We start from the raw sequence: 57,671 nt of genomic DNA on the forward strand, positions 1-57,671 counted from the left end.
GCAGCTTCCGGGCACCGCGGCATGCCTGCACGCTGAACGCGACAAACGACTACGAGGCGGTGCAGGCGTGGCTCGCACTACACGAGACCGCAGCCACGCAACGCGCCTACAGGAAGGAAGCCGAGCGCCTGATCCTGTGGGCCATCGTCGAACGCGGACGGGCACTGTCCTCGCTGACGACCGATGATGCGATCGCGTACCGTGCCTTCCTGCGCCGGCCGACACCTCGCGAGCGCTGGGTTGGTCCGCCTCGATCGCGCGATTCGGTTGAATGGCGACCCTTTACGAGAAGGCGAATGGGCGCTGCTACGCGCAATCGCGGACAGCCTCGAGTGGTCGTACGGGTGGTCTGAGCCGGCGGGACAGCGACTACGTTTCCTGCTGGACTTCGGCTATGCGACGGGCCTGCGCGCAAGCGAACTGATTGGCGCCGTGCTGGCCGATGTCCGTGTTGACGAGCGCGGCGATCACTGGCTGCATCTGGTAGGCAAGGGTGGCAAGCCCGGCAAGGTGGCGTTGCCGCCGCTTGCGCGTACTGCGCTCGACCAGTATCTCGTCCGGCGAAAACTCCCAGTTACGCCGGAACGCTGGAATCCGAAGACGCCGCTGGTCGCCAGCCTTGGCGAGGACGGTAACGCCGGCATTGCTGGCTCCCGCCTGTGGCGCGTGATGCGACGATTCTTCATGCAGGCAGCCGACGTAATCCAGCCCGAACAGCCTGCGACCGCCGACAAGCTGTGCCGCGCGAGCTCTCACTGGATGCGCCACAGTCATGCGAGCCATGCTCTCATACGTGGTGCTGAATTGACGACTGTACGCGACAACCTTCGACATGCTTCAATCGCGACGACTTCGATCTACCTGCATGGCGACGAAATCCAACGCGCGCGGCAAATGAATCAGGCCTTTGCCGCCCGCAAACAGAGGCTAACTCGCTGAATCAAAACAATTTCGAAAATTTCTGCAGTTCTGGCTTACAAGCCCTGTCAGGTCCGGTCCAGGCTAATACAATTAAGGTACTCGATATCTGGATCCCTATCGTTCGTGGATTGAAAACGCAAGGCAAATCATTTCCAATGCAAAACCGTGGCGCTAAGTCCCTTCCAACTCATCCAATACAGACGCCAGGGACGGTTCGTGCTCATTTGATAGCCACGTCATCGGCAATCTAATTCCCGAATCGATCAGGCCCATTCGATGCAGAACCCACTTGACCGGTATAGGATTCGGTTCAACAAAAAGTTGATTGTGCAACCCGGCGAGCAGGCGGTCCGTATCTCGAGCTGCTCCCGGATCTCCAGCAAGCGCATATCTGCACATCTCAGCCATTAACCGGGGAACTACGTTTGCCGTCACTGATATAACGCCCCTGGCACCTGCCAGAATAGCGTCACAAGCAAACTTGTCTTCACCGCTGAACACATTGAACGTTTTGCCGCAGCGTTCCAACAGCTCGACGGTCCGACTCGCCGTCGCCGCTCCGCTGGCCTCTTTAATGCCTACGATATTCTTGCATCGGTTGGCCGCTTCCTGAACGCTTACCGGCAACATATCGGTACCGGTTCTGCTCGGGACGTTATAAAGGATCACCGGCAGATCGGTTGAATTCGCCACCCGCACATAGTGTTCCACCAAGCCTCTTTGCGTCGGTTTGTTGTAGTAAGGCGTCACTGAAAGGATACCTTGACAACCGAGCGCCGTGACCGCCTCCGTAAGTACAACTGCTTCCCGAGTCGAGTTTGCTCCAGCCCCAGCGATGACCGGAACTCTTCCGTTCGCAGCCTTAATTGTCCTTTCTATCACGCGCAGATGCTCATCGACATCCAGAGTCGGCGATTCCCCTGTCGTTCCGACACTTACGATTCCGGCAGTGCCGTTCGAGGCATGAAAATCAACCAGTCCTGATAGTGAATCCCAGTCTATCGAACCATCAGCAAACATGGGAGTAACCAGCGCAACCACGGATCCGTCAAACATTCGATGACCTCATTAATTGTAAAATGCCGCATAACGACCGCTATGCCGGGTCCCGGGCCGAAAATCGGGCAATCTTCACTTGCGACCAGACACAAAACGTTAGAAGCGTTGCACCAACCGCACACATGGCCAAATCTGTTCTGACATAAGGCATAGCTACGCCAACGCTGAGTGTACCCAGCGCGCCACCCAAAGATCCAACCGAGAACCAGAGACTCATGACTTTCCCCTGGTTTTCCCGGCTTACCTGACGCTGAATCACAGTCAGTACTGGGACATCGGTGCAAGCGGCGGACCAGCTGACCAGTGCTACTATCCCGAACAATGTTGCTATTGGAGCGCTGACTACGTAGGTAACCGCAAGGAGAACAAAAACAATTCCCAGAATGCCCTCGCTGAGATGGGCGAGCCTTAGCGGGTTGGACGACAACCTGCGCCCGATCCATAAAGTGATGAGCATCTCCAAGATACCGTTCGTCAGCATGAGTACGCCATACACATCGGCATGCGAAGGAGACTTGTCACGTAGTGCAACGGGTATGCAAACCTGCAACACGCCTCGCCAGAAAAATGTATAAATGGCGTAAGTGATGACACGATCGTGGAGCAGTTTATCGGCGGCCAGAGAACGGTAGCCATTCAGCAGGTCAGACGCAAAACTCCATGTTTTCCCCTGCGGCACACGTCCTGCCGCTGGCAATAGGGTAAGCAACGTCCCACTCACCGTCAACGCACACCCTACAACGTAAAAGGCCGCTTGAATGCTAAGGTACGCCAGTAACGCCGATTGAATTCCCGCACCGATAAAGTAGGCGGGCCAAAAGCTACTTTGTAACAATCCGTTTGCGGGCTGGGCGTCCTGCGCCTCGACCACATCACCGACGTACGCCCTGCCAGCAGGAGAGCTAACCGAGAAGAGAGACGAAATAAGCAAGCTCGCCGCCGCAAGCGTCGCTGTGCCGTCCCGCCCTAGGTGCAAGAAAAATGCAAGCGCGACGACCACAATAACCTTTCCTGTCTCAGCGAGAAGCAGGATCTTCTTTTTATCCCAACGATCAGCGAAAACGCCTGCGACAGGCCGAATCACTACACGCGGAAACACGTTACAAAACGTCAGAAAGCCGATCTCCGTCGCCCCAGCTTGGTGCGAGATGGCGCTGAACACTACCAGTGCCCCGAACAATCCGTCGCAGGCAGTCCCAACTAACTGTGCCAAAAAGTAAACAGAGAATTCCTGCTTCCTCAAGAGAAGGCCGTAGGGCGACTGAAGAACGCCTTTCATGAAATTTCGACTTTTCATATAACTTGTTGCTGAACGCCCTGCTGATCCAAGCGACTGTCTAAGCTCGCTAGTTCCGTCAAGAACGTCTTCACGTATCGCTCAACGCGCGCGATTTCATCGAATAATCCGGACGCGAATGAGACGGTAGCGTCGTCGCCCTCGAAATCCCCACCCTTGCCAGCAATTCGCTTTTGCGTGGCGTGAGCTTGCCGGCTTATGTCTTCCATCACGTTCACCAACGGGCCAAGCTCTGGGAAAATCTTGCAGAACTGAGCGAAGCTATTACGCGACCCCGAATAAATAGAAAAAAAATCTCGTAACCTTTCCGACTTTTCGATTCGCGAAGAGAAAGGATATTGCAGATATGCTTCGAATTGATTCATGAACCAAAGCGAGTCGGTGTAATCGCTGACCACACTGAGGAACGTGTTCGCGAAGTCACCGCGCGCATTTGCTGGAGATTTTCCGACCGAAAACTCTCTCATCCGCTTCATCGTGCAGTTTTCAAAGAAATCGAAAACGACTCGATCCGGATATGAGTAGCCGCACAAGATGCCGCCCCCGCCGTCGTCTACGATACTCCAATGGCCGTCACGACGACCGACTAAGGTTATCATGTGTTCGGTATGCTTCTGCCGGAATTCGGGGCAGTGAGGCAAGTAGAAGACGTCCCCAGCTAGAAGAACTACGTTGTCAACGCTCCACGCGCTTTCAGCGATCGTGACGATATCGGTCGGCCTCTCGGGTTCCAGCATGACTTGGCTGACTCCCAATTGGTTAAGGTCCGAATTGTCCAGGAACCTAGACGTGAACTCATACCGACGTCTTCCCTCCTTGACAATCTGCTCGAAGATTTGATCAGTCGAAACGAGCGATCTGAAAAATAACAATTCAACTGGAACGTCTCTGTCTTTCAGTCCCACCATCGCCTGCCGACGCCAACAATTCATAAAGCGTCGGTCAAATACGTCACGATCGTACTTTACTAAATCTACAGGTGGCATCGCCCAACTCCTCGTATGAGATTGCTGGCACTTAAAGCCGCTGAAAAAACTCGCCTTGCATTTTTGTCTGCATATCCGCGTACGCTTGGGGTGGGGCGCTACGCATCTGTTTAATCGCAGGCCAGACTTTTTCCATGCGAGATCCGAGCCACGCGCATTTGCTATCGCGCTCCCAGTCGGCAACATCCAACCTATACGTTTCTGCACCCTGCCGCAAAAGCACCTCTTCGGCATAAGGATCGAAAAAGATCGCGCGCTCGTGATGTTCCTCGGCAAAGAGCGGCGCGATGAATCCGTACGGGGACACCCCATTCAACTCTTCAACAAGCCGCCTCAGGCGTTCACGTCTGAATCCGCGCGGTAGATTTCTATCCACCCGCACGCGCCAGACGACCTCCCCACGGACGTACCGGTCAAAGGTGTACTCGTTGTCGGCCGAGGTGACGAATTGAACCTCGCCGTTTCCCGTCCACGCTCTACCGGAAGAGTTGCAGTCATAGTAGGTCTTCCTAACAGGGTCCAACAGCATCCATCGATCATCGTTCACCGGCACGTGAACCAAACTAATGAAGGCAAATTTCAGCGCTTGCTGTCTGACGTCGGTAACGTCGGCGTGGACAATCTGGCAGTCTATGCCTCCATTACGCAGGAGCGACTCCAACATCTCGGCCTGCTCTATGCAAGTCGCACCAACCCCTTGACTAAACTTTTCCCACAAATCTGCTGCTTCGAAAAATAGCTTATTTTCGACAATATTTTTTGCGGTATCGAATTCCACGCGCTTGATAAAGCGCGAAAAAGCTTCTATTACCCGATCGACTAGGTTCTCATGAACCAACATGTCGTCGATGATCGCTGCCAACGAATCGTGGTTAGTCGCATATTTTCCCGCCATGTACGATCTCGAGAGTGCCGAGTTCTTGCGCCTTTCTCACCGTCTCATCTTGGCGTTCGTGAGCGCCGATTGAGTTCTCGGTAATCCGATCCGGCTCGCTTAGTTGCCTTCGCGCGCCAGTCTCATCTTTAGGCGACTGCTCAATGCTCAAGTCGACCCATTTCTCGGTCAATGCCTTGAGGTGCTTGTAGTTGTCGATTTGGCGGCGCACGTCGCTCAGCGCGTTACGCGCAATATATCGGCTCTTTCTGTCCCGCGTATAGCTCAACTGGTATTACGCACGACCCTGGTTGGCGGGGTCCTTCTATTGACAGCTGAGTGTGCCACGGCGCATTTCATCGATCGCGGCGAGCTTCGCCTTGATCGTCTCAATGCGTGTTTCGATTTGAAGGAGGCGATTTCATATAGTTAGTATTGCGTAGTAATACTATACTTGGCTGTCGACAGCAATTCGAAGACAAACGATGGCACTTTGGATGGCTTGGTGGGACGCGATCTGGTTGCTGCGCCCAGCGTTCGCTCGCCTGCGCAGCTTTATGTGGTTCGCAACTGCCGTGGCAGGCTTGACGGTGCGCACCGAGTTGCTGGGCGTGACCAGCATCGTGCGGGCGCTCAAGCTGCGACCGGCGCTCTACAACAAGCTGTGTGACAGCTTGCACAGCGACGCCGTGCAGCTCGATCAGCTCTCGGCGCTGTGGACCCAGGCGGTGTTGCGCCTGTTCCCGGAGCCGCTACGCGTCAATGGCCGGCGCGTCCTCGTCGGCGACGGCATCAAGGTGGCCAAGTCCGGCAAGAAGATGCCTGGCGTCAAGCTGCTGCATCAACAGTCCGACTCCAACGCCAAGCCCGAGTACATCATGGGGCATTCCATGCAGGCAGTCAGCATACTCGTGCGGGCCGCCCAGAGCGTCTTCGCCGTACCGCTGGCCGTGCGCATTCACGAAGGTCTGGTGTGGTCCAACCGCGATCGGCGTACCTTGCTCGACAAGATGATCTCGTTGCTGGGGATCGTCTCGGTCAACGATCCGTTCTACTTCGTCGCCGATGCCTACTACGCTGCTGGCAAGATCGTCAAAGGCCTGCGCGATCAGGACAACCACCTGGTCACACGCGTGAAGTCCAATGCAGTCGCCTATGCCCCGTACGTGCAGCAAGGACCGCGCAAACGGGGCCGCCCCAGGCGCTACGGCGCCAAGATCAAACTCAGATCGCTGCTGGCTGATTCACAGTCCTCACAATCAGCCCCCAGTCCAGTCTATGGCGAGCACAACGTAATCATCCAGTATCGGGTCTGCGATCTACTTTGGCCGGCGTGCGGACGGCTCGTTCGCTTCGTGGCAGTGATTCACCCCTGCAGGGGTTCGTGCCTGTTGATGTGCACCGACCTCGGCCTGGATGCCATCGAGATCATCCGCTTGTATGGGTTGCGCTTCAAGATCGAACACAGCTTCAAACAGGCGGTACATCGGATCGGCACATTCGCATACCACTTCTGGATGCAAGACATGAAGCCGCTTCGCCGCAGAAACGGTAACCAATACCTTCATCGCGAGTCCCTCGAGTACCGCAACGCCGTCAAGCGCAAGATCCACGCCTATCACGTCTTCATTCAGGCCGGCATCATCTGTCAGGGACTGCTTCAGTACTTGGCAGTGGTGTTTCCTTCACTCGTCTGGAGTTCCTTTGGATCCTGGCTGCGCACCATCCGCCCCGGCATCCCTCCATCGGAGTTGGTCGTCGCCAATGCATTACGCCAATGCCTGCCCGAATTTCTCGTGAATAGCGCCAAAACCAATTTCCTCGCGAAATTCATCGCCGAAAGACAGGACCCTGACACCTTCGAGATGTTCAGACTGGCCACATAGCCCCAAGACTGTGCCGAACTCGGCACTCTTGAGTACGATTATCCCTCTGTGAAAAACGAACCTGGGATTGCGCCGCGGACCAGTACCGTCACCTGATCGACAGCCGCATTACCGACCACGACACACGAATGCAACGTTCCCCGAGGGATTTTCACATGGTCACCCGGACGGACGATAAAATCGTCCGTACCTACGCGATGCCGAGTAGTGCCCGCCACCCGAAAAATTATTTCGTCCACGTCGTGGCGTTCCTCCTTCAGATGCTCACCCACGTCCATGGTGTTCCGGAAGGCGATGCAATCCACGGTCTCATACAAAATCTTGATTGCCTTCGGCTCACCGTGCACATTTCGGACAATCAAATGCATGTCATTAAGCGCCTCCACTGGCCGCCTCCTTGGCACTGATCAGATTTTGGACATTTCTGCCCATGATGCCTTCACGTTCCAGATTCGAAATATCGAGCTCTCTGATCTTGGCAAGCTCGACGTTCTGACTGTGAGACGGTCCTTCGCTGCCGAAAAGCAATCGTTCTGGACCGAGCTTACGTAGCGCAGTCCGTATAGCCGGCAAGGCGCCCGTGGACGTCTCCAGATAGATTTGATCGTACTCGGATGCAAATTCGACCGCGGCGTGATCAGACGAAGCGAATCCCATGTGCCCAATGATCAACGGGGGACGGTAACTGTCATAAATTTCAGCTAAAGCATCCAGCGACGCTTGCGGCACCATAAGAAGGTGGGTGTATATCGGCAATTCGTTGTCCGCGCAGAACGCGAACAGTTTCCGCACCTCAGGGTTCCTGTATGACAGTCGAGCAATAAGGGGATTTAACTTGAATCCGACAATGTTGGGATGAGACAGATACTCCTCAACCAAGCTATCAACGTCGTTGAATTCAGGGTTCAGTTCGACGAAACCATAGAACTTGTCGGGTCGAACGGTGACAGCCTCAAGGATAAGCTCATTAGCGGGCTCAAGGCTGATCAGTGGTTCGTCTCCACGCATGAAATCTGCGAGACGGTCGGCATGCACCTTGTTGCCAGGTACGACGATCGTCATGTCTGTACCAGAACGCTCCATGCTTCTCAGGTAAAACTCTATGTTGCTCACGGGCGATGAACCGAGATGAGCATGCGCATCGATAATCACGTGGTGAGACTCCTATCGACAAAATTGACTTTAGGTAAACTCGCGAACTCTTCTTGGGTGTCCACGAATCTGAAGCGACCACATTTTTCTTTCGCGATACCCAGTTTGTCTGCGAGATGACCACGTTCGCAAACGGTGACCTTCGCGTGCACCCCGGCGTGCTCGAAAATCTGACTTTCCACTTCTGCCCGAGCGACACGCTCACTGGAACGCTGCTCAACAAAGACGTGCAAGTTGTCTTGCCACACGTTGGCTATGAACTCGGCGCTGACCCGGCGGTCGCCGAGCACCGCTTCCTCTATCTGAATAGGGAGGACGCATTTCCCCCCAACGTCAGCCCGATCAAGGACACGGCCGAGGATCTCTAGACTAGGCGTACCGAGGTGACAACTACATTCCTCGTGGAGCACCGCAAGGTCGCCCGTTTTATAGCGGATCAGCGGCATCGGTTGCGGGTTCAAGTTAGTCAGAACAATTTCGCCTTGGGAGGACGGCCCCACGACAGTTCGTGATTCGTCATCGATGAGCTCAACGTACATGCCGAGCGAATTCTTCGGGATGTGGAACTTTCCTTCAGGGCAGGAAACGAGCCCACCATCCAGTTCGGTCAGCCCGTACGTCGAGTACACCTCCGCGTCACCGTAGAGTTCTGAAATTCTTTGCCACTTTCGCCGCGAAAGAATTTCTCCAGTGACGAAGATCTTGCGGACAGACAACCCCGCGGGATTTCCGCCCTCATCCTCAATCGCTTCGGCGTATCTGACAATTTCCAGAGGCCTGCCAACTATCAGTTGCACTTCTCGACGCATTAATAGGTCTACAACCTTGCTCGGCGGCGCAAGGAAATTTCGTACGCCCGCAGGAATCACCGATATCCCCAAGTGCCGGAGGCCTAGCACATACTTGAGCCCCATCGGGTTCATCTCCATGGGCAGCGCAACCATTGCGACTCTTATCTGGTCGTTCCTTAGCTTCATCCACGAATCAATGAAGTCCCCAAAAGCTTCCACCCGATCGCGCCCGAGATCAGGGAGCACCGGAAAGGCATCGCCCGTTGAGCCACTTGTCTCGAAGTAGAAGGGTGGTCGCTCTAGCCATACCTCGTGGAGCAAGGAACCATCTGTCACTACTCCTTGTCTGTTGATTGACGGCAATTCGATAGACGACCTGATTCCCTGAAGGTTGATTCCTTCATAAAGGCGCCGGTAGAAGGTAAAAGAGCGCGCCGCGCTTTCAGCAAGCTGACGCAGTCTATCAAGCGAATCCGACTCTCGCGCCGGATTTAATACGTTACCAGCCATGCTTCCTCTCCGCCGTTCGGGCGTGCAAAGTCTTGCAGCGACTTGAGCGAGATATCTTCCGATCGTCGGAACAGAGCCTCAAATGTGGTACCGACTTCCTTTAGTTCTATCGCCAATTCATCAAAGAAGATTGCAAATTTCTGTTGGAGCCTGGAGCGTAGATCGTCGTTGTTCATGCCTTTCTTGACATCGAGGCTTAGCGCTCCTTTACGAGCTTTCTCGTCAACCAGTTCAAGTTTGAACATCCCGGTTGTCTCTTCAAACCCGCAAATGATCTGTTCGACATCCGTCGGTAGCAATCGGCTCTCTCCAAGCAACGCTAACTGGCTCAAGCGCCCACTCACCTTCAAGCGAGGTGAAGTGCAACCGCAACAGCAGATTGACGTATCGAGACGGCCAATGTCCCCAGTCCTGTATCGAATACGAGGTGAACCCTCCCGGCGGATCGTCGTAATAACGATCTCACCCGGCTCACCAACAAGCGCATTACCAGTTTTCGGGTTGATGATCTCTACATAGAAGCAGTCGTCGTAAACATGTGATTCGCCGCAGGTTCCCGTGAAGGTAATCGCGCCAAATTCGGACATTCCATAAGTTTGAGCAACCGAGTCTGCTCCATATAAACCGGCGGTTTTGCGCATTGCCGACTGAGAGACTGCGCTACCGCAAAGTTGGATGTGACGTATCTTTTCGAACGCAGTATCGTCGGCCCGCATTTTCATCGCGAGCGTCGAAAAAAGAAACGGGTTCGACGTAACCAATACCGTCGGCTGGAGTCTCATCGCCAGGTCGAGTTGTCGCCTCAAACTGCTATAGTGACTACCCAAATCGACTGCTATCGCCATAGCGCCTGCCTTTTGCGCGGCTTGATGGAACGCGTGAGCTGACGAAGTGAATGCATAAGGAAGCGAGACCAGCACGGAATCCTGCTTTCCCAGTTTTATCCAATCTGGAAATCTCTTCGATAGATCACTATTCCAGTCCTTGCTTGTAAAGAAGGACGGGCACCGCGACGATCGATCGGGATTGCCGGCGCTCGTTCCGGATGACTCATGGTACGAGACAACATCTGCAAGGGACACGCCTAACGCGCCGTAGGGAAAGGATCTCTGCAAGTCGTCTTTTGTCGTAAAAGGTAAATCCTCAAAAGTGAATGACTTTCCTTCACCAATAATCTTCTTGAACTTGGCAGCATAAAGCTCGGTCTTGCCATAAGCATTTAGCACTGCGTCTGAGAGCTGCTGAGATTGCATTCCATGCCTCGATAGGGATAACGAGCGTACAGAGCACACTTGCGGGTACTCAACGAAATCTAGTCAATTTGATGGGTTTTGATGAATTTTCGAATCCATGATTAAATCTCAAGAGTGCCGAGTTCGGCACAGTCTTGGGGCTATGTGGCCAGTCTGAACATCTCGAAGGTGTCAGGGTCCTGTCTTTCGGCGATGAATTTCGCGAGGAAATTGGTTTTGGCGCTATTCACGAGAAATTCGGGCAGGCATTGGCGTAATGCATTGGCGACGACCAACTCCGATGGAGGGATGCCGGGGCGGATGGTGCGCAGCCAGGATCCAAAGGAACTCCAGACGAGTGAAGGAAACACCACTGCCAAGTACTGAAGCAGTCCCTGACAGATGATGCCGGCCTGAATGAAGACGTGATAGGCGTGGATCTTGCGCTTGACGGCGTTGCGGTACTCGAGGGACTCGCGATGAAGGTATTGGTTACCGTTTCTGCGGCGAAGCGGCTTCATGTCTTGCATCCAGAAGTGGTATGCGAATGTGCCGATCCGATGTACCGCCTGTTTGAAGCTGTGTTCGATCTTGAAGCGCAACCCATACAAGCGGATGATCTCGATGGCATCCAGGCCGAGGTCGGTGCACATCAACAGGCACGAACCCCTGCAGGGGTGAATCACTGCCACGAAGCGAACGAGCCGTCCGCACGCCGGCCAAAGTAGATCGCAGACCCGATACTGGATGATTACGTTGTGCTCGCCATAGACTGGACTGGGGGCTGATTGTGAGGACTGTGAATCAGCCAGCAGCGATCTGAGTTTGATCTTGGCGCCGTAGCGCCTGGGGCGGCCCCGTTTGCGCGGTCCTTGCTGCACGTACGGGGCATAGGCGACTGCATTGGACTTCACGCGTGTGACCAGGTGGTTGTCCTGATCGCGCAGGCCTTTGACGATCTTGCCAGCAGCGTAGTAGGCATCGGCGACGAAGTAGAACGGATCGTTGACCGAGACGATCCCCAGCAACGAGATCATCTTGTCGAGCAAGGTACGCCGATCGCGGTTGGACCACACCAGACCTTCGTGAATGCGCACGGCCAGCGGTACGGCGAAGACGCTCTGGGCGGCCCGCACGAGTATGCTGACTGCCTGCATGGAATGCCCCATGATGTACTCGGGCTTGGCGTTGGAGTCGGACTGTTGATGCAGCAGCTTGACGCCAGGCATCTTCTTGCCGGACTTGGCCACCTTGATGCCGTCGCCGACGAGGACGCGCCGGCCATTGACGCGTAGCGGCTCCGGGAACAGGCGCAACACCGCCTGGGTCCACAGCGCCGAGAGCTGATCGAGCTGCACGGCGTCGCTGTGCAAGCTGTCACACAGCTTGTTGTAGAGCGCCGGTCGCAGCTTGAGCGCCCGCACGATGCTGGTCACGCCCAGCAACTCGGTGCGCACCGTCAAGCCTGCCACGGCAGTTGCGAACCACATAAAGCTGCGCAGGCGAGCGAACGCTGGGCGCAGCAACCAGATCGCGTCCCACCAAGCCATCCAAAGTGCCATCGTTTGTCTTCGAATTGCTGTCGACAGCCAAGTATAGTATTACTACGCAATACTAACTATATGAAATCGCCTCCTTCAAATCGAAACACGCATTGAGACGATCAAGGCGAAGCTCGCCGCGATCGATGAAATGCGCCGTGGCACACTCAGCTGTCAATAGAAGGACCCCGCCAACCAGGGTCGTGCGTAATACCAGTTGAGCTATACGCGGGACAGAAAGAGCCGATATATTGCGCGTAACGCGCTGAGCGACGTGCGCCGCCAAATCGACAACTACAAGCACCTCAAGGCATTGACCGAGAAATGGGTCGACTTGAGCATTGAGCAGTCGCCTAAAGATGAGACTGGCGCGCGAAGGCAACTAAGCGAGCCGGATCGGATTACCGAGAACTCAATCGGCGCTCACGAACGCCAAGATGAGACGGTGAGAAAGGCGCAAGAACTCGGCACTCTCGAGATTAAATGGCACTATTTTTTAAACAATCCAGTTCTGCCAGACAAGCAAACGCGCCATCCGCGCCGCGTGATGGCAGGCTGCATTTATCCGGTGCCGTAGAAATGCAAAATGCTGCTGCCTTGGATCGAATCTTTAAAGGAATGCCTGCGTTCGCTTCGCATCGCGAGGGCACGTATCTGGTGCTCACGTGCGGGTACCAACGCACCGCGCAATTGGTGAGCGCCGTCGGAAAGCGAGAGCCGTGACGAGCGATCGGTTCTTCTTCATCCGGGCATATTACCTGGTTGCGTGCCGAAGTTGGTAATGCACAATCCTTGCTATTTGTCATCTAAAAAATCAGAGAGGCCTATTGATTTTATTAAGGATGGCTTATTCCGAATGCTTGAGTCAAAGATCCGGCAATATTAGCTTGGGTTAATTTAAGCATAAAATTTCATCTCAAAAACCTATCTTTCAAGATGGGTTTATCTTGAAATTAAAATGTGGTATCGCCCGTCTGGCAGGTTGCGGAAATACCTCGCGCGGAAGTCATCGCGACGGATAGTAAAGGCGTTGATGTGAGAAGCTCACCCGACCCCCAAGGAGATCATGCGCGGCGCCGACACGTTCTCCGGAAGTCTGTTTTCCGTGCGCAAGCTGGACGATTTCGTTCCGTGCTTGCATCCGCTGCGCTCGATTCGCATCATGGCGAATGAGGCGCTGGCGAAGATGGACCGCTTGTTTGCCGGAATGTATGAGACTGACATCAAGGGCGGCCGCCCGAGCATCGCGCCGGAGAAACTGCTGCGGGCCATGCTGCTGCAGGTGCTTTACAGCATCCGGTCCGAACGCCAGCTCATGGAGCAAACGCAATACAACCTGCTCTTTCGATGGTTTATCGGTCTATCGATGGACGATTCGGTGTGGGTGCCGACGGTGTTCACGAAGAACCGCGAGCGTCTGATCCGTCACGATGCGGTGGCCGAATTCTTCAACGAAGTGCTGTCTATCGCGCAGAAGAAGAACTGGTTGTCGGGCGAGAACTTCAGCGTGGACGGCACGCTGATCCAGGCGTGGGCGAGACACAAGAGCTTTGTGCGCAAGGACGGTGACGACAGGGATAACGACGGTGGTAGCGGCGAGGGCGACTTTAAGGGTGCCAAGCGGAGCAACGAGACGCACGAGTCGACGATCGATCCCGACGCACGGCTTCATCGCAAGGGCAAGACGGCCAGCGAACTGCGGTTCATGGGCCACACGCTGACCGACAACCGCCATGGGCTGGTGGTCAACGCTCGCGTTAGTCGTGCTGACGGACATGCTGAACGTGACGCGGCCAAGGTCATGATCAACGATGCGCGGCAAGCAGCGAAGGACGCGGCTGCGCAAATCACGCTGGGCGCGGAAAAGGGTTACGACGCACAGGAATTCATCGAAGCCTGCCAGCAGATGAAGGTCACGCCGCACGTGAGCGTGAGCACGTAAATCGATCGGGATTCGGGGCGTTTTGAGCAGCTTGCGTGATGTAGGCTTAGGCGCAAACCTCGTTCACGTTGCTCAAGTTTGTGGATCGTCGGCGGAATCTGTGGGTAGTTTGAGGCGATTTACGAGGGGTAAAGGAAGCGATAAAGCTTCTTGCAGGTGGCGTCGAAAGCGCTCTGGGCCTCCTCGTCGAGATGCCGAGAAATTAGCGGGCCACCGTATTCATCGATCTGGTCGAGAACGAGCGTGCGTGCATCCATCGCGAGGCCTGGCCGGGATACGCACTTATGCGCTGCAGCGCATAAAGCAGAGGGTTTTTTGTTTACCGATCGCGGCATGACTCCATCTCGTCTTGCTCACATGTTCGAGACCCGCGACCGCTAAACAAAAAACCCTCTGCTATACCCGACGCTTCAGATATTAGCGAATCCCGGCCAGACCTCGAGGTCGACGCAACCGCCGATCACTGGCTGCACGAATTGACGACTGTACGCGACAACCTTCGACATGCATCAATCGCGACGACTTCGATGTACCAGCATGGCGACGAAATCCAACGCGCGCGGCAGATGGATCATCAGGCCTTTGCTGCCCGCAAATAGAGGCTAACTCGCTGAATCAAAACAATTTCGAAAATTTCTGCGGTTCCGGCTTACAACCCCTAATAGTGCGTGTCGGCGGGATCGATGACCGCGATGTCGAGATCGGGGCTGCGCGCGAGCAGGCTCGATGCCGTCGCGATGCCGGCCGCGCCCGCGCCGACGATCACCACGTCGTGCTGGCGCGCCGGCCGCATCCGTTGCGCTGTGACGGCAGGCGCATCGGCACCCGGCTTCGAAGGGGCTGTGAGTTTCGTGTTCCGCATGTCTGATCCTCCTGTTTGCTCCAGGCCGCCGCGCTCACAGCGCATCGATCGGTACCTTGATGTATGACACGCCATCGCTCTCGGGCGGCGGCAGGTGGCCCGCCCGCATGTTGACCTGCACCGAAGGCAGGATCAGCACGGGCATCGCGAGCGTGGCGTCGCGGGCCGTGCGCATCGCGATGAACGATGCTTCGTCGACGCCGTCGTGGACGTGGATGTTCCGTTCGCGCTGCTGGGCCACCGTCGTTTCGTAGAGCAGCGGACGGCCGCCAGGCTGGTAGTCTTGGCACAGATACAAGCGGGTTTGCGGCGCGAGACCGAGGATGCGCTGGATCGAGCGGTACAGCGCGACGTGCCGCTGTCCATTCAGGTGAAGCTGCTGCGGCTGATCGAAACGGGCACCTTCAGGCGCGTGGGCAGTACCGATATGCTGCGCGCCGACTTCCGGCTCGTCGCGGCCACGCACAAGCCGCTCGAGCGGATGGTCGCGGACGGCCAGTTCCGTGCCGATCTGTATTTCCGGATCAGTGCGTTTCCGATTCATTTGCCCGCGGTGCGCGAGCGTGTCGACGACATCGCGCTGCTCGCGGATTCGATCCTGCGGCGCATTGCGTCGGCGCGCGCCGGATCGTCGCATAAAGCGTCGATTTCCGCGGATGCGATGGCGCTCCCCCCTCGCACGGTCAGCGGCTTAGCTGCAAGTGAAACTGCTTGCCGAGTTCACGTCTCCGCTGGTATAGCGGGCCACCTTCGGATACGCGCAGAGCGGACGCGTGCGCCCGGCACCCCAGCTAGTCGGCACCTCGCTATTCGGTATCGCGTTGGTCGTGTCGCGAGCCGTTGCGATGACCCGGTTCGGCGCTTGCCCTTGCTCGACCCATGCCACCATAGGCGTCAGCATGTCGAACTGATCGGCCGTCGGACCGCCGCTGCAGTGGTTCATCCCTGCTACCGTGAAGAGCCGGGCGAAATTGCTCGCGTCACCACCACTAGCCGTGGACAAGCGCTGATACCAGTCGGTCGTATCGTTCGACGAGAACACTGGATCGCTCGTCCCGTGATAGACGATCAACTTCGCGCCCCGGCTCCTCAGACCGCTCAAATCAGTCTCGTTCGGCGGGGTCATGAATGACCACGAAGACTCGGAATAGACACCGCTCGTTGCGAAGATCTTCGGCGCGTCACTGTCCATGTTGAAGTTCAGAGCGTAGGCGCCGATGGAGCTGAGCAGCGAAGCGCTCTGCGGCGGCGACGTAAATACGAAGGCCGCCGCAGCCGGGTCAAGGCTGATCGAATTGCCTTGCTTCCACGCGGCCCAGCCTGATCCGTTGACACCGACGTCATACGGAAAGCTCGCATAGAGCGCAGTGCCAGCGCTATTTTTCGCCCCAGAAAAAATATTTCCAACGGCTTGCTTTTGAGCCGCCGTCAGACAGGTGCCGTCGCGCCCATTGCTCGAACATGTCGGTACGTCCGTGGCCAGGTCGAAGTTCGCCTGGCACGCTTTGATGTCTTGCACCATCCCGTCCGCTACACCATCCAGCGAATCGCACTTCGCGATGACCTTCGACGCGATGAGCTGCCTTTCAGCAGTCGTCAAGCCGGTGGTGATATCGGCAATTCCGGACGACGTCTTGGCGGTCGCGACGGTAGCTAGCTGTTGTGCGCTCCACATCTGCCCGATCGCCGCCTTTGGCAAATGAAGGCCGGGGTCGCCGGCAATGATGCCGTCGTAATCCGCGAAAGACCTGGCTGCCGCCACCATCGCATGACGGCCGCCGTTCGAGCAACCTTCGAAGTAGCTGCGGTCGGGGCCCTTGCCATAGGCCAACTTGATCACCTGCCTGGCCATTGGCGTGAGCGTAGCAACGGCGTTATAGCCATAATCGAGGCGCGCCTGGGGATCGAGACCAAACAGCGGGTTTTGCGACCCGGAACGACCTGCATCCGAACTGATCACGGCGAAGCCCATGTTTAGAGCGTTGTTCAGCGGGCCCCCGCCACTGAGCACCTCCGTCGCCGGTGTCACATTACCGTCGAGACCACCGTTGGCCTGATAGAAAAAGCGACCATTCCACGCGATGGGTAGCCGCATTTCAAAACCAATCGCATAAGTTTGGCCGTCAACGGCGCTCGTGCGTTGATTCATTTTCCCTTCGATCACGCAATGTTCGGGCACGGACTTTCCCGCCACCGTGAGCGTTCCGGCCGGCACGTCGGTAACGGACGTGAACGTCGTGGCCGCAAACGTCAACCTGGCGGCGAGCGCGCTGCAGTTTCCTGACAGCGTCGCGGGTTGTGCTGCGGAAAGCTGAGGCGATTGTGTCGCACTGGTGGAGAGCGAGTCGGCACCGCCGCCGCAGGCCGCCAGCATCGCGGACACTGCCGATACGCACATAGCAATTGAAGTTCGTTTCATTCTCGCCCCCAATCAGAACATGTGTTTAATGCCGACCATCACGCCCGTTTGACCCATGCCCGCGCCTGGCGTGGTCCCACCGCCGCCACCGCTGACCGAATAGCGCGCCTTCGCGCTGTTCGCGAGATACGCAGCCTGCGCATAGACCGACGAACGCTTGCTCAGAAGATAGGTGGTGCGTAACGTTCCCATCGTGGCGCGGGTATTGTGGTCGCTATTGATGATCCGAAACACTTCGCCATCGAGGAGGAGCGCAGGCGTGACCATGTACGAAGCGCCGAGGAAGAACAGATCCGAACGGATATTCGGTACTGTCGGCGACTGGGTCACTACGCGGCGTCCAATCCAACCTGCGCCGATCTTCGCGCCTGCGTACTGCGCATAGGCGCTCAGTTGCGTACGGGCGTCCTTGTCCGCGGCGTTGATGAGAGGTGTCGGCGCAATTCCGTCGAAGAAGTTGGCGGCTGCGGTCGCGCCGCCGCGTTGCTCCTCGTACGACGCAGCCGCGCCGAAATATTGAGAGTCGTACTTGAGCATTGCGGACCAGTCGCGGCATTCCGTGGCGTGGCCTGGAACCGAGCCGGTACAGGTTCCTTGTCCCGGCGAGTTGCCGGTACCCGCCGCGTCCCGTCCGAATGAATAGCCCGCGCCCAGCGTAAAGCCCTTGTACGAGCCAAGATAGGTGATGGAGTTGTCGGCGCGTGCGTTGGGCACATAGGCATCCAGGGAGCCCATGCCGTAAATGTCCGGACCGATGATGTCGGCGCCCTGAACCGCAAGATAGGTCATCGTGTACTGACGGCCGAACGCGAGCGTTCCATACGGGCTTTTCATGCCGACGAATGCCTGGCGTCCAAACAGCCTCCCGCCCTGTCCAGAACTGCCGTCGCGCACGTTAAAGCCGCTTTCGAGCGTGAAGACAGCGCTGTAGCCGCCGCCTAGATCTTCGTTGCCGCGCAGCCCCCAGCGTGATGGGAACTCTCCGGTAACGGATGGCATGCGAAAGACGCTGTCGCCCTTCGCGTTCGCGTGTGAGACATACTCGATCCCCGTGTCCACGATGCCATACAACGTGACGCTCGATTGCGCAAAGGCTCCACTGCTCAGCGCGCATAGCGCACCGAACATGAGAACGTGAGTCGACTTCAATTGCATGGTGATGTCTCCAGACCAGTTGTATGTTTTTTTGTTGAACTGCGGTTGAGGGATCTTCGGTTTCAGGCGATTGCAGCGATGAGCGTGACGGGAATGCTGGCGCCGATCAGCGTTGATGCAATATCAGGCAGGCTGATATAAAGAACAAAATAAAGCGCGTCCTGGAAGACGCGCCTGTCCGTCGCGATAGTTCCGTATTTGATATCAGGTATCCTGACAACGCAAGCATGAAATGTTCGGTAGATACCCTATGCAGCGGGATAGATGCGAGGCGAGCATTGATCGGTGACGGCTGCCCTTCCGACGAGCAGCGCAAACTGTATGAGCTCGCCTACGCGCAGGTCCACTTCAATATGGACGCTCGCCGGCTCGCTGGTGTCGCCCACGCTGGCGCTGCGCATGCGGTGGGGCGAAGCTTGCCCGCAGGCCATCCCGCGTATCGAGCGCGATGTGCTTGAGCGTCATGCACGGCGTCATTTCGGCGACGCGGCGGGTGGGGCAATCGAATTCGAGCCAGAATTCGCACTGACGTCGGCACAGGGGTGTGCCTGATGCAGTTGCTGCCGATGCTCGCGGAAATCATGAGTACGGAGGCGCATCCGCTGCGCTATCCACTCGCATTTGAGCAGTTCGAGTCGACACTGCTGAACGCGCTTATCTACGGTCAACCGAACAGCGTACGAAGCGGCATGACGCGCGAGCGCGGACCGCTTGCGCCGTTTTATGTACGACGGGCGGAGGAATACATCCGTGCGCATTTGCAGGAGCCGCTAACCATCGAGCGGCTCTCGCTGACGGAGTGTGGGCTGACGATGCATCCTGAAAAGTCAAAGATCGTGTAGTGCAAGGACAGAAGTCGCACCCAAACCTACCCGGATGTGACCTTCTGGAGTTGACCCGCTTTCGTGGACACCTATCGTTTGGAACAGGAGGTATCCATCATGGGTAAACGCTTACTTCGTAAAATACTTTTTCTGAAAACGAAATAATCAGAATTTATCGGCGCAAAATTGTTAATTGCCTGTACGCCTTGAAGGGCAATCTCATGCAGGCACGGACGAAAGGGGCCGTCATCGTTAGGGCACGTAAAACGCCCGAATCTTGACGGGGGATTATTCATCCGACAGCGACAACCGGCAACGGTGACCGTGGATTCCGGGCTTTCATGTATGCGCTGAACACGCGGATTCCGGCTTTTAAATCAGTTTTCGATATTCGGGATATCAAACAATTGATGTCTCGTCGGGCGAGTGGGTATTCGCAGTCGATGGAGCGTGGCTCGCCAGAGCTGTCCGTCACGAAGACCAATACACTGACAAGGTTATATATACAGGTCTAGAATGGAATTGGCGTTGGGCCGTTCGCGAAATACTTCTCCCGAAACGGAAAGCGATTCGCGACGTGGCCAGGAATCCCCACACAGGACAGTGTCGCTCACTCCAAACGTGCGGTTTTCGTTTCGATGTAATCTGGACCAAAAGGGTCCTGATTAAAACGGGAGATGTTCCGATGTTGCGCATGAGCAAACTTGCCGATTACGGCACGGTGATCATGACTGCGATGGCGCGCGATCCCGATGCCGTCCACAGCGCAAGCAGTATTGCTGCGGCGACCGGCGTCGCGGGGCCTACGGTGTCAAAGGTGCTGAAAGTCCTGACGCGCGGTGGTGTCGTGGAGTCGCTGCGCGGCACAAACGGTGGCTACCTGCTGCCGCGGCCGCCAGCGCGGATCACGCTGGCGGAGGTGATCGCCGTCGTCGACGGCCCGATCGGGATGACCGAATGCAGCACTACGCCAGGCCTGTGTATCCAGGAGGCGGCGTGCGCGGTGCGAGCCAACTGGCAGAAGGTCAATCGCCTGATTTACGAAGCGTTGCAGCAGGTCACGCTGGCGGACATGGCGGGCCCCACCTTGCGCGCAGTCGATATCAGCGCGATCCGCGCGCGTAGTATCTCCACCCATCGCGCGGGCGCGACGCCTGCGCGCAAGTCGATTGACGGAGGCCACGCATGAGCGCATCCACAACCGGTTTCGATGAACTGATCAGCCGCGAATACCAGCACGGTTTCGTGACTGATCTGCAGGCCGATGCGCTTCCGCGCGGGCTGAGCGAGGATGTGGTCCGGCTCATTTCGGTGAAGAAAGACGAGCCGGCGTTCATGCTCGAATGGCGACTCGCGGCTTATCGCCACTGGCTCACGATGACCGAGCCGCATTGGGCGACGGTCGAACACCCGGCGATCGATTACCAGAACATAATCTATTATTCCGCGCCGATGACGCAGAAGAATCGTCCGAAGAGTCTCGATGAAGTCGATCCGGAACTGCTGCGTACCTACGAAAAGCTGGGTGTGCCGCTGAGGGAGCGCGAACTGCTGGCGGGCGTAGCGGTGGATGCGGTATTCGACAGCGTGTCGGTAGCGACTACGTTCCGCGAAAAGCTGGCGGAACTCGGCATTGTGTTCTGTTCATTCTCGGATGCCATCCAGCATCATCCTGAACTGGTGCGAAAGTATCTCGGCTCGGTCGTGCCGCACACCGATAATTTCTTCGCCGCGCTTAATTCCGCCGTGTTCAGCGATGGCTCGTTCTGCTATATCCCGCCGGACGTGCGCTGCCCGATGGAACTGTCGACCTACTTTCGTATCAACGCCCAGAACACCGGGCAGTTCGAGCGCACGCTGATCGTCGCGGACAAAGGCGCGTACGTGAGCTATCTGGAAGGCTGCACCGCGCCGATGCGCGACGAAAACCAGCTGCATGCCGCTGTGGTTGAGCTGGTCGCGCTGGAAGGGGCGCAGATCCGCTATTCGACCGTGCAGAACTGGTATCCGGGCGATGCGTCGGGCAAGGGCGGCATCTACAACTTCGTGACCAAACGTGGCGACTGCCGCGAGGCCAATTCGAAGATTTCGTGGACTCAGGTGGAAACCGGTTCGGCGATTACGTGGAAGTATCCGAGCGTGATCCTGCAGGGCGATAACTCGGTCGGTGAATTCTATTCGGTGGCACTGACCAACCACTATCAACAGGCCGATACCGGGACGAAGATGGTTCATCTCGGCCGCAATACGCGCAGCACGATTCTGTCGAAAGGCATTTCCGCGGGCCGCGGAAAGAACGCGTATCGCGGCCTCGTGAAGGTCGGCCGTGCGGCGGAAGGCGCGCGCAACTACACGCAGTGCGATTCGCTTTTGCTCGGAAACCGTTGCAGCGCTCACACATTCCCCTACATCGAGGTCAAGAACCCGACCGCGAAGGTCGAACACGAAGCATCGACATCACGCATCGGCGAAGACCAGTTGTTCTATTGCCGGCAGCGTGGGCTGTCGCCGGAAGATGCGGTGTCGATGATCGTGAACGGCTTCTGCAAGGAGGTCTTCAAGGAGCTGCCGATGGAGTTTGCAGTCGAGGCACAAAAGCTGCTCGGCGTCAGCCTGGAAGGCGCCGTGGGATAACCCACAGCGATTCGCGAGGGATTCGGACCATGCTTGAAATCAGTAATCTGCAGGTCGAAGTCGACGGCAAGAAAATTCTGCGTGGCATCGATCTGGATGTAAGGGCCGGCGAAGTGCACGCGATCATGGGTCCGAACGGCTCGGGCAAGAGCACGCTTGCCCAGGTGCTGGCCGGGCGCGAGGACTTTGCTGTCACGGGCGGCGAGGTCTCGTATCTCGGCCGCGACCTGCTGGCGCTCGCACCCGAGGAGCGCGCACACCAAGGACTGTTTCTCGCGTTCCAGTATCCCGTCGAGATACCCGGCGTGAGCAACGTTTATCTGCTGAAGGCGGCGCTGAATGCGCAGCGGCGGTATCGTGGCGAGCCGGAGTTCGATGCGATGGAGTTTCTGCAGCGGGTCAAGGAGAGGATGACGCTGATGCGGATGGACGAGAGTCTGCTGTATCGCGCCGTGAACGAAGGGTTTTCAGGCGGAGAGAAGAAACGCAACGAGATTCTGCAGATGGTCGTGCTGGAGCCCCGGCTCGCCATTCTCGACGAAACGGATTCCGGACTCGACATCGACGCGTTGCAGATTGTCGCGCAGGGCGTCAACAGCATGCGCAGTCCAGAACGGGCGATCGTGCTCGTGACGCACTATCAGCGGCTATTGGACTACGTCGTGCCGGATCGCGTGCATGTGCTGGCGAATGGCCGGATCGTGAAGTCGGGGTCCCGTGAACTGGCGCTGGAGCTGGAGCGTAAAGGCTATGGTTGGATCGACGATGAAGCGGTGCAACCAGAAAATACAGCAAGCGAGGAAAGTGCGGGGCATCCATGAAAAACGAATCTCTCGACTATTTCCATCAGTTTGGGCAACTCGCGAAGACGTTGCCCGGCGTTGAGTTTCCATGGCTGCGCGCCGCGCGCCGAAGCGCGTTCGACCAGTTCGACGCGCTGGGTTTGCCGACCACGCGGCACGAGGACTGGAAATACACGAACGTGTCGGCGATTGGCAAGCGTCCCTGGCATTTCAAGGCACAACGCACGGACGATAGCAACGTGCGGCACGTCATCGATGAACTCAAGCTGGACCCTGCCGCGCATCGACTGGTCTTTGTCAACGGTCGGCATGTGCCGCGGCCGTCGAAACTGAATGGTTTGCCACACGGGGTATTTGTGGGCTCGCTCACCCGGGCGTTGAGAGAAATGCCACAACAACTGGAATCGGCATTCGCCTCGCAGGCGTATTCAGATGGCTTTGCCGCGCTAAATACGGCGTTTATGACGGATGGGTTTGCCATCGTGCTGCCGCCTGGCGAGGTCATCGATCAACCGCTGCAGATCCTGTTCCTGACCGACGAAGCGGGTCTTGCGGTGCAGCCGTTCAATGTCGTGCTTGCAGGAGCACGCTCGGGCTGCACGATCGTCGAGCATTTTGTAGGGCTGAGCGGCGACGCGTACTGGACCAATGCGGTTACCCGCATCGTCGCAGACGAGCAGGCGGACGTGCAGCACTACCGGTTGCAGCAAGAGGGCCCGAAGGCTTTTCATATCGCGTCGCTCGCCGCTGCGCAGCAACGGGGCAGCTGTTTTACCTCACATGCGTTCGCGTTCGGCGCCGCGTTGTCGCGCACTGGTATCGGCACAAGCCTGAACGCCGCGAACGCGCAAGCCACGTTGAACGGTCTCTATTTTGTCGGGGGCCGGCAGCACGTCGATCACCACACGCGCATCGATCACACAGAGCCGCATGGCACGAGTCGCGAACATTACCGCGGGGTGCTCGACGGCGCGGCGCGCGGCGTGTTCAACGGGCGCGTCATCGTGCATCGCGATGCACAGCAAACGGACACGCATCAGGCGAATCACAACCTGCTGCTGTCACGCGATGCGGAAATCGACACGAAGCCGCAACTCGAGATCTACGCCGACGACGTGAAATGCACACACGGCGCGACGGTCGGTCAACTGGACGACAACCAGCTGTTCTATTTACGTGCACGAGGTGTCGAAGAGCGCATGGCACGGGCGCTACTGACATACGCATTTGCGCGCGACATTGTCGAAGGTGTGCGCATCGATTCGCTGCGTGGCCGGCTCGAAAACCTGCTGTTCGCGCGCACCCCGGAAGGCGAGCGCATCAGGGAGTTGCTATGAAGCCGATCGAACAGATGCAGACGCCCGATCCGCGCAATGTCGAGCACTGGCGAGCCGATTTTCCGATTCTGGGCGAGCGCGTGCATGGCCGGCCATTGGTCTATCTCGACAATGGCGCCACTACGCAAAAGCCTGCCTCGGTCATCTACGCGGAAAACGCTTACTACCGGCATAGCAACGCCAATGTGCACCGCGGCGTGCATCTGCTGTCGCAGCGCGCGACCGATTCATTCGAGGCCGCACGCGCGAAGATTGCACGCTTCATCAATGCGCAGCGTCCGGAGGAGATCGTGTTCGTGCGTGGCACGACCGAAGCGATCAATCTCGTCGCCCAGGGTTATGCTCGCCCGCGGATCAAGCCCGGCGACGAAATCCTGATTAGCGCGATGGAGCACCATTCGAACATTGTGCCGTGGCAGCTCGTCTGCGAGCAGACGGGCGCGGCGCTGAAAGTCGTGCCGATCGACGATACGGGCGCACTCGATGCCGGCGCGTACGAGCGCTTGTTAAGCGAACGTACGCGGCTGGTCGCGATGACGCACTTGGCCAACGCGCTCGGCAGCATCAATCCGGTGGAGCGCATCGTTGCAGCGGCACACGCGCGGGGCGTGCCGGTGCTGCTGGATGGTGCGCAGGCAATCACGCATCTGCCGGTCGACGTCCGCGCGATAGATTGCGATTTCTACGCGTTGTCCGGGCATAAGGTGTACGGACCGACCGGCATTGGCGTGCTATACGCCAAGGCCGCACTGCTTGAAGCGATGCCGCCATGGCAGGGCGGCGGCGACATGATCCGATCGGTAACGTTCGAGAAAACGGAATACAACGCGATTCCGTGGAAGTTCGAAGCGGGTACGCCGAACATTGCCGGCGCGATTGCGCTGGGCGCGGCGCTCGACTATGTCGACAGCATCGGCATGGAAGTCATCGCCGCGCACGAGAACGAACTGCTCGCCTATGCGACGGCCGCCCTGCGGGTGATACCGGGCTTGCGTTTTATCGGTAGCGCACGCGACAAGGCAGGCATTCTGTCGTTCGTGCTCGACAGCGTGCATGCCCATGATGTCGGCACGATTCTCGATCATCACGGCATCGCGGTGCGTGCGGGCCATCATTGCGCGATGCCGGTGATGCAGCGCTTCGGCGTACCGGCGACCGTGCGCGCGTCGCTCGCCCTCTACAACACGCACCAGGATATCGATGCGCTGATCGAAGGTCTCGGAAAGGTCAGGGAGATATTCGGAAAATGAGCGATCTGCGCGATCTGTATCAGGAAGTCATCTTCGACCACTACCGGCGGCCGCGTAACTGTCATGGACTGTCCGGCGCCAATCACACGGCTGAGGGCTATAACCCGCTGTGCGGCGACCGGATTACGCTTTATCTGCGAATCGAGGACGGCATCGTCAAAGAAGCGAGTTTCGAAGGCGCGGGCTGTGCAATTGCGACAGCATCAGCGTCGCTGATGACCGAGGCGCTGAAAGGCAAAACGGAAGCAGAGGCCGAAGCGCTGTTCGGGCGCTTTCACGACATGGTGACAACACCCGCTGCAGGGCAGGCGACAGCCGCGCCGGAGATGGGCAAGCTGGCGGTGCTGTCCGGTGTACGTGAATTTCCCGAGCGTGTGAAGTGCGCGACGCTGGCCTGGCATACGCTCCACGCCGCGCTGCACGACGGGCATCGCCCCGTTTCGACAGAGTGAGGCAGACGATGAGCACATTCGACTGGCTGAAGCGTGCTGAGGCCGCACAACCCGGGAGTGGCACGACAACAGAAGGTCTTGAAGAACGCGTGATCGATGCACTGCGCACCGTGTTCGACCCGGAGATTCCGGTCAACATCTACGATCTGGGGCTTGTTTATGGTCTTGACGTGGACGAAGCCGAAGGCCGCGTTGGGATCCGCATGACGCTGACCGCGCCAGGCTGCCCGGTCGCGCAGACCTTCCCGGCGACGGTGGAGGATGCGGTGTTCTCGGCGAGCGGAGTGAACGACGTGCACGTTGAACTGGTGTGGGATCCGCCGTGGTCGAGAGACCGGATGTCGGATGCGGCGCGCCTGCAATTGGGGATGCTTTGACATGTCCGACTGGGTCGATGTCGCTGCGATCGGGGATTTTCCGGCCGGGTCTGTTCGCAGCGTCGAGGTCGATGGCGCGCAGGTTGCTGTGTTCAACGTCGACGGCACCTGTTACGCAATCGAGGATGTCTGCCCGCACGACGGCGGCATCCTGACTGGCGGTGTGGTGGAAGGCGACGTGGTCGTCTGTCCGCGCCACGGTGCACGATTTTGCATCAGGACCGGAAAGGTGCTGGCGCCGCCGGCATATGAGGATGTGGTGGCGTTTCCGGTGCGGATCGAGGCGGGCGTCGTTCAGGTGCGTGACGAGCGGTGGGATTGAGGTGCGCTGTCGACCGGCTCTCGTTCTCAGTAAGCGGCTCAGCTGGGCCGTTCGTCCATTCGCGCGCGCGTGAGGCATGATGGCGAACTGGAGCTGGCGGTCAGGTGGCGGGATTCGGCGGACTGGCTCGCGTGTGCAGTTTGTTGGCCACACACCAAGGCAGGAGTTCTTCGATGCAATTGATTTTGTGGTCGGCGATGTGGGTTAGCACGTAGACCAGGTAGGCGCGCGGATCGATGTCATTCAGTGCGCAAGTTCCGATCAGTGCGTACATCGCGGCTGCCCGTTCGCCGCGATGTTGTTGTCGATCTCGAGCGTACCGTCTTCGCAATACAGCGTCAGTGCGCTCCACTGGTTCAGCGAGTAGTTGATTGCCCTGGCTGCATCGGACTTTGACGAAAGCGTTTCGAGCTTTGCCCTGAGCCACGCTTCGTAGATTTGAAGCAGTGGCCTGGCTCTCTCCTGCCGTATTCGCAGCCGTTCGGCCGCTGGCTTGCCGCGAATGGAGGCCTCGATGTCATAGAGCCCGCCAATATATTCGAGCGCCTTTTGCGTTGTGTCGGACGGCGTGCGCACGTGGATGTCGTAGAACTTTCTTCTCGCGTGGGCATGTTGTCGGGAAATGTCCATCGCGGCCGAATAAGCGCGATCGAAGCCCGGGGTCGTGTGATCGACTGCTTTTCCTGCAGCGGTTATGTACAAGACCTTCTTGAAGTTTCCCCAGGTTCATTTCGCCGAGGAGCGTTTCGACGTCATCGGACAATGAGGGTTCGTAAAGCCCACAGATCATTCGCGGCTCATCAGTTTCCTCACGGCTAGACAGGTAGGTCCTGTTCAATCAGGTTATTGAGATATTTCGAGGATCGAACCTTCATCTCACGCACCGCGCGTTGTGGGGCGGCATAGCCATCCAGTGAGATGGTCTTCGGCGGCTTGCCCTGATGTTTGAGAGCTTTCTTAAAAAAGGCTTTGGCCGCCTTCACGTCGCGCTTTGCACGTAGCATGAAGTCAACTGTCTGGCCGGCCCGATTCACCGCCCGGCAGACCTACACCCACCTGCCGCGGATCTTCAGCTACGTTTCATCGACACGCCACGACGGCTCTCTATTCGTTCAGCAGGACACTCTAACCGATTCGCTTGCGCCGTTTTCACCATGTATGGACGACTCCCTGGGGTTACGGCTCCGCAGAATCGTCGTGCTGTGATGGTCACCGCCCTGTCATTATCCGGAGGATTTTCTGCACGATCCGCTCATGCTGCTCCAGCGCCTCATCGAGCGTACTTGCTCCGTAGCTCCTGTTGTCTTGCGCCTGCATTCCGGCGACGCGCGTCACGAACAGCAAAGCCTCCTCGGTTTTCGGTTTGGACACACCACGGAAGCGGGTCGTGACCGTTACACCGTAGTCGTCCAGCAGTGTGCGGCGGAAGATCAGTTCGTTTTCCGTCATCCAGCGCGACCACGCGCCGTGGTCGAACACCTCGACAGGCCTGTTCTTCGCATCGAGAACATAGATGCGCTCCGAGCTGGACGGGACCGGTGGCGTCTTCATATTTCAATGCAAAGGCGTGAGAAGGAAGTCGGTCGCCTCCCGCCACCAGGTTTCGTCGACGTGGCCAATCCAGTCGTTATGGTCAGCCGCCTTCACCACCACGAGGTTTCTCGGTGCGGACAGCGAGTTGTAAAGCGCCTCGCCGTAGCGCGTAGGGACGATGCTGTCCCGTTCCGCAACCACGACGAGAATCGGGCGGTCGAACGACGCCAGATGGGTCACGCTGTCGTACTGGTCGCGCAGCAGCCACTTCACGGGCAGCCACGGATAGTGATAAGCGGCGACGTGCTCGAGCCGATCCCATGGCGTGATCATCATTAAACCGGCGATCTTGTCGTGTTCACGCGAGCCGGCTGCGGCCACCACGCCGCCCCCAAGCGATTCGCCGATGAGCAGGAGCGGCGCTCCATAGAGGCGATGTGCGAGCGCGATGGTCTGTTGAGCATCGTCGACAAAACTCGCTTCGCCTAACGCCCCGGCGCGCGGCCCGTAGCCTGGATATTCGGCGAGAATCACGCGCAGCCCGAGCCGGGTGAGCGCCGCGGCATAGAATGAGCGGTGGCCGGCATGCCCCGCGTTGCCATGAAAGACGATGACCGTGGCGCGCGCGGACCCGGCCGGCTCCGCCACGAGGCCCCTGAACGCCTCAGGTGTCGGCCAGGCGCGCAGTCCGCCGGAGGTGACCTCCTCGATTGCGGCCTTCTGAGGGAAGTAGAGAAAACGATCCTGCAAGATGGCGACTCCGGCTAACACGGTCATGTACGCGACGGCGAGGCCGACCATCATTCGGGTGAATTTCATCGTCTTGCGCTCGACCCACCGAACTTTTCGATAGCACACACCCAGTTTAGCGCGCGGTCGCCACCGCTCATATTCAGGCGTGTCGTCAGGATGTGGGCGTCCAAGTTATGGTACGGAGAGTATCTCCCTGCCTTGTACCCTCGATATTTTCCGAGCGACGCGACCAGGCGCGGGGTTGGTCCGTACGAAGCAGCCCAGAACAGACTGAAATCGAGCGCGACCGACGCTAGCCGTGCGAAACAATGCTACGTCCCGGCTCGTGCGCCCGCTTTTTGGCGCACCTCTCATCGGGCGAATCCGGCCCCCTTATCCTCAAAGCCGTCATCCGGATGGCTGGTTCTCCAGAAGACCTGCCTGATAACCGTCGCGTACACTTCGGCCATAGCGGTCGGTTGCCGATCGGGCAGCGTGCGGCGGCAGCAGGTCGCTTTGCTGACCTTCGCAACCCGGTGCCGATGAATGTCAGCCAAGTCATGGATGGATGAGTCTTGCCGACCCAGAGCCGACTTCCGGCATGTCGAAGCATCAATGGCTCTTTGAAGAGTGAAGCGGACTTTCGTCGCGGAAAGGCTACGGGTGGGTCATCGGCCTGAGCCGACGTTCGCCGATCAAATCGGTGCGGCTGTCGCGTATCGCTTTGCTGACTTTTACAAACTGGCGTCGGCGAATGTCAGCTTCTATGGGGACTTGTATGTCAAGCCGTTTTTGATCACGTGAAGGGCTTGGATTTCATGGTGGCTCCTGTAGGTTGTTGAGCGCGTGATGCCTTGGCGCGACATGGCTGTGCCATCCTGGTCCGGGGTCGGGGTGTGATGAGCGTTCGAGCCAGTGCCCGAACGAACTTCTATCCGTGCAGGGCGCCAACACCCTGCACCTCATGCAGCATGCGCGCAAGGCGCGCTGGCAAACCCCGGTTATGGGCGCGCCCCATCTCTGCGAGACGGTCACGGGGTGCCGTGACCCGCCGACGTTCCGGGCGCGTCGACCCTGGATCATGATGACGTGTTGCGTGCGAAGGCGTTGCGTGGTACCCGTGCTGCCCGGAATTTCAGGCAGCTGCCGGCTTGAGCGAGGCTCCGGCCGGAATCTCGCCGTGCTCGAGGTAGTGCCACAGCGCGATAGCCAGGCGCCGCGCCAACGCCACGATGCCCACGCGCCGCATGCGCTTGCCGCCGCCGGCAAAGCGCCGGTTGAACCACTGGGTCAGGAGGCTGTCGGGCTGCAGCTGCAGCCAGCGCCAGGCGAGTTCGACCAGCATCGTGCGCGCTCGCTTGTTGCCCGCCTTGCTGATGCCTTGCTCGATCTGACTGCCGCCACTGTCGTAGGGTGTCGGCGTGAGCCCCAGGCTGCCGGCCAGCTCGCGCCGGTTGGCGAAACGTCGCCAGCCAAACACTTCCTTGACCAGCACCCAGGCGCCCTTGGGGCCGATCGCGCGCAGCCGTGCCAGTTGCGCCACCAGCGGATGCTTGCCCTCGGCCAGTTCCTGGCGCCGCGCCGCTTCCAGCACCTTGAGCTGCTGCCTGACCAGCGCCAGCCGCGCGCTCTCGCGCTCGATCTCGCCGCGCAACACCGGCGGCACCTGCTCGCGATGGCGCTCCCACCACGCCGCCCAGTCGCGCCCGCCGACGATGACCGGCACACGCAGGTTGTGCAGCACCAGCAGGGAGCGGATGCGGTTCGTGTGGGCGGTACGCTCCTGGCTCAGCCGGGCCAGTTCACGGTGCGTGCGGCGCGCGTCTTCCTGCTCGGGCGTGGGCTCGTGCACCACCGACCAGATGCGCTCGCCAGCGTGGTGGCGCCTGAGCATCACCAGCAGCTTGTCGCCGTCGAGCCGGTCGGTCTTGGCCCGTCTGGCGCGTCGGTTCACTTCGATGCTCGCCGGGTCGACCACGAGGTTGTCAATGCCTTGCCCGCTCAACCAGCGATGCAGCCACCAGCCATCGCGGCCGGCCTCATAGCACGAATGCACCGGGGCCTGCGGTTCGAGCTGGCAGCGCTCCTTGGCGCGGCGCACGCAGTCGAGCACCGCAGCCGTGTCGCCGGCGTGCACGCTGAAACGGCTCGGGCCGCGCCGGCCATCGCTGGCCGTCAACTTCCACGACTTGTCGCCGAGTTCGAAGCTCATGTAGAGCTGGACTTGGATCGCCGTATCATTGCCTTGTGGGACTGTCTGGGTCGCCGACATTTCCGTCTCCTTTGCACAGGGTTGGAAATTCCGTTTTAGCTAAACGGGTCTGGCTTGGGTAGTCCCACATAGCATCTCTCTCCGTCCATCAACGAGTCTTACCGACCCGTCCAGACCTTTCACAGTCCGATCGCCGACGGCCTCAAAGGTATGCCGTCAAAGGTGCGGCAAATCGTCAATGCATTTTTCGACATGATCGCCAGGGACATCCGTGTCGATCCCGGCGTGTCCGTCGGTGTGAGAGACAGACACAATTTTTGGCCCGAGATACCGTGTGCCACCAAGCGTAAAAAGGGACCAAACAACATCTCCCCGACGGATCGCGGCGACGACTTCGACCACCTCCACAATCGCCGGGGGGGACAGCCATTCACGCGTCGCCGGATCGACGGGAGCCCAACGCACATGGGTAAACCTGTCGTTCGTCGGGTTGATGCGAACGGCGTCGATAGCAAAAGTTGTCACATCTACCTCCATCATCCTGACAAAGGGATGTGTGCATTATGCGCCGCTTCTTTTGCCGGGGATCAGCAAGACCGGTCGTGAGGGCCGTTGTCAGCCCTTGCTGCACGTATCGCTCTCGCCTGACGCGTGCCCCCGAACTGGATGTCTGGTGGGTGCGGCGAATACTTCGGGACAGCCTGGACCTGGATAGTGAAGCCTAAGCGGAGTTCTCGTCGCACCACTGAATCGCCCAACGCTGCGCCGCCTCAATAGCATCCGCGTCGGAGGGATAATCGCCGAGGTCGCCCGAATACTTTACCTCGACGGCATCGCCACTCGCCGAGGCGCGCCGGTAGATCTTTGCGCGAGCGTAATAGCGGCCGCCTTCATCAAGAGGTGACGCGTCGATGTGGAATTGTTGGTAGTCGAAATGCATGGCTGTCTCCAAACGATTGCCCTAATCGTCGTCGCGTTGGACGAGGTGGACCTCGTTGTCACCGCCAAGGTCGCTCTGTCACTCTGCCAAGATGAATTGGGGCTGCGACTCTTCGGCCCAAAACGCTTTAAGAACGATATGTACATCGTAGGCAGTCACAGCAAAGCTCGCTGACCAGCGAGAGCAGGACAGCAACGAGAATTCGCATGGGAACGCTCCATCCGAATACGGGTGCGCATCGATTGCCAACGATCCGGACGTCGATGTCGACCGACCGCTCTTGGGCTACCTACCGCCGATCCGGTCGGCCTACGCCGATGAAGCAACGTCCGCCCGATGGCAATCGAATGGCCGTTTGCGGGGGCGGACCCGCCGTCTGAATGTCTGCGTGACGGAACGGACGAATGACGCTTGATGGCCGACAGTACGCGTTCACACCAACTGTTTAGGTTTGTACGACGCCTGCCCGCACGCTCCTGTGGCGCGCGCCCATGTGCACGGTCAAGGGCAGGCATCCTACAAACCTAAACACAAGCGGCCATTCCATTCGCGAGGATGAACGTTGCTTCATCGGCCATTCCAGACACTCGTGCGTGGTTGCTAATGTGCGTGGTCGCTAATCGCACTCTCTTGTCGGCTTTGCGGAACCGCCAGCCTATTCGAGCGATCGAGCGATCGGCCCGGACGAGACTCTCGGTCCCGACACGCCGAAGTGGACGATGGTGGATGATCTGACTTACGTTGTTCAGGCGAATCATCTGCCATGGAGCAACGGTGCGCGGGCAATCTGTGGTTCCTCGGTTGGGCCACGTTCGCCGTGACGCAAGGACAGTTACTCGCCGAGGTCCCTTGCTCCTGAGAGCCGATAGGCGTTCGGATTCGGCAAGATCTCAAATGTCGGGCAGAAAATTACGGAAGAGATGTTGCTTTATCTGGAAATGCCTCTATTTTTAAAGTGGCCGATCGGTCGGAGATGGTTCCGGGCATTCATCGTGCCTGGAACACCCATGAGTGCGTCTCTGTTGCGACGACTACAAAGTGGCACGCGTCTTACCTGTAATAACTCTCGACCAGTTCCAGGTTATGACGCTGGAGCGTTAGGGTGTGGGTGACCGTTTAACACATCTACCACCGGCCAGGAGCACGACGTGAAGGCACCCTGCAGCATGTCCAGTCAGGTCCTCGCGCTCATCGAGCGGACCAGGTCAGGACCAATGAGAAAGAAGGCTAGTGCTGCTCATCTCGGCAACGCGCTGTCAAGGCGGAGTCGTTTCGTGGCGACGCTGTTCTGCCATCTTGGCCGAGTCCATTCCCTGCATGAAAACGAAGCGAAGGCCCGTCGAGTCACGTTGGTGCTTGCGGCTTGCCGGACAGTGCTGGCGTGCACGATCCCCAATTTCGTCTCCCATCTACCTCACAACCGCATCAGATCAGGCCATGGCTGTAGGGACTTCGGCGGCTTTGGAGACCAATGACCTGAAACGAGACTGCAGGAGGTCATGAAATGGAAGTCAAGTCACTCATCGCTTATCAAGGACCCAATATTCATGCCCATTTCCCGGTCATTCGGTACACCATCGATCTGGGGGTGCTTGAAGAGTGGCCAACCGGGCGCCTCGGCCAAGGCTTCATCGATCGTCTCCTTGGCTATCTGCCCGGCCTTCGGGAACATGGCTGTTCCTATCAAGCCCCCGGTGGGTTCGTGCGGCGCATGGTCGAAGGCGAAGGAACGTGGCTGGGCCATGTCATGGAGCACGTAGCGATCGAACTGCAGAAGGTGGCAGGCTCGGATGTGAGTTTCGGCAAGACGCGCGCCGCTGGGCCGCGCGGGCATTACGACATAGTCTACGAATACCTGGACGAGGATGTCGGTCGGCAAGCCGGAGACCTTTCCCTGGCCCTGCTCGAGCACCTCCTTCCTGAAGACCTGAAGCTGAAGCCGGAGCGGAACTTCGATGACGCTTTCGACTTTGAACATGAACTGGATGAACTCATCCGTTATGCGCGGAGTTGCGACGTTGGACCTAGCACTGCCGCATTGGTGAGCGCCGCCATGAAGCGCGCGATTCCATGTACGCGCCTAAACCGCGGGAGCCTGATACGGCTCGGCTACGGTCGCTTCCAGAAAAGCATCAAGGCTTCGCTCACCAGCGAGACCCGTCAAATCGCAGTAGACCTGGCTTCGGACAAGGGGGAGACCAACCGGATCCTGCGTGACGCGGGCCTGCCGGTGCCGAGGCAGCGCAAGGTCTATAGCGCCCGCGACGCCGTCCATGGTGCGGAACAGATCGGCTATCCCGTTGTGATCAAGCCATTGGACTCTAATCACGGACAGGGAGTATCCGTTGAGGTTACTACCTCGGAGCAGGTGGAGCTGGCTTTTGAGAGGGCTCAGGAGTACAGCGAGGCAGTGCTCGTCGAAAGCTATATACCGGGGTCTGATTACCGCATGCTGGTCGTCAATGATCAATTGTTGGCAGTTGCCAGACGCATCCCCGCACATGTGTTGGGCGACGGCGTTCACACCATCGAGGAGTTGGTGGAAGAGGTCAACCAGGATCCACGCCGGGGTGCGGGACATGAAAACGTGCTCACCCGCGTGGAGCTCGACGGCGTGGCAGAACGCTTCCTTGCTGACAAGGGTTATGGTCCCAAGACGGTGCCTGTGGCGGGCGAGATCGTCTACTTGTGTGCCACCGCCAACCTTTCCACCGGCGGCACCGCCATCGATGTTACCAATAGCGTGCACCCGGACAACCGGGAGATGGCCGTCCGGGCCATCAGGGCCATCGGCCTGGACGTCGGGGGAGCTGATTTCATTACCACGGATATCTCCGCGCCATATCGTGAGACCGGCGGGGCCATGTGCGAGGTGAATGCTTGCCCGGGTCTACGGATGCATCTGGCGCCCACTGAAGGCACGCCCAGGGACGTTGCCGCACCCATCATCGATATGCTGTTTCCACCCGGTGCTCCCAGCACCATCCCCATTGCCAGCGTTACCGGCACCAATGGCAAGACCACCACCTCACGCATGCTCGCTCATATCATGAAGCTGGCGGGGTACACGGTGGGTTTGGGCACAACCGATGGCATCTATGTCGACGGACGGTTGACTGTGAAGGGTGACATGACCGGAGTGACGTCCGCCCGCATGATTCTTGCGGACCGTGCCGTGGATGCCGCCGTACTGGAAACGGCCCGGGGCGGCCTGCTGCGGCGGGGGCTGGGCTATCCGGAATGCAGCGTTGCGGGCTGCCTCAATGTGACCGCCGATCACCTGGGTCTGCGCGGGGTCGAAACCGTGGAGCAAATGGCGGAGGTCAAGCGCATCGTCATCGAGGTGGCGAAGGAGATGGCCGTCCTCAACGCTGACGACACCTTGTGCCTGAAGATGGCGGATCATAGCCACGCAAACCGCTTGGGCTACGTGACCATGAATGCTGGTCACCCTTTGGTAAATGAGCACGTCCAGGCGGGAGGCGTGGCGGTCGTGCTGGAGGAACAGATAAACGGCCACATGGTCTGCCTGTGGGACATCGGTCACCGTTTTCCATTGTTGTGGACTCATGTGATCCCGGCCACGGTGCAGGGACTCGCACTCCACAATGTGCAGAACGCGATGTTCGCTGCGGCCCTCGCCCACGGCCTCGGGATCGATCTCGAGAGCATCCGCCGTGGTCTACGCACCTTTGACAACACCTTCCTCCAGACCCCCGGTCGCCTGAACATCTACGATCAGCACCCCTTCAGGGTGATTTTGGACTATGCCCACAACCCCGCGGCCGTGAAAACCATGTGCGGCCTGGTAGACCGGTTGGGAGCCGAGCGTGCGAAGATCGTTTCGCTGACGGTTCCAGGGGACCGCCGTGACGAGGACATCCTGGAGATCGGCCGTATCGCGGCGGGACACTTTGAGCACTACATTTGTCACAGGGACAGTGACTCGCGTGGGCGGGATCACCTTGAAGTGCCGGAAATGCTGCGAGAGTCACTACGCAAGAATGGAGTCGGGGCAGAGCAGATCGAGGTCATAGCCGATGAGCAGACGGCGAATCAGTCGGCGCTCGAAATGGCCGGGCCTGGCGACTTGCTCCTCTTGTTGAGCGAAGACTACACCCGTGCCTGGGAGCAGATCGTGCGTTTCAGGCCGAATCCGCAAACAGGGCACGCCATTGACAGAAGGCCGATCCCGGCCAGGATCCGTCTGGACGACCTAGGCGGGTTCAAGTGGGAGAGTAGTAGCATGGAGATCATCCGTGACGAGCGCGGCGTGCGGTTGGCGCGAGAGATCGAAGACTGAATGAGTTTTCGCCGTGGTTACGACGATATGCCAGGCGGTCGCAGGCTGACCTGGTGACAGGGCTTCAGGGCGGATGACGCATGAAGTCCATCCTTCATGGAATACCTTGGAGAGTCAAAATGGATGAGAAACAGAAATTTCTTCTCTACAACGATAACGACGACACGCTGGATGCCTCCTCGAAGCGGAGGATGGCCGTCGAAATCGCCTTGGACCTGATACGTCATGAAGCAATGTGCGGGTCTTCGCGCAATTCCTTGGATTCTAATCTAAGGCACCTCTCGGACTTTGCCGATTTTATTCAAGAGGCCTTGAGAGGTGGTGAGCACGAAGACTTGAGAGGCAGTGAGCGAGAAGACCTCAGAGACAGTGAGCGAGAAAACCTCAGAGGCAGGGAGCGAGAAGACCTCAGAGGCAGGGAGAGGGAAACGTCGAGAGGCCGGCAGCATTAGCGATCTTGGTGGCTTGTGCGCAAAAGGCGCAGCGCACACCATCAAGGAGTTCTGTTGCGGTCTCAAGCGCCGCTTCGACAAGACTTGGAGAGAATGGGTCGGGCTATGCCCGGCCCGTACCTCATCGATCACAAGGATCCGGGGGATTTGTGGTCACCTCGATAAAGCCGCTTTTTGCAAAGAACATCACCTCTATAGATAGCAACGAGGAAGATGCGATCTTCGTCGTAGATCCGGAGCTTGGGGCTCTTGGCAAAATTGACGTTCGGACGGGATTCTTTCAAGGTGTTGTCAACTTCAGGAGCTTCAACGAGTTCAACGGGGCAGGCGCCATATTTATGCGACCGGATGGCATTATAAATTATTCGCATTTTAATAGAATCTATGCGATCGGGATAGAAAATGGGATGGTCTATGAAGTTATGGACACCATCACAATCAATGAGGCAAAAGATGTTGTCGGTCTATATTGGAAAGAGGGTAGATATTACGTGGCTGACAGTAGCGGGATCTTGTTCATTCTGGATGGGGATCGGCCAATACGGTCAGTGGATGTGGGCAATAGAATAAACGACATTACCTTGCATGGGGATCGCCTCTTCATATTGAGTGACATTAGTCGGGCCATTTATATATACAGTCTTGACGGGACTCATTTGGCATCGCTGACGACGCCCCATGAGGGGGCGTGTGGAATAGCTTCAGTTAAAACATCAGATATAGAAAGATCTGGCATCTATATATACTACAATCAGAAAAGTTGGGACGTCTTTGATGATGCGAGCGCGAAGCCGGATGTCGACAACAGTCCAAACATAAAACTCAACCGGAACATTTCAGATGGATTTATAGAGAAACTTGATTATAAAATAATTGGGCTTGGTATGGCTGGAAATTTCGGGCTTTCGGATGGTTACGAAGTGGAATTTTCTTATGCCGAAATGCTCAAGCCTGTCCATGATATTCTGGAGAGGATCAAGGGCGTCAAGATGTGCGTCAGGTTGTCGATTCCGGTCGAGACGCGAAGGCAGAAGGTGAAATCAGTAAAAATTATTGGAGATGTTCCTGGGGTTATAAGAAGGGACGAAAGCGGCAACGAGATTGCGGAATTCGATTTCAGGGGCGTTGAGCTTGATAAAGAACGCCGTTACTTCGGCTACTGCGCCGTAATTGAACTATATGGGATAAGGTTCAAGTTGAATGCCCCGGATTCAGGTTATCCAGAGGAAATTAAGACACGATTTCTTAAGAAAGAGCTCAGGTACGATATGGATAGGCAAGAGTTAAGGCGCATTGCTGAGGACCTGATTTCGGCGATCCCGAGAAAAGAGCGCGGAAATGTAGTCAAGATTGCGAAAACCGTGCGTGAATATGTTTATAGCAGATTGGCGTACCGCTACAACAACACGTATACAAGTCCCGTTGAGACCTTGAGAAGCGGCGAAGGGACTTGCGGGAAGTACATGGAGCTGTTGATAGGATTAATGAGGCTTTGCGGGGTGGCATGCAGGCCGGTCGGGGATTTCAAGGTTCCCGAGTACAAACTGAGATATGCAAGGGTCAACTCGGTCTGTGTGCCGGATTATGATCATGCGTGGGTAGAGTTCTATGTCCCCGCGGTAGGATGGGTACCTATGGAAAGCTCATCGGACAATCTGCCGGAAAGGCACGAAAGGTTTTTTGGCGCTCTGTCGTGGATCTATATAGAAAACAGCAGGACGGAAAAGATGTGCGAGATATGCAGGCCCGACTCCTGGGAAAAGGTCGGTAACGATCTGATGTATTCGGACTTTTTTGTACCTGACATTCAGATCAAGATTCTCCGGGAGGCTTCGTTGCACTAGTCGCTCCCTGACGGGATGAATGCGAAATTAGCTCCTTATGCTCGCCATATGCGCTGTTAAATCATACAGGCTGCCTTCAACCAGTATGTCTAGGTGCAGGCCAACTACGCTTACTGGGGCATGGCGGCGATCCGGATGTATGGCGGAGTGTTGCAGTTGGGAGGGGTCCACAATGGTGATGCCGCCGCTGCCCAGAACCTGCAGCCTATGATCCGGACCGATAAAGGCGGCGGTGTCTTCATCCAGGCCGATGCCGATGGCAAGTGGGTTGTAAGTCAAGGCCATGAGCAGACGCCCGAGACGGTCCTGGTGGCGAAAGTGCTGATCGATGATCAACCGCTCGATCAGGCCCAAGCCCGGCGCTAATTGAACAATGTCAGCACGCGGCGTAGTGCCACTCTCACCGGCCGCAATCATCTGCCCGGGCAGGAACGCTGCGCCAGCGGAGGTGCCGGCCACGTGCATACCGTGTGCATTCCGGTTGCGAATTTTCTGCGCCATCGAAGTACCACCTAGCGTCTCGGAAAGATGGACCGGGTCGCTCCCCGTGAGGAAAAGCCCGTCGACAATATCGAGCATGTCCAGGTTTCGCTTCGCCTCGCAGTCGGTTCGGGTCTCAAATTTGAGGGCACTGACCCGATCCCCCCCCAGATCACGGAACGCCCTTTCATAACGGCGGCCGGCGTCCTTGGTCGCGGAGCCCGTAAGGATGATGCCGATATGCGCGCGGGAGCCGCCGCAAATCTCGATGAAGCGGCGCAGGATGGCAGCGTTTCGTATTAGCCTTCCATCGCCCCCGATGGGGACGATAAAGCCTCGTGTACCGCCAATGGGCGCCTTTGCACGACTCAACTTTCACTCCGATAGAGTGGCCAAATCTTGAAGTAGCCCAAGTCTCGTGCAGCCACCACGTAACCCACTTTTCCGGCCGGAGCTTTGTGGCTGCCAAGCTTGAATCAGCTGACGTCTTATCTTCCCGTCTTCGAGGGGTTGACGCATGATATGCGATTTTATATCGGCAACCGGAACGTGGAGCGGGGCAGCACAAATACGCGCTGCCCCGCTTCGTGGATGATCCGCTTTTGCCTCTTCTAGCCGATCAGATCAGAGCAGTAGCGTTCGATCCACTGGGGACGTAACTCCGCGCAGACAACGTACCGCCTACCAGGCTATGCGTCCCGAGATGATACATATTGCCATCAACCAGGATATGCAGACGTATTCCGGTCAAGCCTACCGGGTCGTCATGGCGAACGGAATCAGCTGCAGAGTTGCGCAGATTCGACCCGTCGATGATGGTGACGCCGCCGCTACCTACCACCTCCAGCATTTCGTCTGGACCGATGAACGCAGCCGTATCCTCGTCCAGCCCAATGCCCACCCCAAACGGGATGGAAGCCACTGCCGTGAGCAGGCGTCCGAGCCGATCCCGCTGACCGAAGTGTTGGTCGATAACAAAACGGCTGATGAGCCCCAAGCCTGGTGCCAGGTCGACCATCCCGGCGCGGGGCGTGGCCCCGCTCTTCCCCCCGGCAATCATGGCAGCTGACATGGCGGAGGCCCCGGCCGAGGTCCCGGCTACGTGCATGCCGTGTGCGTTACGGCTATGAAGCTTCTCCGCCGCCGGCGTGTCGCTCAGCATCTCGGCGAGGCGTACCTGGTCGCCCCCGGTCATGAAGACCCCGTCGGCGCGATCGAGCACCTTCAGGTATCTGTCCGATTCGCAGTCGCGGCGTGTCTTGAATGGCAGGATACTGACTCGGTCAGCGCCGAGATCGCGGAACACCGACTCATAGAGATCCCCCGTGTCATCCAGCGAGGAGGCAGTGGGGATGACCGCAATGTGCGCGCGCGACCCACCGCAAAGTTTCACGAAACGGCGCAGAATAACCGGGTTCTGAACCCGATTTTCCGCGCCGCCAATAGGGATAATAAAGCCTCGCGCGGCACCCTTCGGCGATCTTCCGGAACGCATACCATTCACTCCTTCTCAAAGCTTGACCGGCGACCTGGCGGTCCGCCCTAGGCACGACAATCGCAGCTATCTGCCCGATGATTCGAGCAGCGCCACAACCGTGCTGAATCAGGTCGGGCAGCACCTTCGTGGGCGCTGTGAAGCAACCCGCGAACCTGAAGCCTGCAGCAATAGTGGACAGGTAGGGTTTGCATCTTCCTCGCGTCACACAAGATCTGCGCCTGCCCACACCTTACAATATTTTAAAGCAAAAAATGCACCAACGTTTTTGTCCGCATGGGTTGGTGCGAACCCTTGGCGCACATCGCGATTGCGAACGAGCTCGCGAGAACTTCGGCCCGCCGCGGAAGCGCGTCAATAGCATATGCACGCAATAAGTGCATATTTGAACCGAAGTGGTGCGATGCTGACGCATCGACTCAAGTATTGCAGGCGTCGCTTGGCGCCGGAGCGTCGCAATTCGTCTGTTACCAGCCGACGTACCCGACAGATCAGTCAAACGCCAGCCACCCGGGGCAAATCCTCTGTACACATTCGGCCGCTGCTCTTTGCGGCAAGCGTGACTGTTATTGGGTCGGGAGTGCTCCCTCAGTATTTTCGGAAGTGGACGTCGACGTCACGGCGCCGGTCGATCGTTGCCGGCGATCCGCAACCGTTCGGAAAGGAAAGGCCTACTTGCCCGCCGACGCAAAGGCGCGGATCACCGTTGAGTCCTGGAAGCTGCCGTTGAAGGGGCGAGGGATCCAGTGGCCGGATCGGGTCGACATGAGCCAAAGCGTATCGGGCAGTAGACGGCTCGAACCGGTCATTCAGCATGAGGAAATACCCTGTCGTAGGGCGTCCGGTCCAGGTCGGATAACTGCCGTTCAGGAATGACCGGAAAACTTGCTATAGAGGTTGGCAGGCCAGGCGGCCATGAGAGAATTCTTGCTCTTGCACTTGTCCTCATCGCCTCATGAAGATTCTCGAATACACAGGCCTCGACACTTCACGCGTCAAGGCCAGCTACGACAAGGTGTCCGCGGCCATCGCCCGCCACGACTTCCGGGCTGCCCAAGTCAAGAAGCTCGCCAATCTGAGCCACGGCAAGTTCTACCGGGCGAAGCTGGATGACGCCGACCGGCTGTTGTTCTCGCTGGTGCGCCACGGGGATGAAGTCTGCGCACTGATGCTGGAAGTGATCGCCAATCACGCCTACGATAAGTCACGTTTCCTGCGCGGCGCGGCGATTGACGAGAGCAAAATTCCAGACATCAGCGCTGATGACGCCATCAGGGAGGCGCAAGCTCTACGCTACCTTCATCCCGAGCGTACCGGCATTCACCTGCTCGACAAACCGATCTCGTTTGATGACACGCAGGAGACCATTTACCGACAGCCACCTCCCTTGGTTGTCGTCGGCAGCGCTGGCAGCGGCAAGACCGCACTGACGCTTGAAAAGCTCAAGCATGCCGAAGGTGAGGTCCTCTACGTCACTCACTCCGCCTTCCTGGCGCAGAGCGCCCGCGACCTTTATTACGCCAACGGTTTCGAGCATGGCGCTCAGGATGCCGTATTTCTGTCCTACCGGGAGTTTGTCGAGTCGATCCGCGTTCCGGCAGGACGCGAGGCTAGCTGGCGCGACTTTGCGGGCTGGTACTCGCGTATACGGCAGAACTTCAAGGATGTCGATGCCCACCAGGCTTTCGAGGAGATTCGCGGCGTGATTGCCGCCGGGTCGGGCGGTGTCCTGTCGCGCGACGAGTATCAAGCACTGGGGGTGCGTCAATCGATCTTTCCCGTAGAACGGCGCGACCAACTCTACAATCTGTTTGAGAAGTATCGCGCCTGGCTGGCCGAGGCAAAGCTCTACGACCTGAATCTGGTCGCCCAGGACTGGCAAGCGCTGGCTGCGCCGCGCTACGACTTCGTGGTTATTGACGAGGTGCAGGACATCACCACCGTGCAACTCGCGCTCGTGCTGAAAACCATCAAGAAGCCTGGCCATTTCATGCTCTGCGGGGATTCCAACCAGATCGTCCATCCCAATTTTTTTTCCTGGAGCCAAGTCAAGAGCCTGTTCTGGAAGGACCCGAAACTGGCCGAGCGGCAGGAATTACGCGTGCTAACGGCCAACTTTCGCAACGGCCTGGAGGCCACTCGCGTTGCCAATCAGTTGCTCAAGATCAAGCAGCGGCGCTTCGGCTCCATCGACCGGGAGAGCAACTTCCTGGTCCAGGCCGTCGGCGGCGAGACCGGCCAGGTTACGCTGATACCCGACAAGGACGCCACCAAGCGCGAACTGGACCAGAAGATTCGCCAATCCGCCCAGTTCGCCGTCCTGGTAATGCGCGATGAGGACAAGGCCGACGCCCGCAAGCACTTTGCCACGCCGCTGTTGTTCTCGATCCACGAAGCCAAGGGTCTCGAATACGAGAACATCGTGCTCTACCGTTTCATCTCGGATCACCGGGGCGAGTTCAACGACATTGTCGAGGGCATCGCCAAGACCGATCTGGCGGTCGAGACACTGGATTACAAACGCGCTAAAGACAAGAGTGACAAGTCGCTCGAAGTCTATAAATTCTTCGTCAATGCCCTGTATGTAGCGCTGACGCGCGCCATCAAGAACATCTACATGATCGAGTCGGACACAGGGCATGATCTGTTCGGGTTGCTGGATCTGATCGTCGGCCAGACCAGGATCGAGGCCAGGCAATCCACGCTCGAAGACTGGCAGAAGGAAGCACGCAAACTTGAACTGCAGGGCAAGCAGGAGCAGGCGGAGGCCATCCGCCGCACCATCTTGAAGCAGGTCCCGGTGCCGTGGCCGGTGTTCGATGAGGCCAAGGTCAGGGAACTGCTGATCAAGGTCTTCCGCGAGCAGTCTCCGGGCAACAAGGGCAAGCAGCAACTCTTTGACTATGCCGCCTGCTTCGATGAACCGCAGCTCGCCGAGTGGCTGGCAGTCGAGGCGAAATTCGAGCAGGCACGAACCTTTGATCAGCAGCGCGCGGTGTTCGCCCGCAAGAGCTACGTCCCTTTCTTCGCCAACCGCTTCAAGGACATCCTCAGGCAGTGTGACCAGCATGGCGTCGATCATCGTCTGCCAATGAACCAGACGCCGCTGATGGCCGCAGCTGCTGCAGGAAACGTGGCGCTGGTGGAAGCCCTGCTGGAGCGCGGTGCCGACCGCGATGCCGTCGATCACTATGGTCACAATGCCCTGCACTGGGCTTTGCGTCAGGCATTTGGCGATGCAAAGTTCGCTGCTGGCCCGCTGGCGGCAATCTATGAATGCCTGGCTCCGCCCTGCATTGATGTCAGAGCGGGCGATCGCTTGGTCCGCATCGACCGGCATCTGTCTGAATACTTTCTGTTCCAGACCCTGTGGGTATTGTTCAAAGCACGATTCAGCAAGATACGAGGCAATACAGACAGCGCGTTCCAGACCCAAATCATCCTCGATGCCTGGCAACACTTACCCGCTAACATCGCGCGGCCTGAGCGCAACAGGCGCCAGCATCTTTCTGGCGTGCTGGCGAGGAACGAAATCGACAGAGACTATGCCTACAATAGATCCCTGTTCCTGCGCGTATCCACCGGGCGGTACCAGTTCAATCCCAAACTCGCTGTGCGTCGCCGCCAGGGCGAAGAAGAAAACTGGGTCCCGATCTACACGGCGCTCAACCTCCCGTTGATTAGCGAGTTTGCCTACAACGACGGCTGGATCAGCACCTGGGACAATATCGACAAGCTTGTGGTCCTTGCTGGACTACCTGAACGAACCACACCCATCGCGGCTGAACGCTTCGCCGAACGGCAAGCGGCCAAAATCAGGGAGCTGGACGAACGCAGAGCCAACCAACTTGCTGCCAAAGCACGCATTCGTGCAGCCGCCGAAGCCACCCAGAACAGAGCACCGCGATGGGGAACAAAGGAAGCTAAACGGCTTGAAATCGAACGTGTGAAACAAGAAATCGAAAGACGAAAGAAGGGTTGACTTGCCGATATTTCTTTGGGGCGGCTTTCGGCCCATCAACTGTCGTTCGCTCAGCGATCCGGGCGGACATTCGACGATCCGCTTCGCTCAGTTAAGGGACGTTTCGTCCAACATTTGGTTGGACCCATCACCGGCCATAGCGGTCGGTTGCCGATCGGGCAGCGTGCGGCGGCAGCAGGTCGCTTTATTCCCCCGATCCGCTATCGCCGATCACGGGAATAGTGAACTGAAAAGTCGCGCCGTATCCGGCATTGTTCTCTGCCCACACCCGCCCACCATGGGCATCGATAATCGAACGGCAAATAGAAAGCCCCACACCCATACCTTCGGGCTTCGTAGTGAAGAACGGATCGAATAGCCGATCGGCGTGCTGCAGGTCAATTCCTGTCCCGGAATCTTGCACCGAGACGATCACATAGCCGTCGTCGCTGCGCCACGACTTGATCGTCAGTTCGTGCGGCCGGTCTTCGATCGTGCTCATTGCCTGGATACCGTTTGTAATCAGATTCGTAATGACTTGTGCCAGTTGGATCCGATCGCCAAGCACCGCCGGCAGTCCCGGAACAAGCATCGTCCGCAACGTGATGTTGTACTTCAAGACCTCGCGCTGGAGCAGTACCATGACGTCACTGATCAGCTCGTTGATTTCCAGTCGCGTCATCTCAGGGGCAATCCGCTTTGCGAGCATGCGGACGCGCCTGACGATCTCGGTCGCGCGTTGTACATCAGTAAGTATGCGTTGCACGGAGGCTCGCACTTTTTCAAGGTCGGGTACGTCCCGGTCGATCCATCGCAGGCACGCGGCACCATGGGTGGCGACCGCTGCGAGAGGCTGGGCGATTTCGTGGGCCACCGACGCGCCCAATTCGCCGATCGACGTCAAACGAGACACCTGTTGCAGCGCCTCTTCGATCCGCTTGCGCTCGGTGATGTCGGTGCCCGTTTCGAGGGTCGCGATCGGTCGCCCCTGTTCGTCTCGCACCAGGGCCCAACGGCTGGCCACTGCGGCTTCCGACCCGTCGCGCCGGGTATTGACGATCTCGCCTTCCCAACGGCCCGTTTCAATCAAAGTTTTTTTGATGTCCTCGAGTGCTGCAGGAAAACGCGTGTGAAGCAGACGGTCGGCAACGTGGCCGAGCGCCTCGTGTTTCTTCCACCCATAAAGCGCTTCCGCGCCGCTGTTCCAGTAGGTAATTACATCGTCCATATCGAGAGCTACCACGCTGTCGTGGGTAAGGTCGAGAAGCTGTGCCTGCTCACGATGGACCGCTGCCAGTTGGCGAGTCCTATGCACGAGAAAGGTGACGACGAACGATGTTACAAAAAAGGCGGTCAACACTACGATGTCCTGCTGGGCATCTACCCGGAAGGTAAATAGTGGCTGTGTAAAGAAAAAGTTGAGGCAACCAACAGCGATCACCGAGATAGCTACCGATGAAACGAGGCTGCCCATCAGTGACACCAGCAAGACCTCGATCAGGTAGACGAACCCAACTACCGCGACGCCGGCTCCCAAGCGAAAGCAAACCCAGGTCGCGATCGCTATGCTGATAGCGCCGGCGAACAGGATCGCGGCAACGGAGCGCGATTGAACGATCCCGTGGGTCGTTGTGGTTGCGTGCATCCCCCGCCAGCCATCATTCGCAAGGAGATCCTTCATTCGGTTTTTCCCCTTTGAACGGCAAGTCGAAGCGCTGACTCGCCCTCTCGGTCAAGGGACACGGCAAACCATGTGCTCGTCGGACGCGGTAGTCGCAAAGTCTGGGAAGCGCATGAACAAGGTTCCCGGCCCCACGATGTGCAGCAGACAGGCATGATATTCGAGCGAAGTCAGGGGAGCTGTCCGCTCGCCGGCGCACAGCCCTGATGATAGATCAGGATTGACAGGACGGTCCTCCCGGTTCTGGTGCAAACAGTGAATGTGATGGGTTAGAGTGCTGCTTCCCCGATCTCATGATTCGATAATGAGCAAGCTTAAAAACATGGGCGATCTGTTCTCAGGCCGTCACTTCAACCGCGATGTGATCATTCAGTGCGTGCGCTGGTATCTACGCTACAAGCTCAGCCTGCGTGATCTCGTCGAGATGATGGCCGAGCGCGGCCTGTCGCTCGCCCACACAACGATCCTGCGTTGGGTGAAGCGTTACACGCCGGAGTTCGTCAAGCGCTGGAACCGGTTCGGCACGCCTGCGGGAACGTCGTGGCGCGTCGACGAAACGTACCTGAGAGTCCGCGGTAAATGGGTCTATCTTTATCGGGCAGTAGATCGGGCGGGCCAGACGGTTGACTTCCTGCTCAGGGCGAAACGCGACGTGAACGCGGCCAGAGCCTTTTTCAACAAGGCAATCAAACATCAGGGGCGGCCGCCGCAAACCATTACACTCGATGGCTATGCCGCCTCACACCGTGCTGTGCGCGAGATGAAGGCCGACGGCCTGATGCCAGAGGGCACGAAGGTTCGATCTTCGAAATATCTCAACAATCTGATCGAACAGGACCATCGCCACATCAAGTCCCGGACCAATGCCATGCTCGGCTTCAAGCGTTTCAGGAACGCCGCGATCACTCTGGCCGGCATTGAGTTGATGCATCGCATCCGCAAAGGCCAGTTCAACCTCGCAAAGCTCGGCCTCAAAGATGCCACTGTACCTACCGTATGGAATGCGGTCCTGTCTTATCGATAAGGTATCGTTTTTATCGAGACCTTCTCGTCCAGACAGCCTATTTGCACCAGAACCGAGGAATCTCGCTTCCTTCGTGGAAAGCTTGTGAGGTGAGGGTGAAGGCCATGGTGCGCTCCTCGGCGTCAGCCCGCGCCGCCAGCTAATGCTTGCGATGCATCCAGCTCATATGATGCGTGTCGAGCCACTGACTCAGGCTCTCTCCCGGGTGATCGTGCCTGTAGCGCCTGGACAAGGCCGATGCAACGACAACGAGAACCACAAGGCCAACCCAAAAACTGATCATTGATTGAGCCATGGCAGCCTCCTTGGGGAATGCGACTATCCCTAAATTGTAGTCATTGGCGGCCGAACTGGCTCAACTCGAAAAGGCGGTTTACAGCCTGAACGGCCACGTCAATGATCCTCCCGATCTCCAGCGTGCCGAAACCCGTTTTTGCGTGATCGCCACCGCATCTGTTGCAGTGCGGCACTCCCCAATCGACCCAATATGCGGGACGACCCTGGATTGCCGCGCCGCTGCGCTCCCCCTACCATCAACTCCCCGCGCCATTGCAGCGAGCGCGCCATCGGCAGGCGACGTCAAAAGCGAGTGCTTCAGCCAACACAATCCATACAGCACCTACTCAAGCTATCAGGAGGCAAGCATGCTCAGCGCCCATGAATTTGCGACATTGATGCTGGTCAGGGATTCGGCTGACCACATTGCCGAGCGGGAAGAACTCGATACGCTGCTTGAACGTCAGCTCGTCACCATGGAGAGGCTTGCCGGCGGGGCAGTGCGACCTCGCGTGACGCAGGACGGCGATTCGCTCCTTCGTAACCTCGCGCGCATTCACTGAGAAGTCGAAACCTGCCGGCTGTCGGCTGGGACTCGAGCGAGCAACTAGCCTCAACCGGCGAACCGCGAAGTACCGACGAGCCCTCAAATCTTCGACTTCCTCGTAGTCGCCGGGGTGGAATGCCAAATTCCGCATGGAAAGTACGATTACCCCTTGAAGGGCGCCTCGAAGACATGAAGACATGAAGACATGAAGGCTGAAGGCTGAAGGCTGAAGGCTGTGCCCGGAGACCGCGCCAGATAGTTGCACCAAAGCCCCGGAAAGGCACTCTCTAGCTGACGAAGGGCAGCTTCTCGTCGCGCGCAGTCGCGAGCATGGACAGCGTGATCTTTCGCACCTCGAGCTTGCTTTGCGTAATGTGAGCGCGCAGCAGGATGGCAGCCTCGCCAAACTTGCCGCGATCGATGAGATGGAGCATCGCCGAATGCTCGTCGTACGTCGCGCTCGTGCGATGCGCCTTCACAAAATCGAGCCGCCGCACGATGCGGATGCGCTCGGTCACTTCGTTGTGCACGCGCAGCATCTCATTGTTGCCGGCAGCACTCACGAGGCCGCGGTGAAAGCCCTCGTCGAGCACGAACATCGTGGCCGGACGGCTTTCGCGTTCCCGTTCGTCAACGCACCATACGGCTCGCAACGCATCCATCGCATCGTGTGGCGCTCCCGAGAGCCGCTCGAGCGCCGCCAGTTCGAGAACGATGCGCAGGTCATACAACTGGTCGAGTTGATTGAAGTCGATATCGCAGACTTTCCAGCCGCGCCGGAACCCCACCTCAAGATAGCCTTCGCGCGCGAGACGGAACAGCGCATCGCGCATGGGCGTGCGCGACACGCCGTAGTGTTGGGCAATGTCGTTTTCGGAAAAGCGGTCGCCGGGAAACAGTCGAAAACTGAAGATGTCCTGCTTGATGAGCTGATACACCTGCTCGGCGAGGGGGTTTGCGCTGTAGGTCACCTTCGTGCCGGATGCTGCGGGTGCTTCGGCGGCGGCTTCGGTCAAGTCGTCCATGAGTCAGGTATCGATAAACGTCGAGAGTGGTGCGGCGCGTCGGTGCAATGGTGGGCGACGGGGGCCAACTTCCTATTATCCGCCCTTAAACGGGCTCGATGAGGCTCACGTGCGCCGCCACGATCGTCCAGCCGCCGAACATATCGTTCGCCTCATGCAGCCGCGCCCAGGTCTGCATCTGGCGGCCCGTCAAAGGCGTGGTGTCGCTCGTGAACTCAGTGCTCACCGTCGCGTAGTCGCCGCCAAACGTCGTCACCACGGTGCGGTGCAAGCGCCGCGAGCGGGGCACCGGCACGCAGGTTTCCCGCCAGCGGAGGATCGCGTCGCCACCATGCTGGATTTCGGCGATGCCATAGCGCACCGTTTCGGGTGCGTCCCAGAACAGGGCGTTCATCGTCTCGACGTCGTTGTCGACCAGCGCTCGCTCGTAAGCCTCGAAAGCTGCCGCGACCTGCGCGACGATCTCGGGCCGGTTCACTTCCATCGTCATCAGTCTGCCCCCAGCAGGGCGTCGAGTGGAGCGGTCCAGCCGACGATGCCGCCCTGCGAATGAATCATTGCAATCGTCGCTTCGCGAAACGCCGGTATGTAGCTTGCCGTCGCGTCCTCGACCAGTAGACACTCGTAGCCCCGATCGTTGGCCTCGCGCATCGAAGTCTGCACGCAGACCTCGGTCGTCACGCCCGCGAACACGAGATGCGTGATGCCTCGTATCGACAGTTCCTCGCCGAGCTGCGTTGCGTAGAAAGCGCCTTTGCCGGGCTTGTCGATGACGAGTTCTCCATCGATCGGCGCGAGCGTGTCGATGATCGCGTTGCCGGGCTCGCCGCGCACGAGGATGCGGCCCATCGGTCCTTCGTCGCCAATGCGCGCATCTGGCATGCCGCGCATGCGTTTGGCCGGGGGGCAGTCGGAGAGGTCGGGTGTATGCGATTCGCGGGTGTGCACGACCTGCCATCCCGCCGAGCGCGCATGCGCGAGCAGCCGCGCGACGGTCGACACGATGCCTGAAAGCAGCGATACGTCGTTGCCGAGCGCCTGGCCAAAGCCACCCGGCTCGATGAAGTCGCGCTGCATGTCGATCACGATGAGCGCCGTATGACGCGCGTCGAACGTGAACGGCGCGGGCTTTGCGCTGGCGATGGTTGTCATCGCGACATTTCTCCGTTTGCGTTGTGTATCGTTCGCGCGCCGCTCAGGCGCTTGCGTGCAGCTCGGCCGGCTCAGCCGTCTGCGGCCTGGCTTCGTCGCCATGGCCCGCCATGTAACGCCCAAGCACCACTCGATCCGCCTCGTTTGCTGCAGTCTCGTAGACGAGACGTCCCTCGGCCATCACCACGATCCGGTCGGCAAGCTCGAGCAGTTCGTCGAGATCTTCGCTGACGAGCAGCACGGCCGCACCGGCATCGCGCGCCGCGAGAATGCGGGCGTGGATGTCCGCGACGGAGGCAAAGTCGAGTCCGAACACAGGATTCGCGACGATCAGCACGTTCACTGCGTGCCCAAGCTCGCGAGCCAGCACGGCGCGCTGTACGTTGCCGCCCGACAGCGAGCCGATGGCGCGCTCGGGCAGTGGAGGCCGCACGTCGAATTCGGCGATCAGCCGCTCGGCGCGCGAGCGCATGGCGCGACGATCGAGCCACCATCCGCCGCGCCGCAGCGGCGCGCGGTCGAAATCCCGCAGCGCCATATTCTCGGCCACGCTCATGCCTGCCACGCAAGCATTGCGCAGCGGCTCCTCGGGAAGGGCGAACACGCGCATGCGTGTCATCTCTACGCGCGTCGCGGCATAGGGCAAACCTTCCACGGCCATCGCGCCCGACTGGGCCTTGCGCTGCCCGACGAGCGCTTCGATCAGTTCCTTCTGACCGTTGCCGGAGACGCCCGCAAGCCCGAGGATCTCGCCCGCGCGCACGCTCAGCGACGCCTCGCGCACGGCAGCGTGCCCACGCTCGTCGACGACCGAAAGGCTCGATAGCGAGAGCCGCACCGGAGCGTCGGGCGAGTTCGGCCGGCGCGCAAGCCTGAACTCATCGGTGTCTTCAGCGGCGCCCTCACGCGTTTGCGCGCTTGCGTCGCTGCCCATCATCCAGGCGGCCAGCCGGTCGCGGTCGGTGTCGGCCACCGCGCAGGTGCCGACGAAGCGGCCCTTGCGCAATACCGTGACGTTGTCCGAATAGGCCATTACCTCGCGGAACTTGTGAGTGATCATCAGCACCGTGAGGTCACCGCGCGAGGCAAGCGTGCGCATGAGGCCGAGCACTTCGTCGGCTTCCTGCGGGGTGAGCACGGAGGTGGGCTCGTCGAGAATCAGGAAGCGCTGCTCCAGATACAACTGCTTGAGAATTTCCAGCTTCTGCTTTTCTCCCGCCGCGAGTGACGAGACCGGCGCATCGAGTTCGAGGCGAAACGGCATGCGGCGCATGAAGGCGTCGAGCGCGTTGCGCTCGGCCGCCCAGTCGATCTTCCATGACAGGTTGCCGCGCGCAAGGAGCAGGTTCTCCTCGACGCTGAGCCCCGCCGCGAGTGTGAAATGCTGATAGACCATGCCGATGCCGAGCGCTTGCGCATCGCGCGGGGATGCGATGCGCACCTCGCTTCCATCGGCCACAATCGTGCCGCGATCGAGCGGGCCGTAGCCCACGAGCCCCTTCACGAGCGTGCTCTTGCCTGCTCCATTTTCGCCGAGCAGCGCGTGAACCGTCCCGGGCGCAACCCTGATCGAAACGTCATCGAGTGCGCGGAACGTCCCGAACGACTTGCTCGCGCCGATTACCTCGACGCCGAGCGCGCGTGTCGCGGTGATCATGGTCACTGCTCCAGGGCAGCGACGAGCGCCGCCGAACTGGACACCGTGCCGAACACGCCGCCCTGCATCAGGACCATGTTCAGCGCAGCGTCATGGTTGCCCTTATCGGTCGCGCCGCAGCAGTCCGCGAGCAACGTGCATTCGAAGCCGCGGTCGTTTGCTTCGCGCATCGTCGTATGGACGCAGACATCCGTCGTGATGCCCGTGAGCACGAGATTCGCAATGCCGCGCGTGCGCAGGATCAGTTCGAGGTCCGTCGCGCAGAATGAGCCTTTGCCAGGCTTGTCGATGATGATTTCGCCCGGCAGTGGGGCGAGTTCGTCGATGATTTCCCAGCCCGGCTCGCCGCGCACGAGTATCCGGCCGCACGGTCCCATGTCACCGATGCCAAGGCCGTTCGTGCCCGCCTGGCGGCTGCGCCAGCGCTTGTTCGCCGGCAGATCGGACAGATCCGGCCGATGCCCTTCACGGGTGTGGATGATCGTGAAGCCGAGTTCGCGCATCGGCCCCAAAACGCGCTTGATCGGCTCGATCGGGGCGCGCGTGAGCGAGAGGTCGTAACCCATCTTGTCGACGTAGCCGCCGTAACCGCAGAAGTCGGTCTGCATGTCGATGATGACGAGCGCCGTGTTGTCGGGGCGCAGGTTCCCGTCGTAGGGCCAGGAATAGGGACGGGCTTCGATGGTACGGGTCATGTCGATTCTCCGGTCGCGCGCTACGCGAGCGCGGGCGATTCTGGATTCGGTCGGTCGGAAGCTGTGCGCGCTCAGCGCGTCAGGCTCAGCTCGCCGGGTGCGCCCGCCAGCGTGCGATCCGGCCTGCAGTTGATGATCATGAGCGCGAGCGTCAGCACGTAAGGGGCGGCGTTGAAGAGGTAATAGCCGCTGGTCACGCCGATTGCCTGCAGGGCGGGGCCAAGCGCTCCGGCAGCGCCAAACAGCAGCGCGGCCCAAAGACAGCGCAGCGGCTGCCAGCGTGCGAAGATCACGAGGGCGACGGCCATCAGGCCTTGCCCGCTCGACAGTCCCTCGTTCCAGCTGCCGGGATAGACGAGCGAGAGATAGGCACCGCCCACGCCCGCGAAGAAACCACCCACCGCCGTCGCGATGACACGTATCCGCGTAATGGGATAGCCCATTGCACGCGCGCTCTCGGCGTTCTCGCCGACGAGCCGCAGCGTCATGCCCCAGCGCATCGAGCGCAGTCCCCACTGCAAAGCGACGGCAAGCACGACGCCAATCACGAAGAGCAGATTGATATGCAGGGCGTTGTGCACTTGCTGCGAGGCGGCCCACGCGCCGAGATCGATCGACGGGAGCATCGCTGCCTGCGGCTCGATGAACGGCTTGCCGAGATAGAACGCCAGGCCGGTGCCGAACAGCATGAGCGCGATGCCGAACGCGATATCGGAAACACGCGGCAGCGAGCAGACCAGCCCATGCAGGCAGCCGAGCACCAGACCGGCCGCCGCCGCAGCGAGCACGCCGATCCACGGCGAACCCGAGAGATACGAGCCCGCATAGCCGCACATGGCGCCGGAGACCAGGATGCCTTCGAGACCGAGATTCACGCGGCCGCCTTTCTCGGTGAGGCACTCGCCGAGGCTCACGAACAGATAGGGCGTACTCACGCGAATGGCCCCCGCAAAGAGCGAAATCAGCAGTACCGCAGCGGGCGAATGAAGGTCAGACATGGCGGGTACGCTCCAGTGAAGCAGACGAGGTGTCGAGCGCGACGGCCTGAAGTTTCACGCGCCAGGCGGCAAGACGGGGAGCAAGTGCCTCCCAGGCCAACAGGTTCGCGAAAAGCAGCCCTTGCAGCACGAGCGTGGCGGCGTCGGGCAGCTCGAGGTGACGTTGCAGCAGACTGCCGCTCGCCTCGATGCCGCCGACCATCAGGGCGCACACGATCACGGCGAACGGATTCTGGCGTGCCGCGAATGCGACAAGGATGCCCGCATAGCCGTAGCCCGAGAGCAGCGACGCATTCGCGCTGCCTTGCACGGCCGCAACTTCGAACATTCCGGCAAGTCCCGCCGATGCGCCGCCTAGCGCGCAGGCGGTGAGCGCGAGCCCGCCCACGGGCAGGCCGACGAGGCGCGCCGTGTGCACGTTGCCACCCGTTACGCGCATGGCGAAGCCGAGCGTGCTTTGGCGCACGAGCACCCAGGCAGCGAGACACGCGAGCACGCCCCAGAAGAGGCCCCAGTGCACGTCGAGTCCCGGCAGCGAGCCGATGGTCATGGCGTCGGGGAGGGGCAGCGTCGACGGTTTGTTGAGACTGGCGGGATCGCGCAGCGGCCCTTCGACGAGAAACTTGAAAACGGCGATGGCGATATACGACATCAGCAGGCTGCTGATGGTCTCGTTGACACCACGCCATTGACGCATTGCGCCCACTGCGCTGATCCACAGGCCCCCCGCGAGCATGCCTGCAATCGCCATCAGCGGCGTCGCGACGATCCACGGCGTAGCCTGCGGCAGGCACTGCGGCACGACGGCGGCCGCGAGGCCGCCCAGCGCGAGCGCGCCCTCGCCGCCAATCACGATCAGGCCGACCTGGGCAGGCAGCGCGACGCACAGAGCCGTAAGCATGAGCGGTGCGGCGCGCAGCAAGGTGTTCTGCCATGCGAACGACGAGCCGAACGCACCTTCACCAATGAGACCAAGGGCCTGGATGGCCGGCTGTCCCTGCACGAGCAGGAAGATGCCGAAGATCGCCAGAGTCGCCACGATTGCACATACTGTCGGCAACCCAGGCAACAGCGCAAGCAGCAGGCGCGCGAGACTTGCAGGGAGCCTTCGCGACGGCCCGTGAGCGGGAGAAAGGGATGCGGACATCAGGACTCCTGGCGAGGACGCTTCCGGTCCTCAGATCTGGCCGACCACACCGGCAACCAGATAATTCATGCTTTCGAGCGCGATATCGGTCTGTGCGTAGCTCGTGCCGGCCGCAATGGCGCTGCCGCCCTTGTTGTCCTTCATCGGTCCCTTGAAGATGACGTAGTCGCCCGCGACCATCTTCGCCTTCACGGTGTCGGCTTGCGTGCGGGCATCGGGTGTCACCTTCGCGCCATACGGAGACATCTTCACGAAGCCTTCGCGCAGACCGCCGCGAAGAATGTTCGGCTGCGGCTTGCCCGTCTGCGCGTTTGTGACGAGCAGCTTGTAGGGCGTCGCCCAGTCCCATTCGGCGCCCGTCAGATAGCCCTTCGGCGCCAGCGCCGCCTGGCTTGCGTGGTAACCGCAGCTCATCGCGCCGCGTTTCTCGGCTGTCTCGATCACGACCTTGGGTCCGTCCACGTGACACGTGAGCACGTCGCAGCCCTGATCGACGAGGCTGTTGGCGGCCTCCGCCTCCTTCACCGGCATCGACCAGTCGCCCGTGAAAATCACGTGCGTGGCGATAGACGGATCCACCGACTGCGCGCCCAGCGTGAATGAGTTGATGTTGCGCAGCACCTGCGGAATAGGCTTGGCCGCGACGAAGCCCAGCTTCTTCGTCTTGCTCGCATGGCCTGCCACGACGCCGTTCAGATACTGGCATTCGTCGATATAGCCGAAGTAGCTGGAGATGTTGGCCGGATTGCCGCTCTTCCAGAGACCGCCGCAGTGGGCGAAGCGAACCTTCGGATATTTGGCTGCCATTTTCAGCACATGGGGATCGAAGTAGCCGAACGAGGTCGCGAAAATGAGCGTCGCACCGTCCTGCTCGATCATCGCCTCCATGGTCTTTTGGGCGGCGACGGTCTCGGGCACGTTTTCTTCCTCGACGACCTTCACGTTCGGCAGCTTCTTGATGACAGCCGCAGCTTGCGCTTGTGCCTGGTTGTAGCCGTAATCGCCGCGCGAACCGACGTAGATGACGCCGACCGTAAGCGGCTCGGCACCGAAAGCGAGGTCGAATGGGAGCGTGCTGCCGAGGGCGAGGGCGCCAGCGCCCTTGAGAAAATCGCGACGGTTTGTCATGGTTGGACTCCTCGTGAGTTCAATGCATATATTCAGAATTGCCGATCGGATTGGGCTTGCGTTCCGGCCGCCGTTGCGAGCCATGCACGCCAGCCGCCGAATGCAGTGATGTCGTGTGCGCCGCTGCCTGGTGCGACCGCCGAGGGCTCGCTGATAAAGCCCTTGACGATGAGTCCATCGGCTGTCTGCACGCTGCCGATGCCGAGCGGCGCCGGCACGTGGGCAACGAATGCGCCGAAGCTCACGCGCGATATCCAGACTTCGGGGCGACAGGAGGCTTCGATCCGGGCGATCACCGTGTCGACGATGTCGCGAGGCGTCGTGCTTTTGGTGGCGTCGGATTCGAGCAGCGCTCGAACCTTGAAGAAGGCGTCGGGAAGCATGAGTTCAATCTTGAATACAAGTTTGAGCTCATGCTTGCAGCAACTGTGCCAGGCAGAGGACGTTGGCAGGAAGTCCTTGCCCGGCAACGATTTTTACATTGGCGTAGACGCTGGTACTTGTCTACCCGTGATCCAGTGTGGGTCGCGATTGGTTTGGGTTGGTGCACGTGTCCCGCTCATCGTGCACCAACCAGAGGGAAGGGCGCGAGCGGTGGTTAAGGCACTCCTGGCCGAAGCGAGGAAGCCTGGCGAAGACCATTACCACCGGCTCGGAGAGGAACTGGACGGGCATGACGGCCCGCCGCCCCGCGAAGTTCACAAGTGGGTGTGTTCGGGCGGGCGATACGAAATCCATCTCGAAATAAGACCCGCATATGCCCAGCCCGTGCCACCATCTTCGTGCTCCGGGATTGGGACACAAGGCAAGACCGCTGATCAACGGGCGTGACCAGCCAGTCACTTTCCAAAGCTGCACGATCGGGGCACAAAAAAGAAAACGCCCGTGTTATTCACACGGGCGTTTCCGTGGCCCCGCTACCGCGCCCCAATGAACGATTTCTCGTCCGCTTCTGCATCAGGGGCCGGCTTCCGCGCGGCTCTCTTCAAGTATAGGGCGCTTGGCGGGATATCCAAGTCGGCGAGACCAGATTTTTGCACGGAACGCGAGCGGATGATTCAGACGTTTGAGTACTCGCGCCGCCTCTGGACTCAACGCCGTCATTGAGCTTTCAGCCGTTCATGCCGTTCGGTACATGAAAGCGACAACCTTACTGCAAAGCCGGCTGGGTATTGCCGCTTGTTGGACATGTTAGCGCTTACATTAACGCGGAAAACAGCGACCGGGGCAACGAGACAATGACGTCATCAGGGAAACTCCCTAAACGATTCATCGGACCGGCGATCGCGCTCCGCTCGCCCGCAGGATCATGCTCACCACTTCTTCCGTCGTAGCCTCGAAGCGCTTCGTTGAGAGCGCGCGTTTGCCCGAGAGCGCGCATATTTGAGCCTCGAAATCGGCGTAGTGCTGCGTGGTCGCCCAGATCATGAAGAGGAGCGTCCGAGGGTCGACGGGCGCGAGCAACCCTTTGGCTATCCATCGCTCGATCAGCTTCACGCGTGTGTCCATCCACGGCTTCACGCGTTCGAGCAGGATCTCTTGCATGTGCAGCGCCCCGCTGATTATTTCGTTGGCCCACACCTTCGATCCAAGTGGGCGGCGCCGTGACAGGGCCATCTTGGCGCGCACGTAGCCGCCAATCGCCTCGACCGGATCGTCGCTTGCATCGAACAGGTTGGCGGCGGCGTTCCATTCCTCGAACACATCGTCGAGTACGCGCCAGTACAGCGCCAGCTTGGTCGGGAAGTAATAGTGCAGATTCG

The 57,671-nt window shown here is 59.0% G+C and carries 46 protein-coding genes and 8 pseudogenes (2 of these 54 only partly in view); 20 read left to right on the forward strand and 34 right to left on the reverse strand.

The features are described from left to right. Positions 1 to 939: pseudogene (locus OKW39_RS24150) on the forward strand (tyrosine-type recombinase/integrase) (its annotated part extends 323 nt beyond the left edge of the window); the annotation flags it as partial. 153 nt (positions 940 to 1,092) lie between these two features. Here the strand turns inward: OKW39_RS24150 and dapA are convergent. The 4 genes from dapA to OKW39_RS24170 are packed head-to-tail and all read right to left on the reverse strand — an operon-like array spanning position 1,093 to position 5,158. After that, on the reverse strand, positions 1,093 to 1,977 hold the full coding sequence (dapA, locus tag OKW39_RS24155; protein ID WP_187611916.1) for a 4-hydroxy-tetrahydrodipicolinate synthase: 885 nt from the start codon (positions 1,975 to 1,977) through the stop codon (positions 1,093 to 1,095). Between the two features lie 40 nt (positions 1,978 to 2,017). Continuing rightward, on the reverse strand, positions 2,018 to 3,259 hold the full coding sequence (locus tag OKW39_RS24160; protein WP_187611917.1) for an MFS transporter: 1,242 nt from the start codon (positions 3,257 to 3,259) through the stop codon (positions 2,018 to 2,020). Positions 3,260 to 3,273: 14 nt separating this feature from the next. Then, positions 3,274 to 4,263: a hypothetical protein gene (locus OKW39_RS24165; RefSeq protein ID WP_429563888.1), complete on the reverse strand. Its 990-nt coding sequence runs from the start codon at positions 4,261 to 4,263 to the stop codon at positions 3,274 to 3,276. A 31-nt stretch (positions 4,264 to 4,294) separates the two neighbouring features. After that, positions 4,295 to 5,158 (reverse strand): hypothetical protein, encoded by an 864-nt coding sequence (locus tag OKW39_RS24170; protein WP_187611919.1) that lies wholly within the window; start codon positions 5,156 to 5,158, stop codon positions 4,295 to 4,297. Between the two features lie 464 nt (positions 5,159 to 5,622). On the opposite strand from OKW39_RS24170, the gene OKW39_RS24175 reads away from it, so the two are divergent. Continuing rightward, positions 5,623 to 7,023: a transposase gene (locus OKW39_RS24175; protein ID WP_429562721.1), complete on the forward strand. Its 1,401-nt coding sequence runs from the start codon at positions 5,623 to 5,625 to the stop codon at positions 7,021 to 7,023. A gap of 38 nt (positions 7,024 to 7,061) precedes the next feature. Here the strand turns inward: OKW39_RS24175 and OKW39_RS24180 are convergent, their stop codons facing one another. From OKW39_RS24180 to OKW39_RS24200, 5 genes are all read right to left on the reverse strand, one after another. Beyond that, the gene (locus OKW39_RS24180) at positions 7,062 to 7,409 is read right to left on the reverse strand and encodes a cupin domain-containing protein (RefSeq protein WP_429563889.1); all 348 of its coding nucleotides are present in this window, start codon (positions 7,407 to 7,409) and stop codon (positions 7,062 to 7,064) included. Beyond that, a complete protein-coding gene (locus OKW39_RS24185) occupies positions 7,396 to 8,175 on the reverse strand; it encodes an amidohydrolase family protein (RefSeq protein ID WP_429563890.1) in 780 nt (259 codons plus the stop codon). Before OKW39_RS24185 ends, OKW39_RS24180 begins: the two co-directional genes overlap by 14 nt. Continuing rightward, positions 8,172 to 9,476, reverse strand: coding sequence for a phenylacetate--CoA ligase family protein (locus OKW39_RS24190; RefSeq protein ID WP_429563891.1), 1,305 nt, complete (start codon positions 9,474 to 9,476; stop codon positions 8,172 to 8,174). The genes OKW39_RS24185 and OKW39_RS24190 overlap by 4 nt, the downstream gene beginning before the upstream one ends. Next, complete coding sequence (locus tag OKW39_RS24195; RefSeq protein ID WP_429563892.1) at positions 9,458 to 10,729, reverse strand: phenylacetate--CoA ligase family protein; 1,272 nt, start codon at positions 10,727 to 10,729, stop codon at positions 9,458 to 9,460. Before OKW39_RS24195 ends, OKW39_RS24190 begins: the two co-directional genes overlap by 19 nt. Positions 10,730 to 10,869: 140 nt before the next feature. Continuing rightward, entirely contained in the window at positions 10,870 to 12,270 is a 1,401-nt protein-coding gene (locus tag OKW39_RS24200) for a transposase (RefSeq protein ID WP_429562721.1), read from the reverse strand. A gap of 196 nt (positions 12,271 to 12,466) precedes the next feature. Here OKW39_RS24200 and OKW39_RS24205 point away from each other — a divergent pair, with 196 nt between their 5' ends. Both OKW39_RS24205 and OKW39_RS24210 read left to right on the forward strand, forming a co-directional pair. Next, positions 12,467 to 12,826 (forward strand): hypothetical protein, encoded by a 360-nt coding sequence (locus OKW39_RS24205; protein WP_429563893.1) that lies wholly within the window; start codon positions 12,467 to 12,469, stop codon positions 12,824 to 12,826. A 489-nt stretch (positions 12,827 to 13,315) separates the two neighbouring features. Further along, positions 13,316 to 14,188 (forward strand): annotated as a pseudogene (locus OKW39_RS24210) (IS5 family transposase); the annotation flags it as partial. 122 nt (positions 14,189 to 14,310) lie between these two features. On the opposite strand, the gene OKW39_RS24215 reads toward OKW39_RS24210, so the two are convergent. The 3 genes and pseudogenes from OKW39_RS24215 to OKW39_RS24225 all read right to left on the reverse strand — a co-directional run. Further along, entirely contained in the window at positions 14,311 to 14,448 is a 138-nt protein-coding gene (locus OKW39_RS24215) for a hypothetical protein (RefSeq protein ID WP_187611924.1), read from the reverse strand. A gap of 404 nt (positions 14,449 to 14,852) precedes the next feature. After that, positions 14,853 to 15,053: pseudogene (locus OKW39_RS24220) on the reverse strand (FAD/NAD(P)-binding protein); the annotation flags it as partial. 34 nt (positions 15,054 to 15,087) lie between these two features. Continuing rightward, a pseudogene (locus tag OKW39_RS24225) lies at positions 15,088 to 15,399 on the reverse strand (MBL fold metallo-hydrolase); the annotation flags it as partial. Between the two features lie 3 nt (positions 15,400 to 15,402). Between OKW39_RS24225 and OKW39_RS24230 the strand changes: the two are divergent. After that, positions 15,403 to 15,714 (forward strand): annotated as a pseudogene (locus OKW39_RS24230) (sigma 54-interacting transcriptional regulator); the annotation flags it as partial. A gap of 30 nt (positions 15,715 to 15,744) precedes the next feature. On the opposite strand, the gene OKW39_RS24235 reads toward OKW39_RS24230, so the two are convergent. Together OKW39_RS24235 and OKW39_RS24240 are read right to left on the reverse strand one after the other, a co-directional pair. Further along, a complete protein-coding gene (locus OKW39_RS24235) occupies positions 15,745 to 17,472 on the reverse strand; it encodes a tannase/feruloyl esterase family alpha/beta hydrolase (RefSeq protein ID WP_429563894.1) in 1,728 nt (575 codons plus the stop codon). A 12-nt stretch (positions 17,473 to 17,484) separates the two neighbouring features. Beyond that, positions 17,485 to 18,627 carry a porin gene (locus OKW39_RS24240; protein ID WP_429360574.1) on the reverse strand — a complete coding sequence of 381 codons (1,143 nt, stop codon included), beginning with the start codon at positions 18,625 to 18,627 and terminating at the stop codon, positions 17,485 to 17,487. 369 nt (positions 18,628 to 18,996) lie between these two features. On the opposite strand from OKW39_RS24240, the pseudogene OKW39_RS24245 reads away from it, so the two are divergent. The 9 genes and pseudogenes from OKW39_RS24245 to nirD form a co-directional block, all read left to right on the forward strand. Beyond that, positions 18,997 to 19,418 (forward strand): annotated as a pseudogene (locus OKW39_RS24245) (AraC family transcriptional regulator); the annotation flags it as partial. 718 nt (positions 19,419 to 20,136) lie between these two features. After that, positions 20,137 to 20,640 carry an SUF system Fe-S cluster assembly regulator gene (locus OKW39_RS24250; RefSeq protein WP_429360576.1) on the forward strand — a complete coding sequence of 168 codons (504 nt, stop codon included), beginning with the start codon at positions 20,137 to 20,139 and terminating at the stop codon, positions 20,638 to 20,640. Then, positions 20,637 to 22,085, forward strand: a complete 1,449-nt coding sequence (gene sufB, locus OKW39_RS24255; RefSeq protein WP_184052581.1) for a Fe-S cluster assembly protein SufB — start codon at positions 20,637 to 20,639, stop codon at positions 22,083 to 22,085. The genes OKW39_RS24250 and sufB overlap by 4 nt, the downstream gene beginning before the upstream one ends. Positions 22,086 to 22,114: 29 nt before the next feature. Continuing rightward, positions 22,115 to 22,906 carry a Fe-S cluster assembly ATPase SufC gene (gene sufC, locus OKW39_RS24260; RefSeq protein WP_429563895.1) on the forward strand — a complete coding sequence of 264 codons (792 nt, stop codon included), beginning with the start codon at positions 22,115 to 22,117 and terminating at the stop codon, positions 22,904 to 22,906. After that, positions 22,903 to 24,225: a Fe-S cluster assembly protein SufD gene (gene sufD, locus OKW39_RS24265; protein ID WP_090811485.1), complete on the forward strand. Its 1,323-nt coding sequence runs from the start codon at positions 22,903 to 22,905 to the stop codon at positions 24,223 to 24,225. Before sufC ends, sufD begins: the two co-directional genes overlap by 4 nt. Beyond that, the gene (locus tag OKW39_RS24270) at positions 24,222 to 25,475 is read left to right on the forward strand and encodes a SufS family cysteine desulfurase (RefSeq protein ID WP_429563896.1); all 1,254 of its coding nucleotides are present in this window, start codon (positions 24,222 to 24,224) and stop codon (positions 25,473 to 25,475) included. Before sufD ends, OKW39_RS24270 begins: the two co-directional genes overlap by 4 nt. Continuing rightward, complete coding sequence (gene sufU / locus OKW39_RS24275) at positions 25,472 to 25,927, forward strand: Fe-S cluster assembly sulfur transfer protein SufU (RefSeq protein ID WP_429360580.1); 456 nt, start codon at positions 25,472 to 25,474, stop codon at positions 25,925 to 25,927. Before OKW39_RS24270 ends, sufU begins: the two co-directional genes overlap by 4 nt. A gap of 8 nt (positions 25,928 to 25,935) precedes the next feature. After that, positions 25,936 to 26,304 carry an SUF system Fe-S cluster assembly protein gene (locus OKW39_RS24280; RefSeq protein WP_090811480.1) on the forward strand — a complete coding sequence of 123 codons (369 nt, stop codon included), beginning with the start codon at positions 25,936 to 25,938 and terminating at the stop codon, positions 26,302 to 26,304. Position 26,305: 1 nt separating this feature from the next. Beyond that, complete coding sequence (nirD, locus tag OKW39_RS24285) at positions 26,306 to 26,626, forward strand: nitrite reductase small subunit NirD (RefSeq protein WP_090811477.1); 321 nt, start codon at positions 26,306 to 26,308, stop codon at positions 26,624 to 26,626. A 100-nt stretch (positions 26,627 to 26,726) separates the two neighbouring features. Here the strand turns inward: nirD and OKW39_RS24290 are convergent. The 7 genes and pseudogenes from OKW39_RS24290 to OKW39_RS24320 all read right to left on the reverse strand — a co-directional run. Then, positions 26,727 to 27,235 (reverse strand): annotated as a pseudogene (locus OKW39_RS24290) (IS66 family transposase); the annotation flags it as partial. A 218-nt stretch (positions 27,236 to 27,453) separates the two neighbouring features. Further along, positions 27,454 to 27,723: pseudogene (locus tag OKW39_RS24295) on the reverse strand (DDE-type integrase/transposase/recombinase); the annotation flags it as partial. Positions 27,724 to 27,835: 112 nt separating this feature from the next. After that, positions 27,836 to 28,177 (reverse strand): hypothetical protein, encoded by a 342-nt coding sequence (locus OKW39_RS24300; RefSeq protein WP_429332394.1) that lies wholly within the window; start codon positions 28,175 to 28,177, stop codon positions 27,836 to 27,838. A gap of 3 nt (positions 28,178 to 28,180) precedes the next feature. Further along, positions 28,181 to 28,978: an alpha/beta hydrolase gene (locus tag OKW39_RS24305; protein WP_429332393.1), complete on the reverse strand. Its 798-nt coding sequence runs from the start codon at positions 28,976 to 28,978 to the stop codon at positions 28,181 to 28,183. A 1,048-nt stretch (positions 28,979 to 30,026) separates the two neighbouring features. Beyond that, positions 30,027 to 31,163 (reverse strand): IS110 family transposase, encoded by a 1,137-nt coding sequence (locus OKW39_RS24310; protein WP_090812128.1) that lies wholly within the window; start codon positions 31,161 to 31,163, stop codon positions 30,027 to 30,029. A 156-nt stretch (positions 31,164 to 31,319) separates the two neighbouring features. After that, positions 31,320 to 31,628, reverse strand: coding sequence for a hypothetical protein (locus OKW39_RS24315; RefSeq protein ID WP_429332392.1), 309 nt, complete (start codon positions 31,626 to 31,628; stop codon positions 31,320 to 31,322). 196 nt (positions 31,629 to 31,824) lie between these two features. After that, positions 31,825 to 32,043 (reverse strand): hypothetical protein, encoded by a 219-nt coding sequence (locus OKW39_RS24320; RefSeq protein ID WP_090811471.1) that lies wholly within the window; start codon positions 32,041 to 32,043, stop codon positions 31,825 to 31,827. Positions 32,044 to 33,547: 1,504 nt separating this feature from the next. Here OKW39_RS24320 and cphA point away from each other — a divergent pair. From cphA to OKW39_RS24335, 3 genes are all read left to right on the forward strand, one after another. Continuing rightward, positions 33,548 to 36,346 (forward strand): cyanophycin synthetase, encoded by a 2,799-nt coding sequence (cphA, locus tag OKW39_RS24325; protein ID WP_429563897.1) that lies wholly within the window; start codon positions 33,548 to 33,550, stop codon positions 36,344 to 36,346. A 119-nt stretch (positions 36,347 to 36,465) separates the two neighbouring features. Further along, positions 36,466 to 36,798: a hypothetical protein gene (locus tag OKW39_RS24330; protein ID WP_090811465.1), complete on the forward strand. Its 333-nt coding sequence runs from the start codon at positions 36,466 to 36,468 to the stop codon at positions 36,796 to 36,798. A 149-nt stretch (positions 36,799 to 36,947) separates the two neighbouring features. Beyond that, complete coding sequence (locus tag OKW39_RS24335; RefSeq protein WP_429332389.1) at positions 36,948 to 38,642, forward strand: transglutaminase domain-containing protein; 1,695 nt, start codon at positions 36,948 to 36,950, stop codon at positions 38,640 to 38,642. 27 nt (positions 38,643 to 38,669) lie between these two features. Here OKW39_RS24335 and OKW39_RS24340 read toward each other — a convergent pair whose 3' ends face one another. Next, positions 38,670 to 39,494 carry a cyanophycinase gene (locus OKW39_RS24340; RefSeq protein WP_429332388.1) on the reverse strand — a complete coding sequence of 275 codons (825 nt, stop codon included), beginning with the start codon at positions 39,492 to 39,494 and terminating at the stop codon, positions 38,670 to 38,672. Positions 39,495 to 39,741: 247 nt separating this feature from the next. Beyond that, the gene (locus OKW39_RS24345) at positions 39,742 to 40,617 is read right to left on the reverse strand and encodes a cyanophycinase (protein WP_429332387.1); all 876 of its coding nucleotides are present in this window, start codon (positions 40,615 to 40,617) and stop codon (positions 39,742 to 39,744) included. Positions 40,618 to 41,572: 955 nt separating this feature from the next. Between OKW39_RS24345 and OKW39_RS24350 the strand changes: the two genes are divergently transcribed. Then, complete coding sequence (locus OKW39_RS24350) at positions 41,573 to 44,599, forward strand: ankyrin repeat domain-containing protein (protein ID WP_429563898.1); 3,027 nt, start codon at positions 41,573 to 41,575, stop codon at positions 44,597 to 44,599. A 184-nt stretch (positions 44,600 to 44,783) separates the two neighbouring features. Here OKW39_RS24350 and OKW39_RS24355 read toward each other — a convergent pair whose 3' ends face one another. Next, positions 44,784 to 46,259: an ATP-binding protein gene (locus tag OKW39_RS24355; RefSeq protein WP_429563899.1), complete on the reverse strand. Its 1,476-nt coding sequence runs from the start codon at positions 46,257 to 46,259 to the stop codon at positions 44,784 to 44,786. 304 nt (positions 46,260 to 46,563) lie between these two features. On the opposite strand from OKW39_RS24355, the gene OKW39_RS24360 reads away from it, so the two are divergent. Further along, a complete protein-coding gene (locus tag OKW39_RS24360) occupies positions 46,564 to 47,283 on the forward strand; it encodes an IS6 family transposase (protein WP_429563900.1) in 720 nt (239 codons plus the stop codon). Between the two features lie 644 nt (positions 47,284 to 47,927). Then, positions 47,928 to 48,122 carry a hypothetical protein gene (locus tag OKW39_RS24365; RefSeq protein ID WP_184054110.1) on the forward strand — a complete coding sequence of 65 codons (195 nt, stop codon included), beginning with the start codon at positions 47,928 to 47,930 and terminating at the stop codon, positions 48,120 to 48,122. A 271-nt stretch (positions 48,123 to 48,393) separates the two neighbouring features. Here the strand turns inward: OKW39_RS24365 and OKW39_RS24370 are convergent, their stop codons facing one another. The 10 genes from OKW39_RS24370 to OKW39_RS24415 form a co-directional block, all read right to left on the reverse strand. Continuing rightward, positions 48,394 to 49,131: a GntR family transcriptional regulator gene (locus OKW39_RS24370; RefSeq protein ID WP_429563901.1), complete on the reverse strand. Its 738-nt coding sequence runs from the start codon at positions 49,129 to 49,131 to the stop codon at positions 48,394 to 48,396. A gap of 85 nt (positions 49,132 to 49,216) precedes the next feature. Then, positions 49,217 to 49,615 carry an oxalurate catabolism protein HpxZ gene (gene hpxZ / locus OKW39_RS24375; protein ID WP_090811898.1) on the reverse strand — a complete coding sequence of 133 codons (399 nt, stop codon included), beginning with the start codon at positions 49,613 to 49,615 and terminating at the stop codon, positions 49,217 to 49,219. A 5-nt stretch (positions 49,616 to 49,620) separates the two neighbouring features. After that, complete coding sequence (locus OKW39_RS24380) at positions 49,621 to 50,283, reverse strand: cysteine hydrolase family protein (protein WP_429563902.1); 663 nt, start codon at positions 50,281 to 50,283, stop codon at positions 49,621 to 49,623. 43 nt (positions 50,284 to 50,326) lie between these two features. Next, the gene (locus OKW39_RS24385) at positions 50,327 to 51,940 is read right to left on the reverse strand and encodes an ABC transporter ATP-binding protein (protein ID WP_429563903.1); all 1,614 of its coding nucleotides are present in this window, start codon (positions 51,938 to 51,940) and stop codon (positions 50,327 to 50,329) included. A 2-nt stretch (positions 51,941 to 51,942) separates the two neighbouring features. Then, positions 51,943 to 52,635 carry a biuret amidohydrolase gene (gene biuH, locus OKW39_RS24390; RefSeq protein ID WP_090811211.1) on the reverse strand — a complete coding sequence of 231 codons (693 nt, stop codon included), beginning with the start codon at positions 52,633 to 52,635 and terminating at the stop codon, positions 51,943 to 51,945. A gap of 71 nt (positions 52,636 to 52,706) precedes the next feature. After that, complete coding sequence (locus OKW39_RS24395; RefSeq protein ID WP_429563904.1) at positions 52,707 to 53,633, reverse strand: ABC transporter permease; 927 nt, start codon at positions 53,631 to 53,633, stop codon at positions 52,707 to 52,709. Beyond that, a complete protein-coding gene (locus OKW39_RS24400; RefSeq protein WP_429563905.1) occupies positions 53,626 to 54,780 on the reverse strand; it encodes an ABC transporter permease in 1,155 nt (384 codons plus the stop codon). Before OKW39_RS24400 ends, OKW39_RS24395 begins: the two co-directional genes overlap by 8 nt. A 30-nt stretch (positions 54,781 to 54,810) precedes the next feature. Beyond that, complete coding sequence (locus OKW39_RS24405) at positions 54,811 to 55,908, reverse strand: BMP family ABC transporter substrate-binding protein (protein WP_184033153.1); 1,098 nt, start codon at positions 55,906 to 55,908, stop codon at positions 54,811 to 54,813. A 32-nt stretch (positions 55,909 to 55,940) separates the two neighbouring features. Further along, entirely contained in the window at positions 55,941 to 56,291 is a 351-nt protein-coding gene (locus OKW39_RS24410; RefSeq protein ID WP_429359926.1) for an allophanate hydrolase-related protein, read from the reverse strand. Positions 56,292 to 57,177: 886 nt separating this feature from the next. Beyond that, positions 57,178 to 57,671 carry the 3' portion of a TetR/AcrR family transcriptional regulator gene (locus OKW39_RS24415; RefSeq protein ID WP_090811902.1) on the reverse strand. 226 nt of this gene lie beyond the right edge of the window, so only the last 494 of its 720 coding nucleotides appear in the window; its start codon lies beyond the right edge, outside the window; its stop codon occupies positions 57,178 to 57,180.

It is taken from the genome of Paraburkholderia sp. MM6662-R1, assembly GCF_050436245.1.
GTDB classification, from domain to species: Bacteria; Pseudomonadota; Gammaproteobacteria; order Burkholderiales; family Burkholderiaceae; genus Paraburkholderia; species Paraburkholderia tuberum.

What these genes read in the sequence shown, in the direction of transcription:
- biuH (WP_090811211.1), bottom strand. Translation starts at nt 52,635, where the DNA reads ATGACCCGTACCATCGAAGCCCGTCCCTATTCCTGGCCCTACGACGGG.
- OKW39_RS24395 (WP_429563904.1), bottom strand. Translation starts at nt 53,633, where the DNA reads ATGTCTGACCTTCATTCGCCCGCTGCGGTACTGCTGATTTCGCTCTTT.
- OKW39_RS24165 (WP_429563888.1), bottom strand. Translation starts at nt 4,263, where the DNA reads ATGCCACCTGTAGATTTAGTAAAGTACGATCGTGACGTATTTGACCGA.
- OKW39_RS24320 (WP_090811471.1), bottom strand. Translation starts at nt 32,043, where the DNA reads ATGCATTTCGACTACCAACAATTCCACATCGACGCGTCACCTCTTGAT.
- OKW39_RS24235 (WP_429563894.1), bottom strand. Translation starts at nt 17,472, where the DNA reads ATGAAACGAACTTCAATTGCTATGTGCGTATCGGCAGTGTCCGCGATG.
- OKW39_RS24170 (WP_187611919.1), bottom strand. Translation starts at nt 5,158, where the DNA reads ATGGCGGGAAAATATGCGACTAACCACGATTCGTTGGCAGCGATCATC.
- dapA (WP_187611916.1), bottom strand. Translation starts at nt 1,977, where the DNA reads ATGTTTGACGGATCCGTGGTTGCGCTGGTTACTCCCATGTTTGCTGAT.
- sufD (WP_090811485.1), top strand. Translation starts at nt 22,903, where the DNA reads ATGAAAAACGAATCTCTCGACTATTTCCATCAGTTTGGGCAACTCGCG.
- OKW39_RS24330 (WP_090811465.1), top strand. Translation starts at nt 36,466, where the DNA reads ATGGATGAGAAACAGAAATTTCTTCTCTACAACGATAACGACGACACG.
- cphA (WP_429563897.1), top strand. Translation starts at nt 33,548, where the DNA reads ATGGAAGTCAAGTCACTCATCGCTTATCAAGGACCCAATATTCATGCC.
- OKW39_RS24355 (WP_429563899.1), bottom strand. Translation starts at nt 46,259, where the DNA reads ATGAAGGATCTCCTTGCGAATGATGGCTGGCGGGGGATGCACGCAACC.
- OKW39_RS24350 (WP_429563898.1), top strand. Translation starts at nt 41,573, where the DNA reads ATGAAGATTCTCGAATACACAGGCCTCGACACTTCACGCGTCAAGGCC.
- sufC (WP_429563895.1), top strand. Translation starts at nt 22,115, where the DNA reads ATGCTTGAAATCAGTAATCTGCAGGTCGAAGTCGACGGCAAGAAAATT.
- OKW39_RS24175 (WP_429562721.1), top strand. Translation starts at nt 5,623, where the DNA reads ATGGCACTTTGGATGGCTTGGTGGGACGCGATCTGGTTGCTGCGCCCA.
- OKW39_RS24250 (WP_429360576.1), top strand. Translation starts at nt 20,137, where the DNA reads ATGTTGCGCATGAGCAAACTTGCCGATTACGGCACGGTGATCATGACT.
- OKW39_RS24280 (WP_090811480.1), top strand. Translation starts at nt 25,936, where the DNA reads ATGAGCACATTCGACTGGCTGAAGCGTGCTGAGGCCGCACAACCCGGG.
- OKW39_RS24385 (WP_429563903.1), bottom strand. Translation starts at nt 51,940, where the DNA reads ATGATCACCGCGACACGCGCGCTCGGCGTCGAGGTAATCGGCGCGAGC.
- sufU (WP_429360580.1), top strand. Translation starts at nt 25,472, where the DNA reads ATGAGCGATCTGCGCGATCTGTATCAGGAAGTCATCTTCGACCACTAC.
- OKW39_RS24240 (WP_429360574.1), bottom strand. Translation starts at nt 18,627, where the DNA reads ATGCAATTGAAGTCGACTCACGTTCTCATGTTCGGTGCGCTATGCGCG.
- OKW39_RS24365 (WP_184054110.1), top strand. Translation starts at nt 47,928, where the DNA reads ATGCTCAGCGCCCATGAATTTGCGACATTGATGCTGGTCAGGGATTCG.
- OKW39_RS24300 (WP_429332394.1), bottom strand. Translation starts at nt 28,177, where the DNA reads ATGAAGACGCCACCGGTCCCGTCCAGCTCGGAGCGCATCTATGTTCTC.
- OKW39_RS24215 (WP_187611924.1), bottom strand. Translation starts at nt 14,448, where the DNA reads ATGGATGCACGCACGCTCGTTCTCGACCAGATCGATGAATACGGTGGC.
- OKW39_RS24305 (WP_429332393.1), bottom strand. Translation starts at nt 28,978, where the DNA reads ATGAAATTCACCCGAATGATGGTCGGCCTCGCCGTCGCGTACATGACC.
- hpxZ (WP_090811898.1), bottom strand. Translation starts at nt 49,615, where the DNA reads ATGGAAGTGAACCGGCCCGAGATCGTCGCGCAGGTCGCGGCAGCTTTC.
- sufB (WP_184052581.1), top strand. Translation starts at nt 20,637, where the DNA reads ATGAGCGCATCCACAACCGGTTTCGATGAACTGATCAGCCGCGAATAC.
- OKW39_RS24400 (WP_429563905.1), bottom strand. Translation starts at nt 54,780, where the DNA reads ATGTCCGCATCCCTTTCTCCCGCTCACGGGCCGTCGCGAAGGCTCCCT.
- OKW39_RS24200 (WP_429562721.1), bottom strand. Translation starts at nt 12,270, where the DNA reads ATGGCACTTTGGATGGCTTGGTGGGACGCGATCTGGTTGCTGCGCCCA.
- OKW39_RS24190 (WP_429563891.1), bottom strand. Translation starts at nt 9,476, where the DNA reads ATGGCTGGTAACGTATTAAATCCGGCGCGAGAGTCGGATTCGCTTGAT.
- OKW39_RS24410 (WP_429359926.1), bottom strand. Translation starts at nt 56,291, where the DNA reads ATGCTTCCCGACGCCTTCTTCAAGGTTCGAGCGCTGCTCGAATCCGAC.
- OKW39_RS24345 (WP_429332387.1), bottom strand. Translation starts at nt 40,617, where the DNA reads ATGCGTTCCGGAAGATCGCCGAAGGGTGCCGCGCGAGGCTTTATTATC.
- OKW39_RS24405 (WP_184033153.1), bottom strand. Translation starts at nt 55,908, where the DNA reads ATGACAAACCGTCGCGATTTTCTCAAGGGCGCTGGCGCCCTCGCCCTC.
- OKW39_RS24195 (WP_429563892.1), bottom strand. Translation starts at nt 10,729, where the DNA reads ATGCAATCTCAGCAGCTCTCAGACGCAGTGCTAAATGCTTATGGCAAG.
- OKW39_RS24270 (WP_429563896.1), top strand. Translation starts at nt 24,222, where the DNA reads ATGAAGCCGATCGAACAGATGCAGACGCCCGATCCGCGCAATGTCGAG.
- OKW39_RS24360 (WP_429563900.1), top strand. Translation starts at nt 46,564, where the DNA reads ATGAGCAAGCTTAAAAACATGGGCGATCTGTTCTCAGGCCGTCACTTC.
- OKW39_RS24310 (WP_090812128.1), bottom strand. Translation starts at nt 31,163, where the DNA reads ATGTCGGCGACCCAGACAGTCCCACAAGGCAATGATACGGCGATCCAA.
- OKW39_RS24380 (WP_429563902.1), bottom strand. Translation starts at nt 50,283, where the DNA reads ATGACAACCATCGCCAGCGCAAAGCCCGCGCCGTTCACGTTCGACGCG.
- OKW39_RS24160 (WP_187611917.1), bottom strand. Translation starts at nt 3,259, where the DNA reads ATGAAAGGCGTTCTTCAGTCGCCCTACGGCCTTCTCTTGAGGAAGCAG.
- OKW39_RS24370 (WP_429563901.1), bottom strand. Translation starts at nt 49,131, where the DNA reads ATGGACGACTTGACCGAAGCCGCCGCCGAAGCACCCGCAGCATCCGGC.
- nirD (WP_090811477.1), top strand. Translation starts at nt 26,306, where the DNA reads ATGTCCGACTGGGTCGATGTCGCTGCGATCGGGGATTTTCCGGCCGGG.